The sequence below is a fragment of the Kitasatospora sp. NPDC058184 genome, from assembly GCF_042883725.1.
Lineage (GTDB): Bacteria > Actinomycetota > Actinomycetes > Streptomycetales > Streptomycetaceae > Kitasatospora.
The window spans coordinates 113794-164433 of record NZ_JBHVVE010000019.1; the positions used below are offsets into that span (position 1 = coordinate 113794).

General features: G+C 75.6%; 43 protein-coding genes (1 of these 43 only partly in view). 26 read left to right on the forward strand and 17 right to left on the reverse strand.

What is annotated here, in order from left to right; all coding sequences use genetic code 11:
* The 4 genes from ACFVXH_RS30315 to ACFVXH_RS30330 form a co-directional block, all read right to left on the reverse strand.
* Window positions 1-1101: the 5' end (the start) of a MupA/Atu3671 family FMN-dependent luciferase-like monooxygenase gene (locus tag ACFVXH_RS30315; RefSeq protein WP_387828953.1), read on the reverse strand. 12051 nt of this gene lie to the left of the window's left edge; only the first 1101 of its 13152 coding nucleotides appear in the window; it begins with the start codon at window positions 1099-1101; its stop codon lies beyond the left edge, outside the window.
* Window positions 1102-1293: 192 nt separating this feature from the next.
* A complete protein-coding gene (locus tag ACFVXH_RS30320) occupies window positions 1294-2556 on the reverse strand; it encodes an MFS transporter (RefSeq protein ID WP_387828955.1) in 1263 nt (420 codons plus the stop codon).
* 209 nt (window positions 2557-2765) lie between these two features.
* Window positions 2766-2933 carry a hypothetical protein gene (locus ACFVXH_RS30325; protein ID WP_181970379.1) on the reverse strand — a complete coding sequence of 56 codons (168 nt, stop codon included), beginning with the start codon at window positions 2931-2933 and terminating at the stop codon, window positions 2766-2768.
* 178 nt (window positions 2934-3111) lie between these two features.
* Window positions 3112-3570, reverse strand: coding sequence for a PaaI family thioesterase (locus tag ACFVXH_RS30330; RefSeq protein ID WP_117485585.1), 459 nt, complete (start codon window positions 3568-3570; stop codon window positions 3112-3114).
* A 398-nt stretch (window positions 3571-3968) separates the two neighbouring features.
* Here ACFVXH_RS30330 and ACFVXH_RS30335 point away from each other — a divergent pair, with 398 nt between their 5' ends.
* The 8 genes from ACFVXH_RS30335 (at window position 3969) to ACFVXH_RS30370 (ending at window position 11752) form a co-directional block, all read left to right on the forward strand.
* The gene (locus tag ACFVXH_RS30335; protein ID WP_181970378.1) at window positions 3969-4688 is read left to right on the forward strand and encodes a Phenylacetic acid catabolic protein; all 720 of its coding nucleotides are present in this window, start codon (window positions 3969-3971) and stop codon (window positions 4686-4688) included.
* A 48-nt stretch (window positions 4689-4736) separates the two neighbouring features.
* Window positions 4737-5855 (forward strand): radical SAM protein, encoded by a 1119-nt coding sequence (locus tag ACFVXH_RS30340; RefSeq protein ID WP_380742755.1) that lies wholly within the window; start codon window positions 4737-4739, stop codon window positions 5853-5855.
* An 85-nt stretch (window positions 5856-5940) separates the two neighbouring features.
* Window positions 5941-6195 carry an acyl carrier protein gene (locus ACFVXH_RS30345; protein ID WP_049652425.1) on the forward strand — a complete coding sequence of 85 codons (255 nt, stop codon included), beginning with the start codon at window positions 5941-5943 and terminating at the stop codon, window positions 6193-6195.
* Window positions 6192-7442 carry a beta-ketoacyl-[acyl-carrier-protein] synthase family protein gene (locus tag ACFVXH_RS30350; RefSeq protein WP_387828959.1) on the forward strand — a complete coding sequence of 417 codons (1251 nt, stop codon included), beginning with the start codon at window positions 6192-6194 and terminating at the stop codon, window positions 7440-7442. The genes ACFVXH_RS30345 and ACFVXH_RS30350 overlap by 4 nt, the downstream gene beginning before the upstream one ends.
* Window positions 7442-8254, forward strand: a complete 813-nt coding sequence (gene fabI, locus ACFVXH_RS30355; RefSeq protein WP_387828961.1) for an enoyl-ACP reductase FabI — start codon at window positions 7442-7444, stop codon at window positions 8252-8254. The genes ACFVXH_RS30350 and fabI overlap by 1 nt, the downstream gene beginning before the upstream one ends.
* Window positions 8251-9210: a 3-oxoacyl-ACP synthase III family protein gene (locus ACFVXH_RS30360; RefSeq protein WP_117485579.1), complete on the forward strand. Its 960-nt coding sequence runs from the start codon at window positions 8251-8253 to the stop codon at window positions 9208-9210. Before fabI ends, ACFVXH_RS30360 begins: the two co-directional genes overlap by 4 nt.
* Window positions 9207-10148: an alpha/beta fold hydrolase gene (locus ACFVXH_RS30365; RefSeq protein ID WP_387828963.1), complete on the forward strand. Its 942-nt coding sequence runs from the start codon at window positions 9207-9209 to the stop codon at window positions 10146-10148. The genes ACFVXH_RS30360 and ACFVXH_RS30365 overlap by 4 nt, the downstream gene beginning before the upstream one ends.
* Window positions 10149-10171: 23 nt before the next feature.
* Window positions 10172-11752 (forward strand): long-chain fatty acid--CoA ligase, encoded by a 1581-nt coding sequence (locus ACFVXH_RS30370; protein WP_387828965.1) that lies wholly within the window; start codon window positions 10172-10174, stop codon window positions 11750-11752.
* A 104-nt stretch (window positions 11753-11856) separates the two neighbouring features.
* On the opposite strand, the gene ACFVXH_RS30375 is transcribed toward ACFVXH_RS30370, so the two are convergent.
* From ACFVXH_RS30375 to ACFVXH_RS30390, 4 genes are all read right to left on the reverse strand, one after another.
* Window positions 11857-12957, reverse strand: a complete 1101-nt coding sequence (locus tag ACFVXH_RS30375; RefSeq protein ID WP_049652417.1) for a branched-chain amino acid aminotransferase — start codon at window positions 12955-12957, stop codon at window positions 11857-11859.
* 162 nt (window positions 12958-13119) lie between these two features.
* A complete protein-coding gene (locus ACFVXH_RS30380) occupies window positions 13120-13896 on the reverse strand; it encodes an NAD(P)-binding domain-containing protein (protein WP_380664104.1) in 777 nt (258 codons plus the stop codon).
* 111 nt (window positions 13897-14007) lie between these two features.
* On the reverse strand, window positions 14008-14850 hold the full coding sequence (locus tag ACFVXH_RS30385) for a universal stress protein (RefSeq protein ID WP_074003118.1): 843 nt from the start codon (window positions 14848-14850) through the stop codon (window positions 14008-14010).
* Window positions 14851-14860: 10 nt separating this feature from the next.
* Window positions 14861-15253 (reverse strand): DUF302 domain-containing protein, encoded by a 393-nt coding sequence (locus tag ACFVXH_RS30390; protein WP_049657537.1) that lies wholly within the window; start codon window positions 15251-15253, stop codon window positions 14861-14863.
* 304 nt (window positions 15254-15557) lie between these two features.
* Here ACFVXH_RS30390 and ACFVXH_RS30395 point away from each other — a divergent pair, with 304 nt between their 5' ends.
* Window positions 15558-17615, forward strand: a complete 2058-nt coding sequence (locus tag ACFVXH_RS30395; protein ID WP_387828968.1) for an ATP-binding protein — start codon at window positions 15558-15560, stop codon at window positions 17613-17615.
* A gap of 104 nt (window positions 17616-17719) precedes the next feature.
* Here the strand turns inward: ACFVXH_RS30395 and ACFVXH_RS30400 are convergent, their stop codons facing one another.
* Window positions 17720-17935 (reverse strand): hypothetical protein, encoded by a 216-nt coding sequence (locus tag ACFVXH_RS30400; RefSeq protein ID WP_049657541.1) that lies wholly within the window; start codon window positions 17933-17935, stop codon window positions 17720-17722.
* A 329-nt stretch (window positions 17936-18264) separates the two neighbouring features.
* Here ACFVXH_RS30400 and ACFVXH_RS30405 point away from each other — a divergent pair, with 329 nt between their 5' ends.
* Window positions 18265-18882: a TetR-like C-terminal domain-containing protein gene (locus ACFVXH_RS30405; RefSeq protein ID WP_049657543.1), complete on the forward strand. Its 618-nt coding sequence runs from the start codon at window positions 18265-18267 to the stop codon at window positions 18880-18882.
* 160 nt (window positions 18883-19042) lie between these two features.
* On the opposite strand, the gene ACFVXH_RS30410 is transcribed toward ACFVXH_RS30405, so the two are convergent.
* Entirely contained in the window at window positions 19043-20407 is a 1365-nt protein-coding gene (locus ACFVXH_RS30410; RefSeq protein WP_387828971.1) for an FAD-dependent oxidoreductase, read from the reverse strand.
* A 221-nt stretch (window positions 20408-20628) separates the two neighbouring features.
* Between ACFVXH_RS30410 and ACFVXH_RS30415 the strand changes: the two genes are divergently transcribed.
* On the forward strand, window positions 20629-21801 hold the full coding sequence (locus ACFVXH_RS30415) for an MFS transporter (protein ID WP_387828973.1): 1173 nt from the start codon (window positions 20629-20631) through the stop codon (window positions 21799-21801).
* A gap of 45 nt (window positions 21802-21846) precedes the next feature.
* On the opposite strand, the gene ACFVXH_RS30420 is transcribed toward ACFVXH_RS30415, so the two are convergent.
* Window positions 21847-22635 carry an aminotransferase class IV gene (locus ACFVXH_RS30420; RefSeq protein ID WP_387828975.1) on the reverse strand — a complete coding sequence of 263 codons (789 nt, stop codon included), beginning with the start codon at window positions 22633-22635 and terminating at the stop codon, window positions 21847-21849.
* Between the two features lie 199 nt (window positions 22636-22834).
* Here ACFVXH_RS30420 and ACFVXH_RS30425 point away from each other — a divergent pair, with 199 nt between their 5' ends.
* The 12 genes from ACFVXH_RS30425 to ACFVXH_RS30480 all read left to right on the forward strand — a co-directional run bounded on the left by ACFVXH_RS30425 (window position 22835) and on the right by ACFVXH_RS30480 (window position 39797).
* On the forward strand, window positions 22835-23485 hold the full coding sequence (locus ACFVXH_RS30425) for a pyridoxamine 5'-phosphate oxidase family protein (protein ID WP_074003112.1): 651 nt from the start codon (window positions 22835-22837) through the stop codon (window positions 23483-23485).
* A gap of 196 nt (window positions 23486-23681) precedes the next feature.
* Window positions 23682-24920, forward strand: a complete 1239-nt coding sequence (locus ACFVXH_RS30430) for a styrene monooxygenase/indole monooxygenase family protein (protein ID WP_387828978.1) — start codon at window positions 23682-23684, stop codon at window positions 24918-24920.
* A gap of 154 nt (window positions 24921-25074) precedes the next feature.
* The gene (locus ACFVXH_RS30435; protein ID WP_143204564.1) at window positions 25075-25599 is read left to right on the forward strand and encodes a hypothetical protein; all 525 of its coding nucleotides are present in this window, start codon (window positions 25075-25077) and stop codon (window positions 25597-25599) included.
* Window positions 25600-25736: 137 nt separating this feature from the next.
* Window positions 25737-26648 (forward strand): squalene/phytoene synthase family protein, encoded by a 912-nt coding sequence (locus ACFVXH_RS30440; RefSeq protein WP_074003110.1) that lies wholly within the window; start codon window positions 25737-25739, stop codon window positions 26646-26648.
* Between the two features lie 177 nt (window positions 26649-26825).
* Entirely contained in the window at window positions 26826-26993 is a 168-nt protein-coding gene (locus ACFVXH_RS30445) for an SflA family class IV lanthipeptide (RefSeq protein ID WP_198959379.1), read from the forward strand.
* Window positions 26994-27048: 55 nt separating this feature from the next.
* The gene (lanL, locus tag ACFVXH_RS30450; protein ID WP_387828981.1) at window positions 27049-29631 is read left to right on the forward strand and encodes a class IV lanthionine synthetase LanL; all 2583 of its coding nucleotides are present in this window, start codon (window positions 27049-27051) and stop codon (window positions 29629-29631) included.
* Between the two features lie 580 nt (window positions 29632-30211).
* Window positions 30212-30409: a thiazolylpeptide-type bacteriocin gene (locus tag ACFVXH_RS30455; RefSeq protein WP_049656540.1), complete on the forward strand. Its 198-nt coding sequence runs from the start codon at window positions 30212-30214 to the stop codon at window positions 30407-30409.
* Between the two features lie 223 nt (window positions 30410-30632).
* Window positions 30633-33323 (forward strand): lantibiotic dehydratase, encoded by a 2691-nt coding sequence (locus tag ACFVXH_RS30460; protein ID WP_387828983.1) that lies wholly within the window; start codon window positions 30633-30635, stop codon window positions 33321-33323.
* Window positions 33316-34557, forward strand: coding sequence for a hypothetical protein (locus ACFVXH_RS30465; RefSeq protein WP_387828985.1), 1242 nt, complete (start codon window positions 33316-33318; stop codon window positions 34555-34557). Before ACFVXH_RS30460 ends, ACFVXH_RS30465 begins: the two co-directional genes overlap by 8 nt.
* Window positions 34554-36227: a hypothetical protein gene (locus ACFVXH_RS30470; RefSeq protein WP_387828987.1), complete on the forward strand. Its 1674-nt coding sequence runs from the start codon at window positions 34554-34556 to the stop codon at window positions 36225-36227. The genes ACFVXH_RS30465 and ACFVXH_RS30470 overlap by 4 nt, the downstream gene beginning before the upstream one ends.
* Window positions 36224-38098 carry a TOMM precursor leader peptide-binding protein gene (locus ACFVXH_RS30475; RefSeq protein WP_387828989.1) on the forward strand — a complete coding sequence of 625 codons (1875 nt, stop codon included), beginning with the start codon at window positions 36224-36226 and terminating at the stop codon, window positions 38096-38098. The genes ACFVXH_RS30470 and ACFVXH_RS30475 overlap by 4 nt, the downstream gene beginning before the upstream one ends.
* Window positions 38099-38132: 34 nt before the next feature.
* Window positions 38133-39797 carry a thiopeptide-type bacteriocin biosynthesis protein gene (locus ACFVXH_RS30480; protein ID WP_387828991.1) on the forward strand — a complete coding sequence of 555 codons (1665 nt, stop codon included), beginning with the start codon at window positions 38133-38135 and terminating at the stop codon, window positions 39795-39797.
* An 18-nt stretch (window positions 39798-39815) separates the two neighbouring features.
* Here the strand turns inward: ACFVXH_RS30480 and ACFVXH_RS30485 are convergent, their stop codons facing one another.
* From ACFVXH_RS30485 to ACFVXH_RS30495, 3 genes are read right to left on the reverse strand one after another with little or no spacing between them, the layout of a single operon-like run.
* Window positions 39816-40181 (reverse strand): nuclear transport factor 2 family protein, encoded by a 366-nt coding sequence (locus ACFVXH_RS30485; RefSeq protein ID WP_387828993.1) that lies wholly within the window; start codon window positions 40179-40181, stop codon window positions 39816-39818.
* 20 nt (window positions 40182-40201) lie between these two features.
* Window positions 40202-40936 (reverse strand): SOS response-associated peptidase, encoded by a 735-nt coding sequence (locus tag ACFVXH_RS30490; protein WP_387828995.1) that lies wholly within the window; start codon window positions 40934-40936, stop codon window positions 40202-40204.
* Window positions 40937-40971: 35 nt separating this feature from the next.
* Window positions 40972-41757, reverse strand: coding sequence for an AraC family transcriptional regulator (locus tag ACFVXH_RS30495; RefSeq protein WP_387828997.1), 786 nt, complete (start codon window positions 41755-41757; stop codon window positions 40972-40974).
* Window positions 41758-41811: 54 nt separating this feature from the next.
* On the opposite strand from ACFVXH_RS30495, the gene ACFVXH_RS30500 reads away from it, so the two are divergent.
* Both ACFVXH_RS30500 and ACFVXH_RS30505 read left to right on the forward strand, forming a co-directional pair.
* Window positions 41812-43032, forward strand: coding sequence for an MFS transporter (locus ACFVXH_RS30500; protein ID WP_387828999.1), 1221 nt, complete (start codon window positions 41812-41814; stop codon window positions 43030-43032).
* Between the two features lie 94 nt (window positions 43033-43126).
* Window positions 43127-44179: an alpha/beta hydrolase family protein gene (locus tag ACFVXH_RS30505; RefSeq protein WP_387829016.1), complete on the forward strand. Its 1053-nt coding sequence runs from the start codon at window positions 43127-43129 to the stop codon at window positions 44177-44179.
* A gap of 28 nt (window positions 44180-44207) precedes the next feature.
* On the opposite strand, the gene sigJ is transcribed toward ACFVXH_RS30505, so the two are convergent.
* Window positions 44208-45212 carry an RNA polymerase sigma factor SigJ gene (gene sigJ / locus ACFVXH_RS30510; protein ID WP_387829001.1) on the reverse strand — a complete coding sequence of 335 codons (1005 nt, stop codon included), beginning with the start codon at window positions 45210-45212 and terminating at the stop codon, window positions 44208-44210.
* Between the two features lie 90 nt (window positions 45213-45302).
* On the opposite strand from sigJ, the gene ACFVXH_RS30515 reads away from it, so the two are divergent.
* Entirely contained in the window at window positions 45303-45743 is a 441-nt protein-coding gene (locus tag ACFVXH_RS30515; RefSeq protein WP_387829003.1) for a hypothetical protein, read from the forward strand.
* Between the two features lie 8 nt (window positions 45744-45751).
* Here the strand turns inward: ACFVXH_RS30515 and ACFVXH_RS30520 are convergent, their stop codons facing one another.
* The gene (locus tag ACFVXH_RS30520; protein WP_387829005.1) at window positions 45752-47854 is read right to left on the reverse strand and encodes an alpha-galactosidase; all 2103 of its coding nucleotides are present in this window, start codon (window positions 47852-47854) and stop codon (window positions 45752-45754) included.
* A gap of 109 nt (window positions 47855-47963) precedes the next feature.
* Window positions 47964-50390 (reverse strand): RICIN domain-containing protein, encoded by a 2427-nt coding sequence (locus ACFVXH_RS30525; protein ID WP_387829007.1) that lies wholly within the window; start codon window positions 50388-50390, stop codon window positions 47964-47966.
* Between the last annotated feature and the right edge of the window lie 250 nt (window positions 50391-50640).

A 50640-nucleotide genomic window follows, 5' to 3' on the forward strand; every position in this document is an offset into this window, starting at 1 on the left:
CTCGGTGCCCTGGGCGACGGCCCCCGCCACGTACTCCAGGATGCCGCGGTGGGTGATCTGCACCGCCTTGGAGCGTCCGGTGCTGCCGGAGGAGAGCTGGAGCATCGCGACGTCGGCGGGGACGGGGGCGTGCTCGGGGGCGGGGCCGTCCGGCAGCCCGCCCTCGGCGGGCCGGTCGACCGCGATCACCCGCAGGCCGGGCGCCGGGTACAGCTCCCCGAGCCGCTCCAGGCCCGCCACCGCGGGCCCGCAGACGAGCACCGGCGGCTCCTCCAGGGTCTGCCAGGCGTGCCAGAGCTTCTCCAGCACGGGGTTGCGCTCGTGGTAGTCCGGCGGGCGGGCGACCGTCACCGGCTGCATCCCGCCCAGGAAGCAGGCCCACAGGGTGGGGAAGTAGTACTCGGGCTCCGGGACCTGGAGGATCACCCGGTCCCCGGCCCGTAGCCCGGCGGCGGCCAGCACGGCGAGGATCTCGCGGGAGCGGCCGAGGAGTTGACGGTACGTGATCCTGGTGGCCTCGCCGCCCGCCCGGATCAGGTGCAGTCCGCGGTCGGGGTGCAGCTCGGCGGCGCGCAGCAGTGCCTCGGGCAGTGTCCGGGGCGCGTCCGGCCCGGGGGCGGGCAGCGGGGCGCCGACGGCCTCCGTCCCGGGGTCCTCGGCGCCGGGGCGCTCGGAGTCGGCCTCCCCGGGGGCGGCCGTGGGCCGCGCCGGGGAGGCGCCGGCCGTCGCCGGGCCCTCCCCGAACGGGCGCCAGCGGTCGGTGAGTTCGCGCAGGTGGCGCAGGGCGGGGCCGGGGGCGGTGGGCGGCCGGGTGAGCGCCGCGGCCAGGGCGGCGGCGTCCGGTTCGCCCTCGGGGGTGCGGACGATGCCGTCCAGGAGGTGTACTTCGGCGCTCGGGTCGGCGTCCAGCAGCGCCGCGGCGGCCCGGCGGCGCAGGGCCTCGGGATCGCCGTCGACGGCGGGGACCAGGTAGGCCAGCAGGCCGGGGCGGCCGTTCTCGTGCTCGACGGGCAGCAGCGCGCAGTCGGCGATCTCGGGGCGTAGCAGCAGCCGGGCTTCCAGGGTGCGCAGCCGGCCGTGGTCGGGACCGGTGGGACTCATGATTTCGGCACCTTTCGGATCGGTGCCGGGGCGCGGGTGTGGGCCGCCCCGGGTCAGGGAGGGGGAGCGGAGGTGAGTGGCGCGTACGGCGCGGGGGCGCCGGGTGTGCGGAGGTGTGCGGGTACGCGGGTGCGCGGAGGTGTCCGCGGACGTGCGGTGGTGTGCGGTGGCGGGTGGAAGTGTGCCGTCTGCTCAGCGGCGGCGGGCGCGGGCGACCATCACCAGGAAGGCGAGCGCCAGCACGATCGGGACGGCGTGTGAGACGCCGACCACGGTGAGCGGGCTGAGCACCGCGAGCAGCGAGCCGCTCAGCAGCATCCCGGTGCCCATGCCGACGTTCTCGGCGGAGGTCAGGATGCCGAAGGCCTCGCCGCGCCGCTCGTCGGCGAGGGCCTGGATCCGGGTGGTGTAGGAGATCTCGGTGAAGCCGTCGCCGAGGCCGGCGCCGATCGCGACCAGCAGGAAGAGCGGGGTCGGCAGGTCGGTGAAGACCAGGATGAAGCAGGCGGACATCAGACAGGTGCCCAGCGCGAAGCCGCGCTCGCCGGGCTCGATGCCCCGGCGCAGCATGAACCGGGAGACCAGCTGCTGGGCGCCGAGGTTGCCGATCGCCCAGGTGGCCCAGAAGGTGCCGAGCAGGGCGGCCGGGTTGTCGGGCGACGACTGGTTGGCGAAGACCGGCAGGCTGATGTTGTGGGCGGAGGAGCCGAAGGCGTCCAGCAGCCGGATCCCCGCCATGGCGCCCACCACGGGGGCGGCCCGCAGGACGACCAGGGCCTGCCAGCGGGGGCGGCGCTTGCCGGTTGTCGGGGCGGGATCCTCCGGCGGGGTCGCGGGCTCCTCCGCCTTCGCGGCCCGGGTGGGCAGCGGCAGCCGGACCACCAGCGCCCCGAACAGGACGAAGCTGGTCGCGTCGATGAGCAGCGCGGCCCGGAAGCCGGCCCAGGCCACCACCACGCCCGCGGAGGCGAAGCCGAGCACCATCGCGGTGGAACGGCAGCTCGCCATCAGGCTGTTGGCGCGGGCGCGGCGTTCGGCGCCGACCATCTCGGGGATGCTGGTCCGCAGGGCGACGGCGGCCACGGCGGCGGCGCCGCCGAGGACCACGGCGAGCGGGTAGAGGACGGGGATGCGCAGCGAGGCCGGGACGAGGGCGACGACGACCAGCGCCAGCGCCTGGGCCAGGGCGCAGCCCGTCATCAGCCGCCGGCGGTCCAGCCGGGCCACCAGCCGTCCGGCGACCAGCCCGCCGGCGAGGCCGCCGGACAGTCGCAGGACGAGGTACCCGGCCGTGCCGAGCGCGTTCCCGGAGGCCTCGTAGGCGAACAGACTCAGCGCGACGAGGTCGAGCTGGCTGCCGTAGGTGTTCAGGGCATCGCCCGCGGCCAGCCGGTAGAAGGGCCGGGGCAGCTTGGTCGTGGCGAGTTGCGGTGCATCCAGTGCGGTGTCCGGCACGGTATTCCCCCCGGGGACGCCGTAGGGCGGCTCAGTGTGACATTGCACCGCAACCTAGAGGTGACCGGTCCGTAGATCAATACCGAGATCGTCTCCTGTCCGAAAGATCGTGAACTCGGCCGACTTACTGTCACCTTTTACGCCACGCTGGCCAGTTGTTGGCGTACGGACGGGAGTGCGCTCCGGGTGGGGGCGGGCGCGGGGTGGGATCAGCTGCGGCCGAACAGCCTGCCGAGCCAGCCCTTGCCCTTGCGGCCCTGCTCGGCGCAGTCGCACCGGGCGGACTTCGGCACCCCGGCCAGGACCTGCTCCACGTGCATTCCGCACCCGGCGAAGCCCGGCTTCCCGCAGGTGCGGCAGGCGACTCGTCGGCACATGTCGTGCTCCGTTCTCCGGGCTCCCAGGGGCGGAGCCATGCCGCCAATATACCCCACCCCGTATTCGTGATGTCGGATTCGTCCGGCCGCCGGGGTCGGAGCGGCGGCGGGGCGAAGCCGTGGCGCGGGGAGCGGAGGGGAGGGGGCCGTGGCGCGGAGAGCGGAGGGGAGGGGGCCGTCAGGCCGTCTCGGGGCGGGCCGGCGGGATCGCGTAGGTCAGCGTGGCGCTGGCCACCAGGACGTCGTCGGCGTCCAGCAGTTCGGCCAGCACCACGCACAGCCGGCGCCCGAACTTGGCCGTCCTGGCGTGCACGCGCAGCGCCCCGGGCCGCGGCCGGTTGAGGAAGCTGATCTGCAGCGAACTGGTCAGCGCCATCAGGGTGGGCCCGAGCCGGGCGTTGATCAGGAGGAACGCGGCCAGGTCGCACAGGCCGGCCTGCTCCGGGCCCGAGATGGTGCCGCCCGGGCGGGTGCGCAGCCGGTCGCCGTCCACGGCCATGGTGAGGGTCCGGCCGTCCACCCCGGTCACCCGGCAGGCGGCGTAGTCGGGGAACTGGCCGGTGATCAGGTCATTGAGCTGATCGGGGCCCAGGAGGACGTCGACGGTGGCGACCGCCGTGTTCGAGTCGGTGGTCATAGGGCTCAGCGTAACCGTCTGCCCGGTGGTGCGCCCGGGGCGGTCCAGGCCCGCTTCCGGCCAGCTTCGTTTGCCGTGGTCAACCGCCAAGATCCGTTGCGGCCATGATAATTGCGCATGTCCTGGCGGTGTCGTGGCGGCCGGAACCGGCCGCTCCGGTGCCGTCCGGTGGCCGAATCCGCTCGGCACGATTCGTAAGGGACCTTGTTCGGCCCAAAATGCAGCACCTACTCTCCGAGGAAGTTCAGCGGAGCCGATGCGGAACTCCGCCGGCCGCTGGGGGGCGGCGTCATTTTCCTTGTGGTCGTCAGGGGCCTCGGTGGAAAACGGGCCCCCACCCGTTCATGCCCGACCATGTCCTGCTTCAGAGTCCTGCTTCAGAGACGGGGTGTTGCGCCATGGGTATTTCCATTCTGGACGACGAGGCGGTGGTGGTCCGTACTCCCGACGAGTTCCTGGCGATGCCGGAGGAGTACCGGGAGATCGCCATCCGCGGCATGGTGGTCAACACCGAGGGGGAGCTCTCCGGCGGCGACGACTACGTGCAGGTCTTCCTGCCGCTGGCCCCCGACGCGGAGGAGCGGCAGGTCTGCGCCGAGCGCGCCGCCGAGGAGTACGACCACTACAAGATCGGCAAGCGGGTCCTCGCGGAGGTCGGCGTGGACACCACCTACATGGAGAAGCAGACCCTGGCCGATCGGAACCTGTTCCGCGCCCAGGAGTTCCACACCTGCACCACCTGGGCCGAGCGCGGGATCTTCTCCTACATCGGCGAGGAGACCGCGATGGTGATGATCTCCGAGTTCGCGCAGAGCAGCTACCGGCCCTGGGCCGACGCGGTGCGCACGATCATCCTCGACGAGAAGGTGCACATCGCCCACGGCGCCCGGGTGTGCCGCAACCTCGCCGCCACCGACGACGGCCGCGAGCAGCTCCAGCAGGCCCTGGACCGGCTGTGGCCGACGTTCATCCGGATCTTCGGCAGCCCGCGCTCCGAGCGCGCCAGGCTGGCCGTCCGCTTCGGCCTGCGGCAGACCACCAACGGCGAGGCCTGCGACCTGTGGCGGGAGAAGGTCACCCCGCGCATCAAGAACCTGGGTCTGCGCCTCCCGGAGTAGCGGGAACAGCAGCACGCCGATCCCGCCACTCCCGAGGAGCCCATCGCCATGGCAACACCCGTCACCATCGAACAACGCCCGCTGAGCCGACGCGAGGCCAAGGCGCGCACCGCCGAACTCATCGCCGACCGGCCCGACCTGGCCGAACGCCTGCACCGGCTGCGCCGGCTGGGGCGCGAGGTCCGCTCCTGCGAGGTCCACCTCACCAACACCTGCAACATCCGCTGCAAGGGCTGCTGGTACTTCGAGGGCGGCTTCGACACGGCCGTCAAGGAGCTGTCCGACCTGGACCGCATCCGGGCCTTCGCCCGCAAGCTGGCGGACGACGGCGTCAACCAGGCCACCCTGATCGGCGGCGAGCCCACCCTCGTCCCGCGCCGGGTCGAGGCCTTCGTCGAACAGCTGCCGTACATCACCATCTCCACCAACGGCCTGCGCCCGATGCCCAAGCAGGGCTTCGAGAAGATCGCCATCGCGGTCAGCATCTTCGGCGGCGGCCCGCTCGACGACGACCTGCGCGCGATCCGGGTCAACGGCTCCAAGTTCACCGGCCTGTTCGACACCGCGCTCAAGCACTACCGCGACGACCAGCGGGTGCTGTTCATCTACGCGCTCTCCGAGGCCGGGGTCGAGCACATCGAGCCCACCGTGCGGAAGATCGCCGAGAACGGCAACATCGTCACCTTCAACTTCTACAGCGAGCACGGCACCGAGACCCCGCTGAAGATCGCCAACGAGCAGCGGGTGCTGGACGAGGCGCAGCGGGTCAAGGACCTGTACCCGCAGGCGGTGGTGAGCCACCCGTACTTCATCCGGACCCTGGTCACCGGCCGGACGCACTGGGGCGGCCGGTTCGGCTACGACGTCTGCCCCAGCCTCAGCGTCGACGCCCCCGAGCACGAGGACCGCGTCGCCAACGGCAACCCGGTCATCCCCGGCTTCAACGTCTGGGGCGCCGACTACGAGTCGCTCCAGTTCTGCTGCACCTCCGGCGACTGCGGCGGCTGCCGGGACAGCCAGGCCGTCTACAGCTGGCTGGTGGTCAGCGCCAACCGCTTCCTGGACGACGCCGCCCGGCTGGAGCAGTGGCTGGACATCGCCGAGAGCTACTGGCAGCAGTGGCACTGGGCGCCGTACCACGCCAGCAAGGCCGGCCCGGCGCTCTGAGCCCGCGCCCCTGCCCGCCGCCCGTACGGCACCGCCCGTACGTCCCCCGCACCGCCACCGCCGCCCCGCGCGGACGAGGAGAGCCATGCCCGACACACTGGACCGCACCGCCATCGAGAACTTCGTCGTCGACGCCCTCGTCGACCTCGGCGTCGAACGCGAGGGCATCGTCGACGACGCCGCCCTTGACGAGCTGGAGATCGACTCGCTCGACATGGTCGAGCTCAGCCAGTCCATCCGCAAGCAGCTGGGCATCCCGGTGAAGCCCAAGGACTTCGACCAGCTGTACACCGTCGGCGAGGTGCTCGACCTGTGCCGCCGGAAGGCCGGGCTGGAGTGAGGCCCCGGGCCGTCGTCACGGGCCTGGGCGCGGTGACCCCGCTGGGCGTGGGCGCCGACGAGCTGCACCGGCGGGCGGTGGCCGGCGAGAGCGGGCTCGCCGACGGGCTCGGACTGTGCCGGGACTTCCGGCCCGCCGACCACCTGTCGCGCCAGCAGATCCGCCGCACCGACCGCTTCACCCAGCTCGCGCTCGTGGCCGCCGCCGAGGCCCTGGCCCAGGCGGGATGGACGGACGGCCCGCCGCCCTACCCCGCCGAGCGGGTCGCCTGCGTGGTGGGCTGCGCGCTCGGCGGGACGGCGAGCTTCGAGACCCAGGCCGAGGTGCTCCGGCAGCAGGGCGCGGAGTTCGTCTCCCCGCTCATGGTGCCCGCCATGATGGCCAACGCCGCGGCCTCGCAGATCGCCCAGCGCCACGGCCTGCGGGGCGAGGCGCTCTGCCTGGCCTCGGCGTGCAGCAGCGCCACCCAGGCGATCGGCACCGCCCTGCTGCTGCTCGCCGCCGGAGCCGCCGACGCCGTGGTGGTCGGCGGCGCCGAGGCCTCCACCTCCGAGCTGGTGCGGGCCGCCTTCCGCACCGCCGGGGCGCTCTCCGAGAGCGGCCGCTCGGTGCCCTTCGACCGCGACCGGGACGGCCTGCTGATCGGGGAGGGCGCCGGAATCCTGGTCTTGGAGACCGAGGCCGGCGCCGCCGCCCGCGGCGCCACCGTGCTCGGCGAGGTGCTCGGCTACGGCTCCACCTGCGACGCCCACCACCTGACCGCCCCGGGCCCGACCGGCGGGCCCGCGGCCCGCGCCGTCACCCTGGCGCTCGAAGCGGCCGGCGTCGCCCCCGGGCAGCTCGGCTACCTCAACGCCCACGGCACCGGGACCGTCCTCAACGACTCGTCCGAGTGCGAGGCGCTGCGCCTGGCGCTCGGACCGGCCCTGGACGCCGTCCCGCTCTCCTCCACCAAGTCCTGCACCGGCCACCTCTTCGGCGCGGCCGGCGCGGTGGAGGCCATCGCCACCCTGCAGGCGCTGCGCCACGCCACCGCCCCGCCCACCGTCGGGCTGCGCGAGCCCGACGAGAAGCTCGGCCCGCTCAACCTGATCCGCCACGCCACCCCGCTCGCCGCCCCCGCCCTGCCCGGCGGCCGGCGGGCCGGGCTCTCCACCTCCTTCGGGTTCGGCGGACACAACGCGGCCCTGGTGCTGGCGGCGGCCGACGCACCCGGTACGACCGGTACGACGAAAGGCCAGGAGTGATGCTCGGCTTCCACGGACGCCGCTATCTGATCACCGGGGTGCTCAACGAGGACTCCATCGCCTGGCACACCGCCAGGGCGCTCCAGGAAGCGGGCGCCGAGGTCCTGCTCACCGGCTTCGGCCGGGCCCGGCGGATCACCGAACTGGCCGCGGACGTCCTGCCCCGCCCCGTCGAGGTGCTGGAACTGGACGTCACCCGGCCCGAGGACTTCGCCGGGCTGGCCAAGGAGCTGGAGCAGCGCTGGGGCGGGGTCGACGGCGTGCTGCACGCCGTCGCCGCCGCCCAGCAGACGGCGCTGAGCGGCAACTTCCTCACCACCCCGCCGGAGGCCGCCGGCCTCGCGCTGCGCACCGCCGCCGTCTCCCTGCACTCGCTGGCCACCGCGCTCGCCCCGCTGCTCAGCGCGGACGGGCGGCGCGGCAGCGTCGTCGGACTGGACTTCGACGCCAGCGGCGCCTGGGCCGGCTACGACTGGATGGGCGTCAGCAAGGCGGCGCTCGGCGCGGTCTGCCGGTACCTGGCGATGTACCTCGGCCCTTCCGGTGTCCGGGTCAACCTGGTGGCGGCCGGCCCGGTGGAGACCGTCGCCGGGCAGGCGATCAGCACCTTCGACCGGATCGCCGACCGCTGGCAGGCCGAGGCCCCGCTCGGCTGGGACCGCACCGACCCCGCCGTGGTGGTCGGACCGGTGCTGTTCCTGCTCTCCGACCTCGCCGCCACCGTCAGCGGGGAGATCCTGCACGCCGACGGCGGGATGCACGCCGTCCGGATGGGCACCGGACCGGCCTTCGCGGAAGGAGGCGCGGCATGACGCCCGCCATCGTCGGGGTGGGCGCCGCCCTGCCCGAACGCGTCGTCCCCAACGCCTACTTCGAGCGGATCGGCGCCTCCCCGGAGTGGATCGTCAAACGGACCGGCATCGAGGAGCGCCGCTTCCTCCCGCCGGACGGCCGGCTCGCCGACCTCGTGGTGGCCGCCGCCGAACAGGCGCTGCGCAGCTCCGGGCGCACCGCGGCGAGCATCCGGCACGTCGTGGTCGCCACCATCACCCCCGACCGGGTCACCCCCGGGGTGTCGGTGGAGGTCGCCGCCCGGCTCGGCATGCCGCAGGCCACCGCCTTCGACCTGCACGCGGCCTGCGCCGGGTTCGTCTACGGCCTGGACCACGCCGCCGCGCTGATCGAGACCGGCCGGGCCGGGGCGGTGCTGGTCTGCGGCGCCGACGCGCTGACCCGGATCACCGACCACGAGGACCGCGGCACCGCGGTGCTGCTCGCCGACGGCGCCGGCGCCGCCGTGGTCGCCGACGTGCCCGGCGCCCCCGACCCGTGCTTCTCGCTCGGCAGCGACGGCGAGCAGATCCCGCTGCTCTACGCCGACCGGGACGACCGCAAGCTGCGGATGGACGGCCGGGAGGTGTTCGACCACGCGGTGGAGAAGATGTCGGAGGCCACCCGGGAGGTGCTCACCCGGCGCGGCCTGACCTGCGAGGACCTCGACCTGTTCGTCGCCCACCAGGCCAACGCCCGGATCGTGCGCGCGGTCGGCAAGGAGGTCGGACTGCCCCCGGAGCGGCTCTACCTGAACGTCCACCGGGTCGCCAACACCTCGGCGGCCTCGATCCCGCTGGGCCTGACCCACGCCCGCGAGGAGGGCCTGCTGGACGGCCCGAAGCTGCTCGGCCTGGCCGCGTTCGGCGCGGGCATCACCTGGGGCGCCGGGGTGATCGGCTGGCGGCCCGGCGCCGGCGGGGAGGCGGCGGAGTGAAGACCCCCCGGTTCCCCGTGATCGCCGAGATCGCCGCGCCGGACGGGGCCCGGATCACCGTCCGGGCGCTGGCCCGGCCGGAGCCGGCCGCCCCGGTGGTGGTCGTCCTGCCGGCGATGGGGACGGCCGCCCGGCACTACACCCCGCTGGTCCGCGCCCTGCACGCGGCCGGCCTCAGCGTGGCCACCTGCGACCTGCGCGGCCACGGCGAGAGCCGGCCGGTGCCCCGGCACGGGGTCGCCTTCGGCTTCCGCGAGCTGGTGGAACAGGACTTCGGGGCGGTGCTCGACGCGGTGGCCGGGGCCTTCCCGGGCGCGCCGCGCCTGCTGCTCGGGCACAGCCTGGGCGGGCAGCTGGGCCTGGTGCACTGCGGGGTGTTCCGGCCCCGGCTGGCCGGCGCGGTGCTGGTGGCCAGCGGATCGGCCTGGTACCGGACCTTCGGCGTACGGGCGGGCCTGCGGCGGCTGGCGCTGAGCCAGTTCTCGATCGTCGCCTCGGCCGTGGTCGGCCACTGGCCGGGCGAGCGGTTCGGCTTCGGCGGCCGGGAGTCGCCCCGGCTGATGCGGGACTGGGCGCGGCAGATGCGCACCGGCCGCTACCGGGTGCGCGGCGCGGTCACCGACTACGAACGGGCGCTGGCCCGGGTCGACCTGCCGGTGCTGGCGGTGGACGTGCAGGGCGACGAGCTCGCCCCGCCGCGGGCCGTCGACCACCTGTGCGCCAAGCTGCCCTCGGCCCGGGTGGAGCGCTGGAGCTACACCGCCGAGCAGGCGGACGGCCGGGCGCTGGACCACTTCCGCTGGATCCGGCACAACCGGGGCCTGGTGGAGCGGATCGCCCCGTGGATGCTCGCCGCCGCCGAGGCCGCGGGCGGTGCCACGCCCGCCGAAGCCGGGGCGGACACGGCTCCGCACGGCGGCGTCCGCCCGACCGTATAGGGACCAGACCGAGGAGTGCCCGCATGTCCGTCGTCCCCGCCCCGTCCGACCGCAGCGCCGACCTGCCGCCCGGCGCCCCCGGCCTTCCGCACGGCATCCCCGACCTGCTCACCGCGACCGCCGCGCGCTGCCCGGCCCACCCCGTCCTGCGGCTCGACGAGGAGGTGCTGAGCTTCGCCGACCTGGAGGCGCGCAGCGCCCGGGCCGCGCACTGGCTGGCCGCGCTCGGCGTCGCGCCCGGCGACCGGGTGGCTGTCCTGCTGCCCAACGTGCCGGAGTTCGCGGTGCTGTACTACGGCATCCTGCGCGCCGGGGCGGTGGTCGTCCCGATGAACCCGCTGCTGAAGGCCCGGGAGATCGAGCACTGCCTCGGCGACGCCCGGCCCGCCGTGCTGCTCGCCTGGCATACGGGCGACGAGGAGGCGGCCGAGGGCGCGCGGCGCACCGGCACCCGGCTGGTCGCCGTCGAGCCGGCCGCCCTGGCGGCGGCGCTCGCGGAGCAGCCGGCCCACCCGCCGACCGCCGCCGGGGGCCGCGGGGGAGAGGACACCGCGGTCATCCTCTACACCTCCGGCACCACCGGGGCGCCCAAGGGCGCCGAGCTGACCCACCGCAACATCGTGTGCAACGTGCGGGCCGGGGTCCAGGTGCTGGGCCTGGTCGAACGGGACGTGATCTTCGGCGGGCTGCCGCTGTTCCACTCCTTCGGCCAGGTGATCGGCCTCAACTGCGCGGTGGCCGTCGGGGCCTGCCTGACCCTGGTGCGGCGCTTCGACCCGCTGGCCGCCCTCGCGGTGATCCAGCGCGACCGGGTGAGCGTCTTCCTCGGCGTGCCGACCATGTACACCCTGATGCTGACCCACCCGCGACGCGCCGGGCACGACGTCTCCTCGCTGCGGGTGGGCCTGGGCGGCGGCGCGCCGATGCCGCCGGAGGTGCTGCGCGGCTTCGAGACCGACTTCGGCTGCGTGGTGCTGGAGGGCTACGGGCTGTCCGAGTCCTCGCCGCTGGCCTGTGCCAACCGCAGCGACCGGGAGCGGACCGCGGGCACCATCGGCATCCCGGTCGAGGGGGTGCGGATGCGGATCGTCGACGAGTCCGGCCGGGAGGTGCCGGACGGCACGGTCGGCGAGGTGGTGATCCGGGGCCACAACGTGATGAAGGGCTACTGGGGCCGCCCGGACACCACCGCGCGGACCGTCCGGGACGGCTGGCTGCACACCGGGGACCTCGGCACCCGCGACGAGCGGGGCGACTTCCGGATCGTCGACCGCCGCAAGGACGTCATCATCCGCGGCGGCTTCAACGTCTACCCGAGGGAGGTGGAGGACGTGCTGTACGAGCACCCGGCGGTGGCCGAGGCCACGGTGATCGGCGTCCCCCACCCCACCCACGGCCAGGAGGTGGCCGCCGCCGTGGTGCTGCGCGAGGGCGCCGCGGCGACCCCGGAGGAGATCCGCGGCTTCGTCCGGGAGCGGGTGGCCCCGTACAAGTACCCGCGGCTGGTGTGGACGGTCGACGCGCTGCCCAAGGGGCCGACCGGGAAGATCCTCAAGCGCGAGGTCGTGGTGCCGGCCGCCGAGCCGGGCCGGCCCGGGAGCTGAGCGGGCCCGGCTCGGCTGACCGGTCCTGCCTTGGCTGGTCGGTCCCGCCGGACCGAGCGGCCCCGGCGGGGTGGGCGGCCCGGTCGGGGCCGCCCACCGGGAGGTCAGACCACCCGGCGCATCCAGCCGTGGACGTCCTCGGCGCGCCCGTACTGGATGTCCAGCATGTGCTCGCGGATCGCGAGGGTCTGCTTGCCGGGCGTGCCGGTGCCGATGGTGAACGCGTAGCCCTCGCCCTTGGACTCGCCCTTGAAGCCGACGATCGGGGTGACCACCGCGGCCGTCCCGGCGGCGAACACCTCGGTGACCGTGCCGTCGGCGGCACCGGAGCGCAGCTCGGAGAGGGTGATCGGGCGCTCCACCGGGGTCAGCCCGAACTCGCCCGCCAGGGACAGGATCGAGTCCCTGGTCACCCCGTCGAGGATGTTGCCGAGGGCGGGGGTGACCAGCTCGCCGGCCGAGGTGACCAGGCACAGGTTCATCGTGCCGGACTCCTCCAGGTCCCCCTCGCCGCCGGTGTCGTCCAGGAACAGCACCTGGTCACAGCCGTTCTTCCGGGACTCGATCTGCGCGGCCAGGCTGGAGGCGTAGTTGCCGCCGCACTTGGCGGCGCCGGTGCCGCCCCGCCCGGCGCGGGTGTAGTTGCTGCTCACCCAGAGCGTGATGCCGGTGACCCCGCCCGCGAAGTACGGACCGGCCGGGCTGGCGATGACCGAGTAGGCGATCTGCTCGGCGGGCCGGACCCCTAGGAAGGCCTCCGAGGCGAACATGAACGGCCGCAGGTAGAGGCTCTTCTCGTCCGGGGAGCTGGGCACCCACGCCTCGTCGGCGCGGACCAGCTCCTCGACGCTGGTGAGGAAGTCCTCCTCCGGCAGCACCGGCAGGGCGAGCCGCTCGGCGGAGCGGGCGAAGCGGCGGGCGTTGAACTCCGGGCGGAACAGCCAGACGCTGCCGTCGGCGTGCCGGTAGGCCTTCAGCCCCTCGAAGATCTCCTGGGCGTAGTGCAGCACGGCGGCGCTCGGGTGCAGCGAGTACGGCGCCAGCGCGGTGACCTTGTGGTCGTGCCAGCCCTCGGCGGGCGTCCAGGTGGCCGAGGCCATGTGGTCGGTGAAGAACTTGCCGAAGCCCGGCGCGGCGAGGATTGTGCGTCGCTCCTCCTCGGAAACGGGACCGGTCGTCCGGGACAGAGGGAAAGCGCGACTCATCGTCAACTCCTCAACACCGCTGTGGATTCTGTGCGAACCGACGCCAACGACCGGCGTCATACCCGTCATGCTAACGGTCGTCAGCCGGACGTGATACGGCGCGGTCCGGTCGGGTCCGGAACCGTCGCCCTCTCCGGAGCCCGCGGCTCCGGAATTCCCGTCCTACCGGTGGCCGCCGTGGAGGTCGCCGACCAGGCCGTCCAGGGTGCCGCGCAGGGCCCCGGAGTTGGCCTGGTCGAACCAGGTGGTGCGCACCCGCTCGTTGCTCCCGCCCGGGGTCTCGTGCTCGGCCGCGAGCCGCTCCAGCGACCGCGTCCCGTCGGCCAGGGAGCGGCCGACGTCCTGGTAGAGGCCGCGGACGAAGCGGTCGGCGTCCGCCGCGGGGATGCCCTGGTCGGTGGCCCAGGAGACGAGCGTGGCGAGGAACGCGTAGTGGGTGGTCTGGGTCGAGGTGACCGCGGACAGGACGTTGAGGGCCGCCTCGTCCGCGACCGGCAGCGCCCCGCCCAACAGCTCGAACAGGGCGTCCGCGTCCGGGTGGGAGGGCTGGACGACGGTGAGGCAGCGGCGCTCCCGGACGGTGGGCAGCGGGATCGCGTGGGTCAGCGCGGCGCCGGTGGCCAGCACCCGGCGCAGCTCCTCGGAGGCGACGCCCGGGATCACGTTGACCACGACCCGGTCGTCGGGGACGACCAGCCCGGCCAGGGCCGCCCGCCAGTCCTGGCGGCGCAGGGCGACGATCACCAGGTCGGAGCCGTCCACCACCTCCTGGTTGTCGGCGCACACCCGCACGCCCTCGTAGCGTTCGGCCAGCTCGGCGGCGGTGCGGGCGCCCCGCGGGGAGAGCAGGACCTCCGGCCCGGGCTCCTCCCCGTGGCGCAGGCCCATCACGATGGCCCGGCCGATCTCGCCCACTCCGATGATGCCGATGCGCTGCACGGTGACTGCCTCCGTCGTTGGTGATGGTCGGACGGAGCACCTTGTCATGCCCGTCGCGATCTTCTCCGCATCAGTCTGACCGCCGCGGCACCCGGTGGCCAGGGGCCCCGGTCAGCCGTGCGGGACGAGGGCGACCGGGCACCGGACGTGGTGGATCGCGGCGTGGGCGACCGGGCCGAGGTGGGCGCCGAGGAGGGTGCGGCGGACGCGGCGGCCGACGACGAGCAGCCGGGCCCCGGCCGCCGCGTCCACCAGGGCGACGGAGGCGCTTCCCTGGATCAGGTCGGCGGTCACCGACACCTCGGGGTGGCGCTCCCGCCAGGGGGTCACCTGCTCGGCGAACCGGGCCCGGTCGACGGAGGCGAGTTCGCCCAGCCCGCCGACGGCCTCGAGTGCCGTGTACTGGCTGGAGACCGGCGGCGACCAGACGTGCACCACCCGCAGCGGAGCCCGGCGCCGGGCGGCCGCGTCGAAGGCGAAGGCCAGCACGTCGTCCATCGGATGGGCGAGGTCCAGGCCCACCAGCACCGGGCCCTCCGACTCCTCCGCCTCGGCCCGGACCAGCACCACCGGGCAGCCCGCCCGGCGCAGCACCTCCTGGCTCACCGAGCCGACCAGGAAGCCGCGCACCGCGCCCAGCCCGCGCGAGCCCAGGACGAGCAGGGCGGCCGACTTGCCGACGGCCTCCAGCGCCTCGGCCGGGTCGGTCGGAACGATCGCCGAGGTGACCGGCCCGTCGCCGGCCAGCGGGCGCAGCTCCCGCGCCCGCAGCTCCAGCCGGTCCAGGGCGTCGCGGTACGTCTCCTCGCTGCCGACCACGTCCCGGTGCGGCCAGGGCCAGGCCTCCAGGAGGTCCAGCGGGCAGCCGCGGCGCCGCGCCTCCCGGGCGGCCCACTCGGTGGCGGCGAGGCTCTCGGGCGAGCCGTCGAATCCGGCGACGACGGGTGCGGTCATGGTCTGCTCCTCATCCGCGCAGCGTGTCCAGGGCGGCGTTCAGCCGCCGCGCCGCCTCGTCCGCGACCTCGCCCAGCCCGCCCCCGGACCCGGCCAGGGCGACCATCGTCTGCGGGTCGACGGCCTCCACCACCGTGGCGTCGCCGTCCGTCCGGACCACCACGTTGCAGGGCAGCAGCAGCCCGATCCGGCGGTCGGCCTGGAGCGCGCGGTGGGCGAGGGCGGGGTTGCAGGCGCCGAGGATCAGGTAGTCCTCGACCTCCGCGCCGATCTTCTCGCGCAGCGTCGCCCGGACATCGATGGTGGTCAGTACGCCGAAGCCCTGCTCCTTGAGCGCGGCGGTGACCGCCTCCACCGCCTGCGCGAACGGCCGGTCGAGCCGTACGCCGAGACCGTAGTCCATGGTTCCTCCGGGGGTGTCGGGTGGCCTGGGAGGTCGCGGCCCCAGTATCGGCGGACGCCGCGCCCGCCGCCTCCCGGGGCCGAGCCGCGGCGGTGCCGGTGGTGACGTACGGCGAGGACCGCCGGGCGGTGGCGGCGCGGGTCGGCAGGACCGCCGGGCCCGCGCACGGTCCGTCAGGCGGACGCCGCCGAGGCCCTCCGGCTGTCACGGGGGCCGGCGGGGGGCCGCTGCCTCATGCACCCGGGACAACGGGTGGAGCAGACTTCAGGGATATGCGGGAGCCCGACGACGAAGGGGCGGACTCATGGCTGCGGAGAGCGTGCGAAGAGCCTGGTGGCGGCCTCGGTCCGGTCCTGCGGAGCGACAACTGGCCGCGGCCGGGCTGTGCGCGCTCGTCTGCGTGGTGGCCGGCGGGCTGTGGGTCGGGTACGTGCTGAGCCACCTCGGCGCGCCCGGGGTCTCGGTGCCCACCCACGACCTGGCGGTGCTCGGGTACGGCCTCGCCGCCGTCGCCGGTGGAGTACTGCTGCACGCCCACCGGCCGGGGAACCAGCTCGGCTGGGTGCTGCTCGTGTACGGGGCGGCGACGATCCTCCCGGTCGCGGCCGAGGCCCCGATCTGGGTCGAGGGGGGCGACCCGCGCATGGTCGGGGCGGTGGTGGTGCTGTCGTCACTGTGCGACACCGTCAGCGGAGCCCTGTGGCACGCGCTGCCGCTGTGGCTGCCGTTCGGGACGCTGCCGAGCAGGCGGTGGTGGTTCGCGATCGGCGCCGTGGCGCTGTGGCGGCTGCCCCCGGCGAGCTACTACGTCTCCGAGCCGACCGTGTTCGGCCGGCCCAACCCGTTCGCGGGCAGCGGCCTCGCGCACCTGCTGCAGATCTTCAACGACCGGATGCTCGACACCCAGCTCGTCGTGTACGTCGCGCTGACCGTCCTGGTGGTGCTCGTCCCGCTCGCGCGGATCCGCGGGGCGTCCCGGCGGCGCCGGCAGAACGTCCTGATCGGCCTCGGGGTGTACCTGCTGTGGGGCGGGGCCGAACTCGGCTACTACTTCGACCAGGGCACGGCCGCGTACACCGCGTTCGCGGTCACCTCGGCGCTGTGGACGATCACCCTGGCCGCCGTGGTGGTCCGGGACGGGTCCTGGCGGCTCGACCGGGCCGCCCGGCGGGTGCTGACCGGCCTGCTGGTGGCCGCCGGGCTGGCCGTGGCCTTCGTGGTGGTGGCCTGCCTGCTCTCCACCATGCTGATGCCCGGGACCGGCCTCGGGGCGCTGGTGGTGGTCGCCGCGGTCTTCCTGCTCGCGACCGGCCTGCCCCGGGGCGTGCGCTGGGCCTCCGGCGTCGTCGACCGCTGGTACTACGGTTCGCGCGCCCAGCCGTACCAGGTGCTGCGCAGCCTCGCCGGGAGGGTCAGCCAGACCGTCGACCCGCAGGAGGTGCCGGCCGTGCTGTGCCGCACCGTCAGTGAGGAACTGCTGCTCCCCGGCGTGGAGTTGACCGTCTCCACGCGGAGCGGCGAACGGTCGCTGGCGGCCGTCGGGGAGCTCTCCGGCGGCGGCGAGGGCTTCCCGCTGGTGCACCGCGGGGAGCGGATCGGACGGCTCGCCGTCGCCCCGCGCCCGGGGCAGCGGGCGCTCGACGACAGCGACCGCGACATCCTGCGCTCGCTCGCCGACCAGGCCGCGCCCGCCGTCGCCTCGCTCCAGCTGATGGCGGACCTGCGGGCCAGCCGCGAGCGGATCGTCGCCGCCCGCGAGGAGGAGCGGCGCCAGCTGCGCCGGGACATCCACGACGGCCTCGGCCCGCTGCTGGCCGGGTTGCGGCTGCGCCTCCAGGCCGCCGCCGCGGTGGACGACCCGGCGCTCTTCTCCGGCGTGCTGGACCGGGTCGCGGACGACCTCGCCACGGCGGTCCGGGAGGTCCGGCGGATCACCGACCGGCTCGGGCCCACGGCGCTGGGCGACTACGGCCTGTCCACTGCGCTCGGCCGGCTCGCCGAGACCTTCAGCGGCCCGGACCTCGCCGTCGCCACCCGGCTGGAGCCCGACCCGCTGCCGGCGCTGCCCGCCGCCGTCGAGGTCGCGGTCTACCGGATCACCGCGGAGGCGCTCAACAACGTGGTGCGCCACGCCCGGGCGAGCAGCGCCACGGTGTCCGTGCGGGTGGACGCCGGGCACCTGGAACTCGAGGTCGAGGACGACGGGCGGGGCCCGGACCACGGGCTCGCGGTGCACCCGGGGGTGGGGCTGCAGTCGATGTCGGAGCGGGCCGCGGAGATCGGCGGCAGCTGCACCGTGGACGCCCTGCGGCGCGGCACCCGGGTGCACGCGGTGCTCCCGCGCAGGCCCGCGAGCGGCTGAGGGGCTGGTCCTTCCCGGCCCGGGGCCAACGAAGAGGCCCCCGGCGCGACGGGTGACGGCCGGGGGCGGAACTGGTGCTTCCGAGGATGGGGAGGACGAGGGGGTCAATGGCAGTTGGGGGGAGTGCAGCCGTGGGGGTGGCTGCCGGGGGATGAGCTGCTGCCGGGGCCGGGACGGTGGCTCCGTCCCGTCTCCGAGGCGCTCTCGCCGCCCCGGACCGGGCACTTGCACGCCCGGAGGGCGGCGGCGATGCTCACCGCGGCGAAGACCGCGGCGACGCCGGCGGCCATCAGCGCGGTGTTGGCCGTTCTGTCGGTCATGGGGTCCTCCACGGGGTTCCGCAGGCGGTCCGCTTCAACCCGCACCCCCATGCCACCGCCCGTCCCGCCCCAGCCGCATGAGGCCACGGTCCTGTCCCGGTCCCGACGTGCGGGAACTCCATCGGATCGAACGCATGATCGAAACTCTGTTATGCGGCGTCGGCGGGAACGGGTTCGTTCACTAACATCGACAGTGGCCCCCCGCGATGTCCGTGATATACGAAATGCTTCACCGTGCGCGCGGCCGACCAGGGATTTCCCGGAGGTCCGCGGGCGAATGCGGGGAGCGACGGGGATCGAGGAAAGGCGATTGAAGAAGGTGCGCAACCATGACCGCTGAGACGGATACCGGACACGGACCGGTGACGGGCGCCCCGCTGCGGCGGCGCGGCGAGGCGCTGGAGAGCGCCATCTACGAGGCGGTCCTCCAGCAGCTCACCACCGACGGCTACGCCCGGCTCACCATGGAGGGGGTGGCCGCCGCCGCCCAGACCGGCAAGGCCGCGCTCTACCGCCGCTGGTCCTCCAAGGAGGAGCTGGTCATGGACGCGCTGCGGGCCAGTCTGCCGCCCTCCGGTCCGGCCCCCGACACCGGCAGCCTGCGCGGGGACCTGCTGGAGGTGGTGACCCGGCTGCGGGCGGCGATGGTCAGCGAGCTGGGCGCCGCGGTGCGGGCCATCATGAGCGAACTCGACCACCAGCGGGCGCACGCCTTCGTGGAGATCGTGCTGGAGCGGGTGGTCGAGCCGACGACGGCGCTGCTCGCCGAGGTGCTGGACCGCGGCACCACGCGCGGCGAGGTCCGCCCCGGGGCGGTCACCCCGCTGGTCACCGACCTGGTGCCGGCGCTGATGCTGTACCGGATCAAGATGTGCGGCGGGGAGGCGACGCAGCTCGATCCGGCGGAGATCGTGGACGAGCTGCTGCTGCCGATCGTCCGCCCCTGACGGGGGCGCTCCCGGGTACGCCGGGAAATCTGCGGGCCGCCGCCGGAATCCCACGGGTGTGTTCCTGTGTTCCGGGGGGAATTCCCGTGCGATTCGGCGGTGGCGACGGCGGTGGCGGTCCGTGCCGGGCCCGGGCTCGGGCGCCCGGGCCCGCCGCGGCTCAGGCCCCGCTGTGGCGGAGCATGGACTCGCGCTCGACGACCTTGACCCGCTCGCGCTGCTCGGCCTCGCCGAGCGCGCGCTCGTGGGCGTCCAGCAGCTTCCAGCCGTCCCAGGTGGTGAAGCGGACGCCCTGCGCGCGCAGGTGCTCCTCGACGGCCGCCGGCTCCGGCTCGACGGCGCCGGGCAGGCGGTCGGCCGCGTGGTCGTCCAGCAGGCAGGCGACGGTCTCGTTGGCGTCGCCCTTGGTGTGGCCGATCAGGCCGACCGGGCCGCGCTTGATCCAGCCGGTGACGTACGTGGCGGTGCGGTGCGAGCCGTCGCCGTCCAGGACCCGTCCGGCCTGGTGCGGGACGGTGCCCGAGGCCGGGTCGAAGGGCAGCTTGGGCAGCTCGTCGGAGTAGTAGCCGACCGCGCGGTAGACCGACTGGACGTCCCAGTCGGTGAAGGCGCCGGTGCCGCGCACGTTGCCGGTGCCGTCCAGCTCGGTGCGCTCGGTGCGCAGGCCGACCACCTTGCCGTCCTTGCCGAGCACCTCGACCGGGGACTCGAAGAAGTGCAGGTACACCCGGTGCGGGCGGTCGCCGACGTCGCGGATCGCCCAGTTCTCCAGCGTCGAGGCGACCAGGTCGACGTGCTTGACCGCGCGGCGCTCGGCGATCGAGCCGTCGTCGTACTCGATGTCCTCGGGGGCGACGATCACCTCGATGGTGGGGGAGTGGTCCAGCTCACGCAGTTCCATCGGGCTGAACTTGGCCTGGGCGGGGCCGCGGCGGCCGAAGACGTGCACCTCGACGGCCCGGTTGCGCCGCAGGCCCTCGTAGACGTTCGGCGGGATCTCGGTGGGCAGCAGCTCGTCGGCGGTCTTGGCGAGGACCCGGGCGACGTCCAGGGCGACGTTGCCGACGCCGAGCACGGCGACCTTCTCGGCCTCCAGCGGCCAGGTCCGGGGCACGTCCGGGTGGCCGTCGTACCAGGAGACGAAGTCGGCCGCGCCGTAGGAGCCGTCGAGGTGGATGCCGGGTATGTCCAGGGCGCGGTCGGCCATCGCGCCGGTGGAGAAGACCACGGCGTCGTAGAAGCGGTGCAGGTCGTCCAGGGCGAGGTCGTTCGGGTAGTCGACGTTGCCGAACAGCCGGACCTGGGGCTTGTCGAGCACCTGGTGCAGGGCGGTGACGATGCCCTTGATGCGCGGGTGGTCGGGGGCGACCCCGTAGCGGATCAGACCGAACGGGGCGGGCATCCGCTCGAACAGGTCGATGGAGACACCGGGGTCCTGGGCGGCGTCGGACTTCAGCAGGGCATCCGCGGCGTAGATGCCGGCGGGGCCGGCTCCGACGATCGCGACTCGGATCGGGCGGGGCATGACGAGTGGTCCTCCGGTCGGGCGCGATGCAAACGTGGTCTGAACCTTTGTAGCAAACCCTACGGATGACCTGGGAAGTAGGTGGTGATGATCTATGAGGTCATAGGGCTGGCCTATGGCCTCGGCGCGGGTCCGACCGGGGCTCCGACGGCGTCCCGGAGGTGTCCCGGCGGCTTCGGCGGGGCCTACCGGCGGCCCGTGCGGGCCGGTAGCGTCGCCGGGTGACCACCACCACCGCCTCCGCGGCGGGCTCCGGCCGCGCCCGGCCGCCGCTGGTGACGTGGGCGCTGCTGGTGCGCCTCGTCTCCCTCTTCGGCTGCACCACCGGGTTCAACCTGCTGCTCTCCGCCGTCCCGCTGTACGCCCAGGAGTCCGGCGGCGGCGAGCACGCGGCGGGTCTGGCCACCGGCGCGCTGATGTTCGCCACCGTGGTCGGCGAGCTGGCCACCCCGTCGCTGACCGCCCGGTTCGGCCACCGCTGGGCGCTGGCGGCCGGGCTGGTGCTGCTGGGCGCGCCCACCCTGGCGCTCGCCTGGACCGGCGGCATGGCGGCCGTGGTCGCGGTCTGCCTGCTGCGCGGGCTCGGCTTCGCCGTCGCGCTGGTCGCGGGCGGGGCGCTGACCGCCGCGCTGATCCCGGCCGAACGGCGCGGCGAGGGGCTCGCCCTGGTCGGGCTGGTCTCCGGGCTGACCGCTCTGGCCGGTCAGCCGCTCGGTGTCTGGCTGGCCCAGCACGTCGGCTGGGGCTGGGTGTTCGCGATCGGCGCGGCGGCGCCGCTGGCCGCCGTCGTCTCCGTCCCGGCGCTGCCGGACCGCACCCGGGCGGACGGGCCGACGGTGGGCCTGCGGGAGGGGCTGCGCAGCGGCGCGCTGCTGCGCCCGGCCGTGGTGTTCGGCGCGACGGCGCTGGCGGCCGGGATCCTGGTCACCTTCCTGCCGCTGGCCGTGCCGTCCGCCGCCGCCGTCGCGGCGGCGCTGCTGGTCCAGCCCGCGGCCGCGACGGCGACCCGCTGGCTGGCCGGGCGGTACGGGGACCGCCGGGGCGCGTCCGGGCTGGTGCTGCCCGCCCTGCTGGTGTGCGCCGGCGGGGTGCTGCTGCTGGCCTCGACGGGCAGCCCGGTCGCCGTGGTGGCCGGGGCCACGGTGTTCGGCGCGGGCTTCGGCGTCGCGCAGAACGCGACACTGACGCTGATGTACGCCCGGGTGCCGCCCGCCGGGTACGGCACCGTGACGGCGCTGTGGAACGTCGCCTTCGACGGCGGCATGGGCGTCGGCGCCGTCGCCTTCGGCGCGGTCGCGGGCGCGACGGGCTACCCGTGGGCGTTCGTGCTCACCGCGGCGGTGATGCTCACCGCGCTCGCCCCGGCCTGGCGCGACCGGAGGGCCAAGGGGTAACCGGTCCCGGACCTCACTCCCGCGGTCCCGGACGGGCCGGTGCGCTCAGACCGCTTCCCAGGGGATCACGGCCCAGGCGGCGGCGAGGGCTTCGGCCAGGGCGCCCCCGTCGGCGGGGAAGGAGGTGCCGTCGATGGCGGCCAGCGGCTGGCAGGGGCAGATCGAGTTGGTCGCTGCGGCGGCGCCCAGGCCCGGCAGGTCGTCGACGGTCAGGGGTCGGACCTCCCAGGGCAGCCCGAGCCGGGTCAGGCCGCGCCGCAGCAGCTGCATCGTGATGCCGGGCAGTACGTCCGCCTCCGGCCAGACGACCTGCCGGCCGTCCCAGAAGGCGACGTTCCAGATCGATCCCTCGCTCAGGCGCCCGTCCCGCCCCACGAACAGGACGTCGTCGAAGCCCGCGGCCCGGGCCTGGAGGGGCTGGTAGCTCAGGCCCATCGTCGCGAGGTGCTTGACGTGCGGCAGTTCGCGTTCGTACGTCACCGTGCGGACGCGCGGCGCGGGTTGGGGCGCGTCGGGGACGGGGTCGGAGACGGCCACCATGACGTCGGGCGACTGCGGGTCGTCGAGCCGCGCGGCGACGGTGACCCGGACCGACGCATCACGGTCCGCGCCGAGCGCCCGTCCGATCAGCCCCTGGACCGTTCCGCCGTCGCACGCGATCCCCTCGCCGAACAGCGCGCGCGACGCCGTCTCCAGCCGCTCCAGGTGCAGGTCCAGGCCGCGGGCCGCCCCGTCGCGCACCTGCATCGAGGTGAAGTGCCCGAAGTTCCGCGTCGCCACCCGGTACACGCTCTCCGCGTCCGCCCGGCGGCCGTTGATCTCTATGGTCAGCACCCGCGCCATGCTTCCACAGCGGGGCCCGTCCGGCCCCGGGTTTCCGCTCCGGGGGCACCGGCGGCCCGGGGGCGCGGACCGACACGCACGGGGCCGGGCCGTTGCTCGACTTGCCGGGGGCCGGGCGCTTGGATGGATCCGCCCTGGTCAACGCCCGGACGCGGCCAGACGGCCCCCGGCCAGCCGAGGAGGCACCACCGTGAACGACACCCCCGACCCCGCCGCCGTCGCCCGTCGGATCGCCGAACGGCGCGAGCAGCTGGGCCTCAGCGAGGAGGCCCTGGCCAACCGGGCCGCGATGGCCCCCCGCTACCTGCGGTGCCTGCTGGAGGCCGGGCCCGGCTTCGACCCGGCGGGCTTCGTCCGGATCGCCGCCGCCCTCGACACCACCCCGGGCGAGCTGCGGTCCGGCCGTGCCGACGCCGCGCCCGGCCAGGGCGGCCCCGGCCCGCGCCCCCGGCTGCTCGACCTCACCGAGCCGGAGTGCTGGCAGCTGGTCGGCGGCCACGGCATCGGCCGGATCGCCCTGCCGGTCGAGCCGGGGCCGGTGGTGCTGCCGGTCAACTACGTGGTGGACCAGGGCTCCTTCGCCTACCGCACCGGCGAGCACGACGCCGCCGCCCCGGTGGAGGGGGCCGCGGTCTCCTTCCAGGTCGACCACATCGACGAGTACCTCGGGCGCGGCTGGAGCGTGCTCGCCCTCGGCCCGGCGCACTACGTGGACGACCCTGCCGAGCTCGACCGGCTGGCCGGGCTGCCCGGCGCGGCCCCCTGGGCGGGCGGGGTGCGGCCGCGCTGGGTGCGGATCCGCCCGGAGGAGGTCAGCGGCCGGCGGCTGGTCACGGGGTGAGGCGGGCCGAGGACGCGGGTGCCGCGACGGGCCGTGGACGGGCGTCGGCAAGGGGCGGGAACGAGTGCCGGCAAGGGGCGGGAACAAGCGTCGGTACGGCCCGTGGACGGGCGGCCCCGATGACTGGTAAGCAGACCGGAGACGGCCGGTCCGTCCGGGCCGCCGTCCGGGACGTACCACCAGGAGAGCAGGGGCGATGCGCAGAGTTCTGATCGTCGGCGCAGGGCAGGCCGGACTCCAACTGGCCCTGGGGCTACAGGCGCACGGCTACGACGTGACCGTGCTGACCGACCGCGGCCCGGAGGAGGTGCGCGGCGGCCGGGTGATGTCCAGTCAGTGCATGTTCGACTCCGCGCTGCGCACCGAGCGGGCCCTCGGCCTGGACCTGTGGGCCGACCGGGCGCCCCGGATCGAGGGCCTCGGGGTGTCGGTCGCCGGGCCGGAGGCGGAGCGGGCGGTGGACTGGGTCGGGCGGCTGGACGCCTACGCGCAGTCCGTCGACCAGCGGCTGAAGATGTCCACCTGGCTGGAGCTGTTCGCGGAGCGCGGCGGCCGGGTGGAGCTGCGCCAGGTGACCGCGGCAGACCTGCAGAACCTGGTCGGCTCGTACGACCTGGTGCTGGTCGCCTCCGGAAAGGGCGCGCTGGCCTCGCTGTTCGAGCGCGACCACGAGCGCTCCCCGTACGAGCGGCCGCAGCGCGCGCTGGCGGCCAGCTATGTGCACGGGCTCGGTCCGCGCCCCGAGCACGACTACCCGGCGGTGCGCTGCAACCTGGTGCCGGGTGTCGGCGAGCTCTTCCTGGTGCCGGCGCTGACCGAGGCCGGTCCGTGCGACGCCATGGTCTGGGAGGCGATTCCCGGCGGCCCGGCGGACGCCTTCGACGGGATCCGCGATCCCGCCGAACACCTGCGGGTGACACTGGAGTTGATGAAGGCCTTCACGCCTTGGGAGTACGACCGCACCCGCGCCGGCGTCGAACTCACCGACGCCGGTGCGACGCTGGCCGGGCGCTTCGCCCCGGGGGTGCGCCGTCCGATCGGCGAACTGCCCGGCGGTGGCACGGTGCTGGGCGTCGCGGACGTGGTCGTCCTCAACGACCCGATCGCGGGCCAGGGCTCCAACAACGCCGCCAAGTGCGCCGCCGGCTACCTGGAGGCGATCCTCGCCCACGGCGACAGGCCCTTCGACCGGGCCTTCCAGCAGGCGGCCTTCGACGGGTTCTGGCGAACCGCCGCCCCCTCCACCACCTGGAGCAACGAGCTGCTCGCCCCGCCGCCCCCGCACGTCCTCCGGATCCTCGGGGCGGGGGGTTCGCTGCCCGCCGTGGCCCACCGGTTCGCCAATGCCTTCAATGACCCGGCGGACCTGGAGGAGTGGTACTTCGACCCGGCCAGGGCGGAGGCCTACCTGGCCTCGGTCGCGGCGGAGGACTGAAAGGTCAAGTTCTTCCCAAGTTCCGTACAAGCAAACGCCCTTCGTGGTGGGTTCTTCTCGCCCCCACCCGAGGGGCGCCTCCGGCCCGGTACCACGGGCCGGGCGGGCGAAGCGGACACCAGGAGGAGAGCCAGTGGCGGTCGACGGGGGCAACATGGCCCAGACAGTGATCGATACGGCGTACAACGAGCGCAAACGGCTGCACACCGGGCGCAGCCGGACCGTCGCCGTGGTCCTGTTCGGCCTGCTGATCGCACTCGGCTTCTTCCTGGCCCTGGTGGTCGGCAAGGCGGACCCGAACACCCCGCCGACCTGCGACGGCAAGACCATGACCCGGCACAGCGAGTGCCGGATATGGTCCAGCCGCGGCGGCGGGGGCACCTACTCGTACGACGAGATGATCGACCGTCGGGAGTCCGGGAACGGCGTGTGGCGGGTGGTCGGCTTCGGCGGCGCGGGCGTGGCCGCCGTGCTGATGGTCGTCTCGATCGCCAAGCTCAACCCGAACCGCCCGTGGGGCCAGCCGGTCGGCGCCGCCTGCCCGCGCTGCCGGGAGCTCAACCTGCGCGAGAAGCACACCGTGCACAGCGTCACCCGGGGCCGTACCACCCACCGCTACAGCGGCATCGTCACCCTCTGCACCCCGGCCTGCGGGTTCTCCGCGATCCGCCAGCGCTGACCGGCGCTGCGGGGCCCTGCGGTCCGGCGCCGCGGGGGCCGCGGTCCGGGACCGCACGGTCCCGGGAGCCCGAATAGGTCCTCCCGCTCCCACCGGCTACGCTCGACCCCCGTCGAACAAACGATGGGGTGGACCGAGTGGGCAGGTGGGAGCGGGCGCTGGACGCGGCCGGGGTACGGGAGGCCGGGCTGCGGGCCGACTACGGCCGGCAGCGGGAGCAGGTCGCCCGGTACAAGCGGGAGGTCGCGCTCGCCGCCGACCTGCTGCTGCCCGCCCGGACGGTCCCGCACGTGATCGCCGCCGCCGCCTTCATGCACCGCACCGACACCCTGCTCGACAGCGGCCCGCTCGCCGAACGCCGGGCGGCCTCCGCCCGCTGGCAGCGGCTGGTCACCGACAGCCTCGCCGCGGGCCGCACCGACGACCCCGAGCTGCGCCCGCTGCTGAACAGCGTCGCCGCCCACCCCGTGCTGCGGGACCGGGTGCTGGACTTCCTCGCCGCGACCGGGGCCGACCTGGACTTCACCGGGTTCGCCACCGAGGAGGACCACCAGGCCTACATCGACGGGTACTCGCTGCCCGGCTTCATGGTGGTCGCCGCGCTGCTCGGCCCCGACGGGGACCAGGGCGACTACCGCGCCGCCTGCCGCACCTTCATCGACGGCAGCCAGCGGCTCGACTTCGTCAACGACCTCGCCGAGGATCTCGCCGAGGGCCGGCTGACCATCCCCGAGCAGACCCTCCGGGAGCACGGCGTCACCCGCGCCGACCTGGAACAGGCCCGCGACCTGCCCGCCGTACGGGCCCTGCTCGCCGCCCTGCTCGACCGGGCCGACCGCAGCCTCGCCGAGGGCCGGGCCGTGATCGACCGGGTGCCGCCCGCCCACCGCCCGATGGTCCGCTGCATCGTCGGCGTGGAGGAGCTCACCAGCGCCGCCGCCCGCGCCGACCTCGGCGCCCTGCTGCGCCGTTCGGCGGGCCCGGCGAAGCCCGCCGCGCTGCGCCTGCTGGCCCGCGAGTACCTCCGGGCCCGGCGCCTGCGCGGCTGACCGGCTCGTGTCGTCCCGGTGGGCGCGCTCGGGAGCCGGCGTCCACAAACGGAACCTCCCTTTGTCGTAGTCGATCCGGCGGGTCCGTCAGCTCCCTGTCCCGGGTCGGGTGGCCTGGCTAGCATGAGCGCGCTCAGCACGCAGGACCCAACCACCTGAATCATTGGGAGGACCCCCATGAGTGCCCTGCTGACCGACATCCGCGACGCCGGCCCGCTGGAGATCGACGAGGACGCCATCGTCTTCGAGGACGAGTTCGACGCCGACCTCGCGCCCGCCGCCTGCCTGGGCGAGCCGTGGGTGACCTACGTCCCGACCCGCTTCCCCTGTGAGTTCAACGCCTGATCCACCCGGATCCGAACGAACGGCGGACCACGGCGGACCGGGGGAGGACGGAACCATGAGCGCACCGCCCGACCCCGGCTCCGCCGAGGCCGCGCACGAGGACGTACTGCGGGCACAACTGGGCGGCAGGGCCGAGCAGTTGGCCGCCAGCGCGGCCGGCCCGCACCGCCCGCTGCGCACCGACGGCCAGTGGTGGTACCTCCGGGACCCGCGCATGCCGGAGCTCGCCCACGGCTGGAAGCTGCACCTCTCCGCCCGCCCGGACGGTTTCGAAGCGCTGCTGGACACGGCGCTCCCGATCCTGCTCGGCCGGGTCTGCGACGTGAAGTTCGCGGTGAGCACGGCCGCGCTGTGGGAGCTCAACAGCGGCCGGCACGGCGCCGCCGCCGTGGGCAAGGCCGTCACGGTCTACCCCTGGCCCGAGGAAGTCCGCGCCCTGGGGCTGGAGTTGGCGCAGGCGCTGGCCGGCCGGGAAGGCCCCGCCGTGGTCAGCGACCGCCGGGTCCGGCCGGACGCCCCGGTGCACTACCGCTACGGCCCGTTCCGGGTCACCGACGACGAGGCCCAGGCCGGCATGGCCGGCCCGGACGGCGCGCTGTTCCCCGGCCTCGCCGAGGCCCGCTACCGCCGACCGCCCTGGGCGAGCGACCCGTTCGAGGCGCCCGGCGCCCCCGCCCGCCCGGCGACCACCCGGGTCGGCGACGGCCGCTACCGGATCACCGCCGGCATCACCCGCGCGCCGAGCGGCCACGTCTACCGCGCGGTCCACCTAGCCACCGGGCGCGAGGTGGTGGTCAAGCAGGCCCGGGCCTTCGTCGCCGAGGACGGCGCGGGTGTCGACGCGCGCGGCCGGCTGCGGCACGAGCGCCGGGTGCTCGACGCGCTGGCCGGGGTCCCCGGAGTGCCCGCGCTGGTCGACTACTTCCGGCACGGCACCGACGAGTACCTGGTCAGCACCGCCTGCGGGCGGACCGACCTGCGCCGCGAGGTGCTCACCCGCGGCCCGTACGACGCCGAGGCGGGAGACGCGGGCGGCGCGGGTTCCGCTGGCGGCCCGGGCGGGCGGGACTGGTGGACGCTGGCGCGCGCGTTGCTGCGGGTGCTGGACGCGGTGCACGCGCGCGGCGTGGTGGTCTGCGACCTCAAGCCCGCGAATGTCGTGCTCGACCGGGACGGCCGGCCCGCGCTGGTCGACTTCGGTGTGAGCGCCCTGGACGGCGACCGCCCGCCGGGCGCCACCGCCGGATACGGCCTGCCCGGCGCCACCGGGGAGGACCCCACCGAGGACCACTACGCCCTGGGCGCCACCCTGCACCACGCCCTCACCGGCCTCGACCCGGTGGTGATCGACCCCGACCCGGCGACCAACCGCGACCGCACCCTGGCCTGCCTGCGCGCCGCCCTCCCGGAGCCCGGACACCCGGCCGCGGAACTCGTCGAGGGCCTGCTGAGCCTCGACCCGGCGAGGCGTGCGGCCACGGCGGCCCGGCTGCGCGAGGGGACGGTGCCGACCCGGCGGGCCCGCCGTGCCCGGTGGAACGCGGAGACCCGGCGGAGCGTCCTGGACGGCGCGCTCGACCACACCGTCACCACCTGCGTCCGGATGGCCCGCGAGCTGCTCGCCGCCGACCCGGGCGTCGAGCGGCCCCGGACCCTGCTCTCGCTGTACGACGGCGCCGCCGGCCTCGGCCTCGAACTCCTCCAGCACCCGGACCGCCCGGACGCCCGCTCCGCCGCCGCCGACCTGGCCGCCTGGACGGCCGCCCACCCGGCCCTCGACCACCTGGACGGCTCGCTCCACCAGGGCCGTACGGGCGTCGACCTGTTCCTCGCCGAGGCGGCCGCCGCGCTGGGCACCCAGCCCCCGGCGCCCCGCCGGTACGAGGGCACGGGCGTCGACCAGATCGCGGGGACGGCCGGGATCGGCACCGGGCACCTGCTGCTCGCCGGGCTCGACTCAGAGACGGGAGCGCACCGGGCGGCGGCGGCCGACTGCGCCGCCGAACTGGTCGGCCGTCCGCTGGACGACCTCGGGGAGGAGCCCAACCCCGGCACCGCCGCCCTCGCGGAGGGCTTCGCGCACGGCCGCGCGGGCGTCGCCCACTTCCTGCTCGCGATGCCCGACGAGGCGTCCCGGCGCACCGCCCGGGAGATCGTGGACGGCCTCGCGGCCGACCTCCCCGGCATCATCGCCGCCGCCCGCGCACCCGGGGCGACCCGCCGCTACCTCTCCTGGTGCCGGGGGCTGGCCGGGCTCGGCACCCTGCTGGTGCAGGCCGGCCGGCAGTACGGCGACGACGCGCTGACGGCGCTGGCCGCCGACGCCGCCGACACCTGCCGGACGCTCGCCCCGAGGACCGCGCAGGTCTTCCGCTGCTGCGGCCTCGCGGGCGTCGGGGACCTCTGCGTCGACCTCGCGGTGGCCACCGGCGAGGCCCGGCACTGGGCCGCCGCCCAGGAGGTGGCGGAGCTGGTCCTCACGCGGGCGGGCGGCGCGCCGAACCGGCCGCTGCTGCCAGGCCGTCGGCCGGACACGGAGGCCCGGGCCTGGGCGGTCGGCACCCCCGGCGTCACCACCTTCCTGCGCCGCCTGGCCCGGCGGGGCGGCCCGGTCCCGGGGCTGCTGCCGCTGCACTGAGCGGCCCCGGGGGCGCGAGTCCGAAGGCAGGCCCACGTCCCGTCCCCGGCCGGGCTTCCGCATGCCGTTGAACGGGTGCCGCTCGACGTGGGATCCAGGACCGGTCGAGAAGCCCCGCAGGACGTCCTGGGCCGGGTTGCGTACGAGCACGCCCCGACCACGGGTGTCGATCGTGCCGAGGGCCGTTGATCCCACCCGTGCCGTCGCACGGCCGGTCCTCCCCGGCGAGCCCCGCCGACGCGTTCGCGGACCGGCAACAGGACGGGCGGGCGGCGCGCGGATCCGGCGCCGGTCGCGCCCGGGCCGGGCCGTGGTCGGGGGCCCGTGGGGGGCCGCTGGAGTGCCGCTTGAGCCGGACCGGTCTTGAGCCGACGGGGTACGGGCTCCCGGCCAAGGTGCCGGTCGGCCGTACCGCCGGGCGCCGCCGGGTGCCTAGATTCGTTCTCGGGCGGCGCGAAGCCCGGGTCCGAGCGGCCCGAGTGCGGCGCACCCACGGGGGACCCGGCACATTCCGCAGCACCCGCTCGCAGGCACACCTTCCGGTCCGACCGGCCCGCCTGCCCATCCGAGGGAGTTCGCCATGTCCGACACCACCACGTCCCGTACCGCTGCCACCGAGGGCCTCGACCTTCAGGACCTCGACCTCAGCGAGCTGACCGTCACCTCGCTGCGCGACACCGTCGCGCTGCCGGAGAACGGCGCGTCCTGGGGCTCCTGCTCCTGCCAGGGCTCGTCCTCCTGCGCGCAGCCGCAGCTGCCGGACGTGCCGACCGCCTGACGTCCTAGGGTCCGGCCGCACGCCGGGACTGCCGGCCAGGCCTTCCGGGGCCGGTGCCAGCGCATCAGGACGGAACCCGGCGCGTCCACCCGGACGCGTCGGGTTCGTCCCGCGTACCCAGGGCGTGCCGTGCGGATCCCGGCCGGGCCCGCGACGTCGACGCCGCGGCCCGTCCGACCAGTCCCACGAGACGCGCCGCCAGGCCCCGTCGGAGGGAACCGCCATGCCCAACCGAACCGCCCCGCCCCGGGACGCCCGCGTGCCCTCGCCCTCGCCCGCGCCCTCGCCCGTGAACGCACCCGCACCGGCCGCGTACACCGCGCGCCACGCCCTGGTGCGCTCCACCGTCCTCGCCCGGCCCGCCCAGTCCGCCGACTCGGCGGGCGCCCGGGCGCTGCTGGGCGGCCTCACCGCCGCCGAGGCCGCGGCCGAAGCCCTGCGGCCGGCCCTCTGCGACGACCTGTACGCCAGCCGGGCCGGGCACGACGAGGAGTTCCACCGCCGCGTCGTGCTGCCGCTCCGCCGCGACCTGCACAACGGGCGCCCGCCGCGGGCGGCGCTGCTCGACCGGCTCGGCGACTTGCCGCGCCGCGTCCCCCGACTCGCCGAGTGGCTGGAGCTGCGACGGCTGCGGGCCCGGCTGCTGGCGGCGCTCGCCGATGCCGTCCCGCCCGCCCTGGCCGCCGAACGGGCCTCCCTCGCGGGCATCTGCCGGGAGCCGGCCTTCACCCGGGCCGTCGCCCTCACCAGCGCCGACCTGCTGCGCGCGGTGGCCCACACGGCGGGCGCGACCGGGGAGCCGCGCGGACGGGCCCGGAAGGAAGAGGCGGCCGTCCTGCGGCACGCCCTGCGGGCCACCGCCAAGACCAGCCCGCTGTCCTGGTTCACCGCCGTCGGCTGGACCTCCGACGTGACAGCGGAGGACGCGGAGGCGGAGGAGGCGGCGGACGGCCCGCGCGCGGTCGTCCGGGAGAACCGGGCGCTGGTCGCCGCGCTCGTCCAGGCCCTGCTCGACGACCCCCGCCGCAGCCGTACGCTGCCGCACCGGATGACCAGCGCCGCCCGGGTCGCCGACGGCCGCGCCCGCTACGCCCGCGCCGAGACGCTGTTCGCGGGCGGGCGCTACCTCGTCACCCGGGAGGAGGAGGTCGAGCTCGCGGCCCGGCCCGAACTGGCCCTGCTCGCCTCGCTCGCGGCCACCCCGGACCGGCCGGACCGGCTCGCCGCCCGGCTCGCCGAGGCCCTCGGCCGCCCCGGTGACGACCCGGCCGCGCACCGCTTCGTGGGCCGGCTCCTGACGGCCCGACTGCTGGTGCCCGCCGAGCCGGTCGACCCGCAGGACCGGCGGCCGCTCCGCAGCCTGGCCGACTGGCTGCGGCAGTGGCCGGAGGACGCCGCACTGGCTGAACGGCTCGACCGACTCGACCTGGCAACAGGCTCGTTGGTGGCGACCCCGGGCGAGCACCGCCCCGCCCTGCTGGCCTCCCTCGCCGACCACTGGCGGCGACTGCTGGCCGACGCCGGACGGCCGGTGCCGGACGAGGCCGCGCCGCTCAGCGTCCTCAGCGAGGACGTCCACACGCCGGCCGCGCCGCACCCCCGACTGGGCGCGGCCGACCGTACGGTGCTCGCCGAACTCACCGCGCTCGCCGAGCTGTTCGACCACGGCCACCTGATGCGCCGGGCCGCCCGGGACCGCTTCGTCGCCCGCTACGGCGTCGGCGGGGTGTGCGACGCGCCCTGGGACTTCGGCGCCGACGCGGCGGACGCCTGGGCGGATACCGGTCTTCCGGACGAACTGGCCCTGCTGCGGCAGGAGTTCGCCCACCTCCCGGAGCTGGACGGCGAACTCGTGCTCCCCGCCGAGCGGGTCCGCGCCCTGGCCGCCCGGCTGCCCCACTGGACCGCGGCCCGGCCGCTCAGCTACTCCTGGTTCCTCCAACGCGACCCCGTGGACGGCCTGGTGTGCGTCAACCACGTCTATGGCGGCTGGGGGCGCTTCACCAGCCGGTTCCTCGACGGCCTGCCCCCGCGGGCCGCCGCCGAGGTCGCCCGGCAGCTCCGCTCCGGGCTCGGGGCCGGTGCCCGCGCCGCCCAGGTCCGGCCGGTCGGCGGCTTCAACGCCAACCTCCACCCCCGGCTGCTCGCCGACGAGATCGGCCCCGACCGGCGGTGGACCAGCCTCGCCGAGGCCGACCTCGACCTCGTCCACGACCCGGCCGACGACCAGCTCCGGCTGCGGCTGCGCGGCACCGGCGAACTGCTCGACGTCCTCTACCTGGGCTTCCTCGCGCCGGTCATGCTGCCCCGGCGGCTCGGCCCACTGCTCGCCGACCACCCCAACGGGGTCGTCGACTTCCGCCCGCTGCTGCCGCGCACCACCCTGGCCGCGCCCGGCGGCAGCGTGCTGCGCACCCCGCGGCTGCGCCACCGGCACGTCGTCCTCGCCCGCCGCCGCTGGCAGCTACCGGCCGGGGTGCTCGACGCCCTGCGGGCCGAACTCGCCGCCGACCCGGGCCCCGACGGGGTCCCGGCCGCGACCGTCGCCCGCTGGCGGGCCCGGCTCGGCCTGCCCGAACAGCTCTTCCTCCACCCCGCACCGGCCACCGCCGACGGCACGGGCACACCCGCCGACGCCTTCGTCGCCCACCTGCGCGCCCCCAAGCCGCAGCCCGTCGACCTCGGCAACCCGCTGCACCTGCGCCACCTCGCCAAGTGGCTCACCCGGCACCCGCGCGGCGCGGTGCTGGAGGAGGCCCTGCCGGGCATCGCGGGGCAGCGGGAGCCGACCCGGGCCGTGGAACTCGTGGTGGAGACCTACCGGCCCGGCCGGGACAGTGCGGCGGGGGCCGCTGCCCGCGACTCCGTCCGGACCGCCCGTACCGCCGTCGCCGAGGAGGCGCCCGATGAGTGACCCGGCCGACGGCCAGGGGGCCGTGACCGCCTGGGACGTGGTCCTGTACCACTACCGGCCCGACAAGGCCCGCGCGCTGCGCGAAGCCGTCCTGCCGCTGGCCCGGCGGGCGGCGGCCGAGGGGCTGGCCGCCCACGTCGAGCGGCACTGGCGGTTCGGTCCGCACCTGCGGCTGCGGCTGCGCGGCCCCGAGGCGCGGGTGTCCGGGGCGGCGCGGCGGTCCGCCGAGGCGCTGCGGGCGTGGGCGGCCGCCCACCCCTCCGTCGCCGACCGCTCGGACGAGCAGTTGCTCGCCGAGGCCGCCGCCGCCGGACGGGCCGAGCTGGTCGCGCCGCCGTACGGGCCGCTGGTGCCGGACAACACCGTCGTCGCGGCGCCCGTCGACCGGTCCGCCGAACACGCCCTGCGGTCCCTGATCGGCGCCGAATCCGCCGATCTGCGCGAGGAGTTGCTACGGACCGGCCTGCCCGCCCTGGACTCGGCCTGCCACTTCCTCGGCGCGCACGGCGACACGCCGCAGGCGCGGGTGCAGCTGGTGGTGACGGCGCTCGCCGCGCACGCCACCGCGCACCCGGACGGGCTGGTCGGCGCGCACTACTCGGTGCTCTCGCACCTGGAGGACTTCCTGGTCCACGAGGACCCGGACGGCAGCCTGCGGGCCGGCTTCGAGCGCCGCTGGGAGCGCACCGGCCGGGCGGTCACGGCGCTGGTGGGCCGGATCACCGAAGGCGGGGCGCGCGACTGGGAGCGGGACTGGGCGCACTGGTCGGCGAACGCCTGGAGCCTCGCCGAGCGGCGGCTGGCGGCCGGAGCCGACCTCGGCGGCCGCCACGCCGCGTACCGGGAGCGCGCCGAGGCCCTCGGCGACCGGGCCACCGCCGAACGCTGGAACGCCGAACTGCGCACCCGCTACAGCGAGTTCCACCGGCTGCTGCACCGCAGCGACCCCGACGGCGCGATGTGGCGCCGACCGGACTACCTGATCAACCGGACCGGCACCAACGGCCTGTACCGGCTGCTCGCGATCTGCGACGTCCGCCCGCTGGAGCGTTACCTCGCCGCCCACCTGCTGGTGCGCAGCGTGCCCGAGCTGACCGGGCACCGCTGGCAGGCGCTCCTCGGTGCCCCGGCGGCGGCCGGGGCCGGCCAGGCGGGCACGGACGGGACGCGCGCGGACGGGACTCGCACCGATGGGACGTACATGGACCGGATGTATACGGAGGGGGCGGCATGACGGCCGAACCGGAGACCCACCGGCCCCGGCTGCGCCCCGGGGTGGCGGTGACCCCGCTGCGCGAGGGGCTGCACCTGCGCGGCCGCGACACCAGCCTCACCCTGGAGGGCAGCCGGGCGCTCCCGGCGCTGTGGCAGGTGCTCGCCGCCCGGCTCGGGCCGGATGCGGAGGCCGCCGGCGCGGCAGCCGACGCCGCCGTCGAGCCGAAGGTGGCGGCCGCGCTGGCCACCGTCACCGCCCGGCTGCGCGAGCACGGCCTGCTCGTGGACCACCCGGACGGGGAGCGCCTGCCGCCCTGGCCCGGCTCGGTGGCGGACGATCCCGGCGGCGCGGCGGCGGCCCTGGCGGCCGCCCGTCCGGTGGTGGCGGCCGCCGACCCGGACGGCCCGTCGGCCCGCGCGGTGGCGCGCGCCCTCGCCCGGGGCGGGACGGCGGCCCCGGCGGTGGTTGCCGAGCCCGGCCTGCCGCCCGGCCGGGTGGTGGCCGTGGCGGACGGTCCGGCGGGCCGTGCGGTGGCGGTCGCGGTGCAGTGCGGCGCGGACGGCGGCTTCGTCACCGAGCCCGCCGACCCGGCCCGGGTCCGGGTGGACGCCACGGCGCTCGCCGCCCGGCTGGGCCCCGGCACCGCCCCCGCTCCCGGCGCCGAGCCCCCGCCGGTGCTCCTCGCGCTGCTCGCCGCCGCCGGTGCCCAGCGGCTGCTCTGCGCTGTCGCCGGCCTGCCGGACCCGGGCGAGCCGTCCGAAGACCCCCGGCTGCTCGCCGGGCGCCCCGCCGTCCTGATCGCCGAGGCCCGCCCGCCGCGCGCCGACTACCACCCGTGGGCGGCGGGCCCCGGGGCCGTCGCCGCGCCGCCCGGGGACCTCGCCGAGGCGCTGCGCCGGGTGGACGCCCTCGGGGACGCCCGGCTGGGCGTGCTGGACGCGCCGTCCCCGGGCGAGCTCCCGCAGCTGCCCGTGGCCCTGGTCTCCTGCGGCACCCCGTCCGGCCCGCTGGCGGCCGGTGCGGTGCGGACGGACCTCGCCCGGCTGGCCGCCGCCTGCCGGTCCGTCGAACTGCACCTGGCGGCGGTGGGCGGGGGAGTCGTACCGGTGGTCGGCGTCGACCCGTCCCACGCGCTCGGCCGGGCCCTGCGCTGGGCCGTCCTCGGGCGGCCGCTCCGGGGCGACCGCCCGGTGCCGGAGTCCGCCTGGCGGGAGCACCCGCAGGCCGGGCACTGGTACGGAGCCCTGGCCCGCCGGCTCGGTCGCGCACCGGATCTGACGGTGCGTCAACTGGCCTCTGAGCAGGCGTACCTGGCGCAGGCAGAGGGGGCCAGGGCGGTCGAGGCGACCCCCGCCGACGCGGTCGCCCATGCCGCCCTGGCCGCCCTCACCCGCCTGCTGGCCCGGGACGGCGGCCTCGCCGCCGCCCACCACGCCGCCCTCTCCGGCGCCGCCGCCCCGCTCGCCGCCGCCGGGCGCACCCCGGCCGCCTGGGCGGACCCCGGCTGGGCCGACCACTGGCTCGCCGACGTCGCCGACCGGGAACCGGACCTGCACGCCGCCCTGGTCCGGCTCACCGGCCTGCGGACGACCCGCTGGCAGCCCGCCACCCCCGGGGCCCGCCCGATCGCCGCCGCCCTGGACGGCTGCGGGTTCACCGCCCTCGTCACCGGGGAGGGCCGCCCATGAACGGGCTGCCGGTGCTCACCCCGGCCGAGGCCCTGGCCGCCACCGGCGGCACCGCCGTCGTCCACCTCGCCGAGTGGACCCTCGGTCTGGCCAAGCAGCTCAGCCGCCACGCCCTGGCACACCCCGTACGCCTGGTGCCGGTGCGCGAGGACGGCGCGCTGACGGTGGTCGGGCCGGTCCTCCACCCCGGGGCGCCCGCCTGCCTGAGCTGCACCGAGGTCCAGCGGCTCGCCACCGCCGGCGGCCGGGTGCCCTGGCAGAGCCCGGCCCTGGCGCTCGGCGGCACCGGCACCCCGGCCTTCGGCGAGGCGGTGACCGCCCTCGCCGCCGACCTGGCCGCCGAGAGTGCCGATTCCGTCGCCACCGTCCACGTGGTGCACGGCGGCCGGGCCTCCTGGTCCACCCACCGGGTCCGCCCGGTCGGCGGCTGCGAGGTCTGCCACCCGCTGCCCGCCGACACCCCCGAGGCCGCCCGGCTGCCCGCCACCCCCCGCCCCCTGCCCGACCCGGCCGTCCTGCGCGGCCCCAACGACCGTACGGGCACAGGACAGTTGAGGGCCGAACTGTACGACGAGCGGTTCGGCCCGGTCCGCCGGCTGTTCCGCACCGAGGACTCGGCCTTCGCCCTCACCACCGCCTGGGTGACGGACGGCCGGGCGCTGGACGACGGCGGCTACGGGCGGGCGGCGGACTTCCGCGCCAGCGAACGCGTCGCGCTGTTCGAGGCGGTGGAGCGGTACGCGGGCATGCGGCCGCTCGGGCGCCGCACCGCCCTGCGGGCCTCGTACGCCGACCTGGTCGCCGAGCGCGGGCCCGGGGCCGTCCTCGACCCGGCCCGGCTCGGCCTGCCCGACGACGCCCCGCCGGGGCACCCCGCCGTGGCCACCGTCCCGTACACCCCCGAGCTGGTACTCGACTGGGTGCATGGCTGGTCGCTCACCCACCGCCGCCCGGTCGCCGTCCCGGAGCACGTCGCCTACTGGGACGTGCCCGGGCGCGACCGCCCCCGGGTGGTCTACGAGTCCTCGAACGGCTGCGGACTCGGCAACAGCCCCCAGGAGGCCGCGCTCTACGGCCTGTTCGAGGTCGCCGAGCGCGACGCCTTCCTGATGGCCTGGTACGCCCGCACCCCGCTGCCCGGCGTCGCCGTCCCCACCGAGGACCCGAGGATCGCCGAACTCGCCGACCGCGCCCGGCTGTTCGGCTACCGGCTCACCCTGCTCGACGCCACCAACGACCTCGGCATCCCCGCCGTGCTCGCCCTCTGCCGCCACCGCGGCGACCACCCCGACGCCCCGCGCACCTTCCTGGCCGCCGGAGCCCACCACGACCCCCTGGCGGCGATCCGCTCCGCCGTCGCCGAGGTGGTCACCAACGTCCAGGAGGCGCCGCACCGCGCCACCGCCCCGGGCAGGCCGCGCGACCCGCGGCGGCTGCGGCCGATGCTGGACCGCCCCGACCTGGTCGTCACCCTGGACGACCACGTCGGCCTCAACGCCCTGCCCGAGGCGCAGCCCCGCCTCGACTTCCTCTTCGCCGGCCCGCCCCCGGTGCCCTGGACCGAACGGTGGCCCGGCGCCCCCGCACCGGTCGGCGACCTCACCGCGCTGCTGGAGCGGACCGTCGCCCGGCTGGCGGGGGAGGGCCTGGAGGTCCTGGCGGTCACCCAGGACGAACCCGGCGTCCGCGACCGGCTGGGCCTGCACTGCGCCAAGGTCGTCGTCCCCGGCACCCTGCCGATGACCTTCGGCCACGCCAACCGCCGCACCCGCGGCCTGCCCCGCCTCCTGGACGTCCCGTACCGCCTCGGCCGCACCCCGGCGCCCCTGCGGCACGACGAACTCCCGCTCCACCCGCACCCGTTCCCGTAGCCGCCCGTTCCCGTAGCCGCCCGGAAGGACCGCGATGACCACCCAAGCGCCGCCCGCCGCCCGCTGGCACAGCCTGCACCTCGCGCTGCCGCTGACCGCCCCCGAGGCCGACGCCTTCCTCACCGAGGACCTCGCCCCGCTGATGGCCGGGCACGCCGACACCGACTGGTTCTTCATCCGCTACGGCGAGGGCGGCCCCCACCTGCGCATCCGCCTCCGCGGCCCGGGCCCGGCGCCCGCGCACCTGGCCCGCCTCGCCGCCGAGCTCACCCGCCGCGCCGCCCGCCGCACCCCGCCCGAGGGCCCCTTCGCGGGCGGGCTCGGCGAGGTCACGGAGGTCCCGTACCAGCCCGAGACCGAGCGCTACGGCGGCGCGGCCCTGCTGCCGATCGCCGAGGAGGTGTTCACCCACTCCACCCGCACCGCCCTCGCCGCCCTGGACGCCCTCCGCGCGGCCCCCGGGGACCGGCTGCCGCTCGCCCTCGACCTCGCCCACACCACCGCCCACGCCCTCGGCCTCGACGAACTCGCCGCCTCCCGCTGGCTGCGCCGCCACGCCGCCTCCTGGCGGTGGGTCACCGAGTTCCAGCCGCTGCCCGGGGCCGCCGTGCACGTCCGGGTCAACACCGTGTTCGCCCGGCAGCGCACCGCGCTGGCCCACCGGGCCCGGGCCCTGCGCACGGCGCTGGACGCCGGCACGGCCGCACCCTGGCTGGCCGACTGGGCGGAGCGGGTCGCCGAGGCCGCCGCCCGGATGCGGGCGGCCGTCCCCATCGATGCCGTACCCGCCGACGCCGAGGAGCGCCTCTCCTGGGTCTGGGCCTCCCAGCTGCACATGCTGTTCAACCGGCTAGGCGTCGGCCCCGACGAGGAGCGGGCGGTCTGCCGCCTCGCCGCCCGCACCCTGCTGGAGACCGGGCAGCCGTTCACCTTCTTCCCCGCCGACCACCACGCCCCGGACCACCAGTACCTGGAACGCAGCAAGTTCCAGATCGGCCGCCCCGAGGACACCGCCCTGCGCGACCTGCCGCACCACCCGGCCCCGTGCCCCCGCCCCGGCGACCTCCCGCTGCCCGCCGACCCGCTGCCGCCCGTCACCCTCGCCGACGCCCTGCGCACCCGCCACTCCACCCGCGGCCCGCTGACCGGCCCGCTCACCGCCGGCACCCTCGGCGGACTGCTCTGGTCCGCCTACGCCGCCAACCCCGACACCGGCCACCGCCCGTACCCGAGCGCGGGCGCCCTGCACACCGTACGGCTGCGCCTGCTCGCCCTCGCCGTGGACGGCCTGCCCGCCGGCACCTACCAGTGCCTCCCCGAACACCGCAGCCTGCGCCCGATCGGCCCGGCCCCCGCCCTCGACGACCTCAAGGCCCTCTCCTCCTACCTCTCCCGCCCGGCCGACGACCCGGACGCCATCGGCATCGACCAGGCCCCCGCCGTCCTCGCCGTCCACCTCGACCTCGCCCACCTCCGCCGCCGCTACGGCCTGCGCGCCCTGCGCCTCGGCCTCCTCGAAGCCGGCCACCTGACCCAGAACCTCCTGCTGACCTCCGCCGCCTTCGGCCTCGGCACCACCCCCCTCGGCGGCCTCCAGGACGACCTGGCCCACGAACTCCTCGCCCTCGACGACCTCGGCGAACCCGTCCAGTACCTCCTCCCCCTGGGCCGCCCGGGGACCGCCCGGACGATCAAGTAGGCCGATGGAGCGGCCGGTTCACGGCGTCGCGGGCGTGCCCGGAGCCGGCTGCCGGCCGCCGAAGAAGACCTGGACCTCCCGGATCAGCCCGTCCCGGACCGTGACCGCTTCGACGTTGCGGTAGCGGTCCCCCGTGGTCAGCTCGTACTCGTAGTAGGCGAACACGAGTTCCTCGTCGGCGGGTGTCACCCGCAGCAGCCGCTGCTCCGTGAACCGGTGGGCGGTGGGGAAGCAGCGCTCGAAGAACGCGGCCTTGTCGATGCGGTCGTCCTGGGGGCTGGTGAACGTGAAGTCCTCGGCGTACAGCGGCAGGGCCGCCTCGCGGTCCTGCGACCGGTAGCAGCGGAACGCCGCCTCGACGACGCTCGCGGGGGTGCCGTTCATGCGATCTCCCTGGTTCGGCCTCAGTCCGCCAGGCCCAGTGGGTCCGGGGCGGTGTCCAGCAGGTGGGGGCCGTTGTTGCGGACGCTGTTGACGGTGGTGGGGACGGCGCGGACGCGCAGGGTGTCGTCGGCGGGGCTGTGCAGCAGGTGGTGGAGTTCGGCGGGGTCGGTGTGGGCGGGGGAGAGCCAGGTGGCGAGGTCGTCGGGGGCGATGGTGAGGGGCATCCGGTCGTGGACGCGGCCGGCGGAGTCGGTGGCGTCGGTGGTGATGACGGTGGCGGTGGCCAGCCAGGCGAGCGGGTCGTCCTCGGGGCGGGTGGGGTCGCGCCAGAACTCGTAGAGGCCGGCCATCAGCATCAGGCCGCCGGTGCTGAGGAAGTAGGGCTGCTTGTACTTCTTCCGGTCGGCGGCGGCGGGGACCTCGCGCCACTCGAAGTAGCCGTCGGCGGGGATCACACAGCGGCGGGTGGTGAAGGCCTTGCGGAAGGCGGGCTTGGTGTCGACGGTCTCCGAGCGGGCGTTGATCAGGCGGGCGCCGCCGGACGGGTCCTTGGCCCAGGACGGGACCAGGCCCCAGCGCAGCGGGCGCAGCAGCTCGCCGGTGTCCCGGTCGACGCGTTCCAGGACGGCCGGGACCGGGTCGGTCGGGGCGACGTTCCAGCTCGGCGCGAAGGTCTCGGCCGGGTCCCACCGGAGCTCCCCGAGCAGGGAGACGAGGTCCTGGGGCGTGGTGGTGGAGACGAAGCGGCCGCACATGCCCCCAGCCTGCCACGCGGTACGGACAACGGCGTTCAGCGCGGCGCGCGCCCGCCCGGGGTGTGTCCGAAGGCGCGGCGGTACACGTCGATGAAGGCGCTGGCGGAGGCCCATCCGCAGCGGTGTGCCACGGTGGTGACGGGCAGGCCCTCGGCGAGCAGCACCAGGGCGTGGTGCAGCCGCAGCTGGGTGCGCCACTGGGGGAAGGTCATGCCGAGGTCGGTGCGGAACAGCCGGGAGAGGGTGCGGTCGCTGGCGCCGACGGCGCGGCCGAGTCCGGCGAGCGTACGGCCGTCGGCCGGGTCGGCCTCCAGGAGCGCGCACAGGGCGCGGAGCAGGGGTGCGGCGGGGGTGGGGAGGTGGAGCGGGCTCTGCGGGGAGGCGCGCAGCTGGTCGAGCAGGACGGCCCGGAGCCGGGCGCGTTCGGGGGTGTCCTGGTCGGGGGTGCGGGTGTAGGCGACGATCAGTTCGCGCAGCAGCGGGCCGACGGCGAGGACGGTCGGGCGGTCGAGGCCGAGCGGGTTGTCGGCGGCGGGCAGGCCGACCAGGTGGAGTTCGAGTTCGCCGTGGGCCTGGTGGGCGTGGACGGTGCCGGCCGGGATCCACAGAGCGCGGTCGCCGGGGGCGACCCAGGAGCCGGCGTCGGTGGTGATGCCGACCACGCCGCGGGCGGCGTAGGCGATCTGGTGGTCGTCGTGCCGGTGCGCGTCGATGGCGCCGCCGGAGGGCAGCAGGCGGGCCCCGGTCGACGCGACGGGAGTGTGGCGCGAGGCGACGGCTGCGTGGTGCGAGGTGACGGGATCGTGGCGGATTCTCGGCATCGGATGGCAGGTTATCGGAAGTCCGACAGCGGGTGCGGGCCCGAGGCTGGCGGCATGCCGAAACGATCCTCCGACCGCAGGTCGATCCTCCTGCTCTCCGTCGGGCACTCCTGTGTGGACGTCTACCAGGGCGCGGTGGCGGCCCTGGTGCCGTTCTTCGCGGCCGAGCGCCACTACGGCTACGCCGCCGTGTCCGGGGTGGTGCTTGCCGCCTCGCTGCTCTCCTCGGTGGCGCAGCCGCTGTTCGGGGCGCTCACCGACCGCCGGCCGCTGCCCTGGCTGCTGCCGGTCAGCACGCTGGTGGGCGGTGCGGGCATCGCGCTCAGCGGGGTGAGCGGCTCGTACGGGCTGACGCTGGCCTTCGTGGCGCTGTCCGGGGTCGGGGTGGCGGCCTACCACCCGGAGTCGGCCCGGGTGGCCCGGCTGGCGGCGCGGCGGGCGGTGGACGGGCGGCGCGGTCCGGGCACCCACCGGGGGATGGCCTGGTTCTCGCTGGGCGGCAATCTGGGCTTCGCCGCCGCCCCGCTGCTGGTCGCCGCCGTGGTCGGGACGGGCGGGCTGCGGCTGACTCCGCTGCTGGCGCTGCCCGCGCTCGCGGGCGCCGCGCTCTGCCTGCCGGTGCTGCGCGAACTGGAGCGGCGGCGGGCGGCCGGGGAGGCGAGGGAGCCGGTTCCGGGCGCCGACGACCGGGCGGCCTTCGTGCGGCTGTCGCTGGCGGTGGTCTGCCGCTCGGTCGCGTTCGTCGGACTGAGCACCTTCCTCTCGCTGTTCACCACCCAGCGCCTGGGCGGCGGTCCGGCGGCGGGCACGGCGGCGCTGGTGGTGCTGTACGCGGGCGGTGCGGTGGGATCGGTGCTGGGCGGCGCGCTGGCGGACCGGTGGGGGCGGGTGGCGGTGGCCCGCTGGTCGTACCTGGTGGCGGCGGTCGCGGTGGCCGGGGTGCTGCTGGTGCCGGGCCCGGCGCTGTACCTGTTCGTGGCGCTGACCTCGGCGGGCCTGTACGTGCCGTTCTCCCTTCAGGTCACGCTGGGGCAGGACTACCTGCCGTCGCGGATCGGTACGGCGAGCGGGATCACCCTCGGGCTGACGGTGAGCATCGGCGGACTGGCGAGCCCGGTGATCGGCGCCCTCGCGGACGCGACCTCGCTGCGTACGGCGCTGCTGCCGCTGGTGCTGATGCCGGTGCTGAGCTGGGCGCTGTTCCGGACGCTGCCGGAACCGGTGGTGACGGAGCCGGTGGCTCCCGAGGCCGGGACGGCGCCGGTCGGGCGGTGACCGCCTCCGGGTAGGCGGCGGGAAAGACGATCACCTCATTGTGTTCATATCTGCTACGGTCGTTTTTGAAACGAACGATTGGTGAGTGAACGCTATGAAGATGTTCGGCAGGCGCCGGTGGCTCTGGGGCTCACTGCTGTCCGTGGCCGTGCTGCTGGCCGGCGCGGGCGGCTGGGTGGTCTACCAGAACGAGTACGACCTCACGGAGGAGCGGGTCACCGTCACCGGCGGCAGGCAGCCGCTCCAGGGCGTCCTGGCCCGCCCCACCGGCGGCCACGGGCCGTACGGACTGGTGGTCTTCGTCCACGGCGACGGGCCCGTGGACGCCACCCACGACACCTTCTACCGGCCGCTCTGGGAGGCCATGGCGAAGGCCGGGTACGCGACGCTCTCCTGGGACAAGCCCGGCGTCAACAACGCCCCCGGCGACTGGCTGGACCAGAGCATGCAGGACCGCGCCGACGAGACCCTCGCCGCGATCCGCTGGGCCAAGGCCCAGCCCGGCATCGACCCGAACCGGATCGGGCTCTGGGGCGCCAGCCAGGCCGGCTGGGTGATGCCCAAGGCCGCCCGGCAGTCCCCGGACGTCAGGTTCGTGATCGCCGTCGGCACCGCCGTCAACTGGCTCCAGCAGGGCCGCTACAACCTGCTCGCCGAGCTGAGGGAGCGGCACGCCTCGCCCGCGGAGACCGCGGCCGCCGTCGCCCGCAGCGACCGCAACCTGGCCGCCCTGCGGGCCGGTTCGACCTTCGAGGAGTACCGGGCCGCCGGCGGCGACGTCGACGGGCTGACCCCCGAGCGCTGGGCGTTCAACAAGCGCAACCACCTCGCCGACGCCACCGAGGACCTCGCCGCCCTCCGGGTCCCGGTGCAGCTCGTCCTCGGCGGCCGGGACGTCAACGTCGACAGCGACGACACCGAGGCCGGCTACCGCCGCCTCGTCACCACCCCGGGCCTGCTCCACGTCCTGCGCTTCCCGGACTCGACCCACAACATGGTGTCCAAGGACGTCGAGGACTCCGAGCTGCGCAGCACCTTCCTCGCCGTCGCCGCACCGCGCTCGCTGTTCACCCCCGGCTACCTCGACGGCATGCGGAACTTCCTGTCCTCGCTCGACCCGGCCTCGCCCGACCGCCCGAAGGGGTGACCCACGCTGAGACCGCCCGCCGCGCCGCTCAGCGGCCGTGCGGTTCGCGCTCCGGCTCGCGCTCCGGCTCCGGCTCCGGTTCGTGCTCCGTCCACGGGCGCAGCTTCTCCGGGTTGCGGACCGCCCAGACGCGGGTGATCCGGCCGTCGGCCAGGTCGAAGGCCGCCACCGTCGCGGTGCGGCCGCCGAGCCGGGCGACCAGGCCGGGGCGGCCGTTGACGGTCCGTTCGAGGAGGGTGAGCCCGGGGGCGCGGTCGGCGAAGTGGACCAGGTACCGGGCGATCCGCTCGCCGCCCACCACCGGGCGCAGGGCGGCGCCGGCCAGGCCGCCGGCGTCGGCGGTCATCGTGGCGTCGGGGGCGAGCAGGCCGACCAGGGCCGCGATGTCCCGGGCCTCCCAGGCCCGCTTGAAGTTCCGTACCAGCCCGGCCTGCGCGCCCGTCGGGGTCGCCGGGGCCCGGGCGGCCCTGATCCGGCGGCGGGCGGAGGAGGCCAGCTGGCGGCAGGCCGCCGGGGTGCGGCCGACGATCCCGGCCACCTCGGGGAAGGGGTAGCGGAAGACGTCGTGCAGGATGAACGCCACCCGCTCCGCCGGGGTCATCGCCTCCAGGACGACCAGGAACGCCATGGTCACCGACTCGTCCAGGGTGACCCAGTCCGCGGGATCGGCCGGCTCGCCGCCGCCGGCCGGGCCGCCGACCCACTCGCCGCGGTCGGGCAGCGGCTCGGGCAGCCACTCGCCGACGTAGCGCTCCCGCCGGGCCCGCGCCGACCCGAGCTGGTCCAGGCAGACCCGGCCGGCCACCGTGGACAGCCAGGCGCCCGGCGAGGCGATGGCCTCCTGTTGCGCCCGGGACAGCGTGTACCACCGGGTGTACGTCTCCTGCACCGCGTCCTCGGCCTCGGCCAGCGAACCGAGCAGCCGGTAGGCCAGGTTGATCAGCTGCCGCCGCTCGCCGACGACCACGCCCGGGTCCGGTACGGAGGGGGTGTCCACGGCCGGGGCCGCTCCCCGGGTCTGCTCGTCCGTCATGGACCTCGCCTCACACTTCGCCGGCCTGTGTCGTCGGATGAGCGGGACACTATCGATCAGCTGCCGCGAGGCAGAAGAGGGGAGCGCGTCATGGCCATCGGAACGACGGCGGAGGCGACCACGGGCACCACGGACACGGCGGCGCGGCCGCGCGCCCACACCTTCCTCCGGGCCTCCGTTGTCCTGCAGACCGTGGCGATCCTCTTCCAGGCGGTCACGGCCGGGCTGCTGCTCTCCACCTCCTACGGCGAGACGCTGCACAGCGTCGGCGCGCGCGTGATGTACGGGTCCTCGATGCTGTACCTGCTCGCCGCCGTCCTGGCCTGGCGGCCCGGCGGCGGCTCGCCCCGGCCGATCCTGTACGCCACCGGGTTCCTGGTGCTGGCCTCGGCGCAGGTCGTGCTGGGCGTCGCGCACGTGCCGTCGGTCCACGTCCCGCTGGGCGTGGTCGTCTTCGGGCTGAGCGTGGCGGCGCTGGTCCGGATGCCGGCCGTCCGCGCCACGCGGCGAACGGCCGGCACGAGGGACTGAGTGCTCCCTCAGGACCCGGGGGTCCAGCGCTGGCCGGTTGCCGGGCGGGTGGTGACGGGGGTTCCGGCGGTGCCGGCGCCCGCGTCGAGGGCGAGGCCGGTCGCGGCGTTGGTGACGGTGACGGAGCCGGTGGCCTGGTCCTGGGTCAGCTTCCACTCCTGCCAGGGGTTGCCGGGCGACAGGTCGAGCAGGTAGGCGCTGTCACCGGCCGAGGCCCCGGCGGAGAGCACGGTGTGCCGGTGGGTGCCGGTGGCGCAGTCGTCGCTGATCCGGACGGTGCCGTCGGGGTTGCCGGTGAAGGTCCACCGCTGCGCCGGGTCGCCGGCGCGTGCGGGCTCCAGGTCGGTGATCGAGCCGATCGGCGCGGTGCACGAGCCGAGCAGGGACAGCGCGAGGCCGCCGCTGCTCAGCGAGTGGTACGCACCGTCGTCGACCACGCCGGACGGCCCGCCGGTGCCCTGCTTGGCGAGCCGGTACAGGGCCGCGCCGTGCGGCGGGAGGGCGGCGCTGATCGGTCCGGTGACGGTCGAACCCGCGCCCGTCCACAGCTCCTCGGCCTGGTAGCCGGAGCCGCCGAGGCCGAGTTCGGCGAGGCTGGTGGCGACGGTGCGGCCGGCCGACGGGTCCTGGTTGACCAGCAGCACGGCGGTGTCGCCGTTGGCGAGCTGCCGCTTGAGGACCACCGGGGCGTGCCCGTCGGCCGGCTTGGCGCCGACCAGGGTGGCGGGCTTCGCCAGGCCGTCCTGGTCGACGGCGATGACCTCCTTGTTCTTCAGGATCGCCAGGCTGGTGTCGTTGATCCCGGTGGACCAGGTGTAGCCGTCCGCGCTGTGCTGCGACTGCGCGGCGGTGCGCAGGTCGGCGCCGGAGATCATCGGCGCGGCGAGCATGGCGAGGACCGAGGCCTCCGTCCGCGACTCGTCGTCGGTGAAGGGCTTGTGGCAGGTGCAGGTGTCCGTGGTGCCCCACAGGCCGTAGACGTCCTGCCAGCCGGTGAACATCATGTCCAGGTCGTTCCAGCTGCCCGGGCGGACGTTGCCCGGGTACTGCAGCGCGGTCTGCAACTGCCCGTTCCAGAGCACCCCGTCGAGCTCGCTGTCCCGGTCGCCGCCGATCCGGCAGAGGTTGGCGACCTGGCCGCACCAGATGCCGGTGGGCGCGTAGCCGGGGGCGTGGAAGGGGGCCGTCCCGGCGGCCTGGACCACCGGGTCGGTGCGGGCCGGGTCGTCGGCGGCGAGCAGGTACGGGACCCCGCTGTGGACGGGCTGGGCGGAGACGCTGAGGGTGACCTTGGACTTCCCCTGGGCGGCGGAGGCGGCGTCCAGGGCGTGCTGGAAGGTCTGCACCCGGGCGTAGATGGAGCGGGTCAGCTCCTTGCCCTCGCCCTGGGTGTAGTAGTTGTGCCCGTCCGGGCCGACGATCTGCGGGCCGTACGGGCAGTCGTCGTACTTGACGAAGTCGACGCCCCAGGAGACGAAGTCGGCGGCGTCGGTGGACTCGTGGCCGAGGCTGCCGGGGTGCATCTGGCAGGTGAGGTAGGTGTCGGTGGCGTAGAGGCCGAACTTCATGCCCTTGCTGTGCGCGTACTGGGCGAGGTACGCGATGCCGTTGACGGTGTGGCCGTCGACGGTCCGCTCGGGGAAGTGGTCGGGGCGCGGGACCAGGTGGCCGGAGGTGGGGTCGTTGCCGGTGCCGTCGGTGCCGCTGACCGGGTTGCCGGCGTTGTCGTACAGCTGGAGGCCGCCGTCGGCGTTGCGGACCAGATCGGAGCTCTGGCCGTCGCGGTGCCAGAGCGACCAGCCGTCGTCGATGGTGACGGTGTCGTAGCCGGCCGCGACCAGGCCGTTGGCGGCCATGAAGTCGATGGTCTGGACGACCTGGTCCTGGGTGACCTCGGTGCCGAGGGAGTTCCAGGAGTTCCAGCCCATCGGCGGGGTCAGGGCGTTGCCGTTGCCGAGGCCGGGGCCGGTGCCGATCGCGGTGGGGGTGGGGGTGGGGGTGGGGGTGGCGGTGGCGGGAGCGGCCGTGCCGAGGCCGACGGCTCCGAGGCCGGCGGTCGCGAGCGCGAGGGAGAGCAGGGATGCCGCGAAACGGCGGCGGGTTCGGCGCATGAGCGCCCTCCTGAGGGGTGGGGGATGGTGAGATGACGAACCGTCAGGAAGTGAGGGGGGTGCGGCCGGCCGGGTGGGGCCGGCCGGCCGCGGTTGTGCTGTGTGGGGGTCAGTCGGTGACGGTCGCGGTCGCGGAGTGTCCGGGCGCGAGGGTCACGGTGATGGAGGTGTAGGTCGTGCCGTCGAGGGTCGTGGTGCGGGCCTCCCGCTGCTCGCCGTCGACGGTGGCGCGGGCGTGCTGACCGGGGAAGCGGGCCTCCCAAGTGACGGGCTCCGTACCGGTGTTGGTGACGGTGCTGCGCTGCGCGCCGTCGTGGCGGACGGTCACCGTGCCGCCGCCCACCGGGATGCCCGCGACCTGGAGCCAGCCCATCGAGGCGGGCAGCTGCGGGGTGGTGGAGAGCGCGTGGCCGGCGGCGTCGGGGGTGACGCCGAGCAGGCCCTGGACGGTCTGCGCGAGCAGGGTGAACGGGACCTCGGGGTAGTCGCCGTTCAGCATCGCGCCGCTCACGTGCGGCTCGCCGACGCTCTCGTAGACGTGCCGCATCCACTTCCAGGCGGTGCTGCCGTCGTGGTTGGCGAAGAAGGCGTCCGGCAGGTAGGTGTAGGCCTCCAGGTTCGCCGAGCGCTCCGGGCCGGAGTCGGCGGCGTCGATGGCGGCGAGCTGGGCGTCCCGGCGCGGGCCCGGGTCGAGCAGCCCCTTGACCGGCATCAGCACGCTCGCCTCGTAGCCCCAGCCGGTGATCGGCTTGCCAGCGGTGTCGTAGCCGTGGACGACCTCGCCGGGCTGCGAACCGTCCACGCTCCAGGTGGAGTTGACGTACGCGCGCAGCTGCTCGGCGGCCTTCCGGTAGCCGGCGGCGGAGGCGGCGTCGCCCCGGGCGTCGGCCAGCGCGGCGGCGGAGAGGTAGGCCTGGTACTGGGCGCCGACCGCGTCCCCGGCCTCGGCGTAGGTGCGGGTGGCGTTCTCGGCGTAGCTGGCGGTGCCGGCGAAGATGCTGCGGCTGGTGGCCTGCGGGATCGGCACCCCGCCGTTGTCGACCGGGCCGGGGCGGGCGGCGATGAACGGGCCGAGCGTGTTGCGCACGTACCGGCCCAGGCCCGGGTCCTCGGCGTAGTCGCGGTCGCCGGTCCAGCGGTAGGCCTCGCCGGCCTGCTGGACGAGTTCGAACGGCGCGGGCAGCTCGCGGACGAAGCGGTCGGGGCTCCGGTAGTCGATGGCGCCGTAGCTGCGGGCGTCGAAGTTGAGCGCCCAGACCGGGTAGAGCTTGTTGACCTCGGTGGCGGAGGCCGCGAAGCCGCGCAGCATGGTCTTGTTCTCGGCGTCCAGGCCGAGCAGGTGGGCGCCGACCAGCTGGTGGGCGAAGTCGCGGCTGTAGAAGGCGGAGCGGAACGGGTAGCCGGCCCAGTAGGTGGCGTCGTAGGTGGTGGTGCCGGTGCCGCCGGGGTGGTTCTCGTCCTGGTCGAGCACGCCGGTGGCGCCGGCCTGCTGCACCCAGCTGTTGGCCTTGGCCTTGGCCCAGTCGAAGAGGGCGACGGCCTCGGGGTCGGAGGAGCTGATCACCGGGTCGTTGGGGGCGGCCGGGGCGACGGCGGCGTCGTCCACGTTGATCCAACCCGTGGGGGAGGAGCCGATGGTGAGGGTCAGCCGGTCGCCGGGGGCGACCCGGACCCGGGGGAGGGTGTACTTCGCGTAGAGGGACTGCTCGGGCAGCGGGAGGGAGCGCACCACGGTGCCGTTGACGCTCACCGAGAGGCTGCCGCCGGCGCCGCCCGTCGCGATCCAGGCGGACAGGTCGTAGCTGCCCGCGGTGACGGCGGTCACCTGCTGGCTCACCGCGTAGCCGGGGCCGGCGTCGAGGTAGGCGAGGCGGGTGCCGCCGTGCGGGTTGTTGGTGGCGGTGCCGGTGTGGGGGGTGAAGGTCCAGCCGCCGGAGGTGCTGCCGGCGGTGGCGGCGCCGTTCGTGCCGTTCGTGCCGCTCGTGCTGCTCGTACCACTCTGCTCGAAGCCGGGGTCGGCGAGGACCAGCGGCTCGGTGCGGGTGAGCTTCCAGCGGTGGGCGGGGCGGTTGTCGCAGTGGTGGGCCACCGGGGCCGGGTCGGCGGTCAGGCAGCCGCCGGTGCCGCGGGTGGTGAGGGTGTAGGTGCCCTGCGGCGCGCGGGAGACGGTGAAGCGCTCGGCCTCGGGGGAGCTGCCGCAGTCGGCGGTGGCGGGGCGGCGGTCCGGGCCGCCGAGGGTGAGGCAGCGGCCGCTGGCGGCGTTCACGAGCAGGTAGTCGGTGCCGGTGCGGCGCAGCTGCCAGCGCTGGCTGAGCAGCCGCCCGCAGGCGGCGCCGACCACCGGGGTGCCGGGGGCGGGCTGGGCGTACTGCGGGCCGAGGCAGCTGCCGTCCAGGGCGGAGCCGAGGAGGTAGCCGCCGCCGTCGACGAGCGGCGTTCCGGCGGCCGCCAGGGCCGGGGCGGCGCCGAGGGCCTGGGCGGCGAGGACGGCCAGGAGGGCGAGACCGGTGGGTAAGGCGCGGGGGCGGGGCGGCATGGCGGAGCTACCTCCGGTCGGGTGGCGGGGCGATGGCGTTTGAACGTTCAAATCGGATGGGTGGTGTGCGTTACGATGCATCGCATGTGATGGGTGACATTTCACATGGTGGGCTCGGTCACGTCAACGGGATGCGCGGTGACGGCTTCCGGGAGACAGCTGGGAGAAGAGGTGAAGGCCCCTGCCCGACGGGGGTGGGCAGGGGCCTTCACGATCTGGGAACGGTCGCGGTCCGGGCCCCGTGACGGTC

What these genes read in the sequence shown, in the direction of transcription:
- ACFVXH_RS30325 (WP_181970379.1), bottom strand. Translation starts at nt 2,933, where the DNA reads ATGTGCCGACGAGTCGCCTGCCGCACCTGCGGGAAGCCGGGCTTCGCC.
- ACFVXH_RS30330 (WP_117485585.1), bottom strand. Translation starts at nt 3,570, where the DNA reads ATGACCACCGACTCGAACACGGCGGTCGCCACCGTCGACGTCCTCCTG.
- ACFVXH_RS30335 (WP_181970378.1), top strand. Translation starts at nt 3,969, where the DNA reads ATGGGTATTTCCATTCTGGACGACGAGGCGGTGGTGGTCCGTACTCCC.
- ACFVXH_RS30340 (WP_380742755.1), top strand. Translation starts at nt 4,737, where the DNA reads ATGGCAACACCCGTCACCATCGAACAACGCCCGCTGAGCCGACGCGAG.
- ACFVXH_RS30345 (WP_049652425.1), top strand. Translation starts at nt 5,941, where the DNA reads ATGCCCGACACACTGGACCGCACCGCCATCGAGAACTTCGTCGTCGAC.
- fabI (WP_387828961.1), top strand. Translation starts at nt 7,442, where the DNA reads ATGCTCGGCTTCCACGGACGCCGCTATCTGATCACCGGGGTGCTCAAC.
- ACFVXH_RS30360 (WP_117485579.1), top strand. Translation starts at nt 8,251, where the DNA reads ATGACGCCCGCCATCGTCGGGGTGGGCGCCGCCCTGCCCGAACGCGTC.
- ACFVXH_RS30370 (WP_387828965.1), top strand. Translation starts at nt 10,172, where the DNA reads ATGTCCGTCGTCCCCGCCCCGTCCGACCGCAGCGCCGACCTGCCGCCC.
- ACFVXH_RS30375 (WP_049652417.1), bottom strand. Translation starts at nt 12,957, where the DNA reads ATGAGTCGCGCTTTCCCTCTGTCCCGGACGACCGGTCCCGTTTCCGAG.
- ACFVXH_RS30385 (WP_074003118.1), bottom strand. Translation starts at nt 14,850, where the DNA reads ATGACCGCACCCGTCGTCGCCGGATTCGACGGCTCGCCCGAGAGCCTC.
- ACFVXH_RS30390 (WP_049657537.1), bottom strand. Translation starts at nt 15,253, where the DNA reads ATGGACTACGGTCTCGGCGTACGGCTCGACCGGCCGTTCGCGCAGGCG.
- ACFVXH_RS30395 (WP_387828968.1), top strand. Translation starts at nt 15,558, where the DNA reads ATGGCTGCGGAGAGCGTGCGAAGAGCCTGGTGGCGGCCTCGGTCCGGT.
- ACFVXH_RS30400 (WP_049657541.1), bottom strand. Translation starts at nt 17,935, where the DNA reads ATGACCGACAGAACGGCCAACACCGCGCTGATGGCCGCCGGCGTCGCC.
- ACFVXH_RS30405 (WP_049657543.1), top strand. Translation starts at nt 18,265, where the DNA reads ATGACCGCTGAGACGGATACCGGACACGGACCGGTGACGGGCGCCCCG.
- ACFVXH_RS30410 (WP_387828971.1), bottom strand. Translation starts at nt 20,407, where the DNA reads ATGCCCCGCCCGATCCGAGTCGCGATCGTCGGAGCCGGCCCCGCCGGC.
- ACFVXH_RS30430 (WP_387828978.1), top strand. Translation starts at nt 23,682, where the DNA reads ATGCGCAGAGTTCTGATCGTCGGCGCAGGGCAGGCCGGACTCCAACTG.
- ACFVXH_RS30435 (WP_143204564.1), top strand. Translation starts at nt 25,075, where the DNA reads ATGGCCCAGACAGTGATCGATACGGCGTACAACGAGCGCAAACGGCTG.
- ACFVXH_RS30445 (WP_198959379.1), top strand. Translation starts at nt 26,826, where the DNA reads ATGAGTGCCCTGCTGACCGACATCCGCGACGCCGGCCCGCTGGAGATC.
- lanL (WP_387828981.1), top strand. Translation starts at nt 27,049, where the DNA reads ATGAGCGCACCGCCCGACCCCGGCTCCGCCGAGGCCGCGCACGAGGAC.
- ACFVXH_RS30455 (WP_049656540.1), top strand. Translation starts at nt 30,212, where the DNA reads ATGTCCGACACCACCACGTCCCGTACCGCTGCCACCGAGGGCCTCGAC.
- ACFVXH_RS30460 (WP_387828983.1), top strand. Translation starts at nt 30,633, where the DNA reads ATGCCCAACCGAACCGCCCCGCCCCGGGACGCCCGCGTGCCCTCGCCC.
- ACFVXH_RS30465 (WP_387828985.1), top strand. Translation starts at nt 33,316, where the DNA reads ATGAGTGACCCGGCCGACGGCCAGGGGGCCGTGACCGCCTGGGACGTG.
- ACFVXH_RS30470 (WP_387828987.1), top strand. Translation starts at nt 34,554, where the DNA reads ATGACGGCCGAACCGGAGACCCACCGGCCCCGGCTGCGCCCCGGGGTG.
- ACFVXH_RS30475 (WP_387828989.1), top strand. Translation starts at nt 36,224, where the DNA reads ATGAACGGGCTGCCGGTGCTCACCCCGGCCGAGGCCCTGGCCGCCACC.
- ACFVXH_RS30480 (WP_387828991.1), top strand. Translation starts at nt 38,133, where the DNA reads ATGACCACCCAAGCGCCGCCCGCCGCCCGCTGGCACAGCCTGCACCTC.
- ACFVXH_RS30485 (WP_387828993.1), bottom strand. Translation starts at nt 40,181, where the DNA reads ATGAACGGCACCCCCGCGAGCGTCGTCGAGGCGGCGTTCCGCTGCTAC.
- ACFVXH_RS30490 (WP_387828995.1), bottom strand. Translation starts at nt 40,936, where the DNA reads ATGTGCGGCCGCTTCGTCTCCACCACCACGCCCCAGGACCTCGTCTCC.
- ACFVXH_RS30495 (WP_387828997.1), bottom strand. Translation starts at nt 41,757, where the DNA reads ATGCCGAGAATCCGCCACGATCCCGTCACCTCGCACCACGCAGCCGTC.
- ACFVXH_RS30500 (WP_387828999.1), top strand. Translation starts at nt 41,812, where the DNA reads ATGCCGAAACGATCCTCCGACCGCAGGTCGATCCTCCTGCTCTCCGTC.
- ACFVXH_RS30505 (WP_387829016.1), top strand. Translation starts at nt 43,127, where the DNA reads ATGAAGATGTTCGGCAGGCGCCGGTGGCTCTGGGGCTCACTGCTGTCC.
- sigJ (WP_387829001.1), bottom strand. Translation starts at nt 45,212, where the DNA reads ATGACGGACGAGCAGACCCGGGGAGCGGCCCCGGCCGTGGACACCCCC.
- ACFVXH_RS30515 (WP_387829003.1), top strand. Translation starts at nt 45,303, where the DNA reads ATGGCCATCGGAACGACGGCGGAGGCGACCACGGGCACCACGGACACG.
- ACFVXH_RS30520 (WP_387829005.1), bottom strand. Translation starts at nt 47,854, where the DNA reads ATGCGCCGAACCCGCCGCCGTTTCGCGGCATCCCTGCTCTCCCTCGCG.
- ACFVXH_RS30525 (WP_387829007.1), bottom strand. Translation starts at nt 50,390, where the DNA reads ATGCCGCCCCGCCCCCGCGCCTTACCCACCGGTCTCGCCCTCCTGGCC.